The organism is Anaerophaga thermohalophila DSM 12881 (assembly GCF_000191885.1).
Lineage (GTDB): Bacteria > Bacteroidota > Bacteroidia > Bacteroidales > Marinilabiliaceae > Anaerophaga > Anaerophaga thermohalophila.
Genome location: NZ_AEWI01000001.1, coordinates 173,015 through 230,685, shown reverse-complemented (window position 1 = coordinate 230,685; position 57,671 = coordinate 173,015). Strand labels below are relative to the sequence as shown.

Here is a 57,671-nt window from a genome sequence, read left to right as displayed (position 1 = left end):
ACGTTGAGTGGCAGGTTTTCCAAGCCGAAGTCGTTATCAAGAACATCAATAGTAACAGGTGTTTCGAATTCGGTTGCTCTTGAATCGTCATTGGCTACGAGTACAACAGGTATTATTTCAGAAACATTAACCGAAACCGTGGCAATATCGTTGTCGCCATGCACATCGGAAACACGATAAACAAATTCATCGGAGCCTATAAACATATAGGATGGAGAATAGGTGATGGTTCTGTTTGGATTAAGAGAAACGGTTCCAAATTCAGGTACTGCTATTATTTCCATATTTCCAAATCCGTCTTCCAGACCGTTATCGTTGGCCAAGACCGGAATATCTACGGATGTATTTATACTTGTGTTGGTTTCATCGTTATTTGCTGACGGGATATGATTTATAACACCCTCTTCAAGGACAAAGACTGTAACTATGGCATTGTCGGAAGCTCCGTTATTGTCTGTAACGGTGTATTCAAAGGTAACTTCACCGGAAAATCCGGTTTCAGGTGTAAACGTTACCGAGTTGTCGTTGTTTATCGTAGCGGTACCATCGGTAGGGGCTGATGATATTTCAACATTGACGGGCTGATTTTCCAGTCCTGAATCATTTGATAAAACATCTACTATTACTGCTGTTTCGAATTCAGTAGCTCTGGAATCATCGTTTGCAACGGGTGTTATTGAATTTATGTCAATAACATTAATCGATACGGTTGCAATGTCGTTGTCGCCATGAATGTCTGAAATGCGGTAAACGAAGGCATCGTTTCCGATAAACATGTATGAAGGTGAATAGTTGATTGTTCTGTCTTCGTTAACAACAACAGTTCCATACTCAGGATCTGATATAATTTCCAGTTGGGCAAATCCGTCTTCCAATCCGGCATCATTGCTTAGAACAGGAATGTTGACCGGGACATTTATTTTAGTAGTGGTTTCGTCATCATTTGCTGTTGGGATGTGATTTGTAACACCTTCTTCGAGCACGAAGATTGTAACCACGGCATTATCTGAAGCTTCATTATTGTCTGTGACCGTGTATTCAAAAGTAATTTCACCACTGAACCCATTTGCCGGTGTGTATATAATTGTATCATTTCTTATTTCAGTTGTGCCGGTAGTTGGGGCTGTTGATACTTCAACAGTTAATGGAACATTATTAAGTCCCGTATCGTTGGTAAGAACATCTATCTCTACAGGTGTTTCAAATTCGGTTGCTCTGGAGTCGTTATTGGCAACAGGAACAGCAACAGTTGCATTGGATACTTTAATGGTAACGGTGGCATAATCATAGTCGCCATGTACATCAGACAACTTATAGGTGAAGATGTCATTTCCGGTGAAATCAGTAACCGGTGTATAAGTAATGGTGCGATTAGAGTTTACAATAACGGTTCCATTGTCAGGATTTGATGCTACGTCCAATGCACCAAAACCATCTTCTAAACCAGTGTCATTGTTTAAAACCAGAATGTCTATGGATTGATTTTTACATATTTCAACATAGTCGTTGTTCGCCTGAGGAACATGGTTTATTATCCCTTCGTTAAGAACGATGATTGAAACAGTGGCTTCATCGCTGTTATTGCCATTATCGGTTACTTGATAAGTGAATGTTGCTTCACCACTAAATCCGTTATCCGGGGTGAATGTAACAGAATTATTACTGTTTACACTTACCTGTCCGTTTTCAACAGATGAGGGTACAGTAACCGAGACAGGAATATTTTCTAAACCTTCATCATTATCCAAAACATCAATGGAAACAGACGTTTCATATTCTGTCGCACATGAATCATTATTGGCAACGGGAAGTTCCCAGATATGGGCAGTGGTCACAGGTGCGTTTTCCAGTGAAACTGTATAGTTTTCCACCTGTTCACCATCAACCTCGATATTATTAATTGAAACGGTTTTGTTGTATCCGGGCTCGGGAGAATCGAACCGGGCAACTACAGATTTAATAAACAGATCATCACCAATTATTCGGCCTGAGATACCCAGGTTATTACTGCTGATGGTTGCATCTGTTGTGCCATCGTATGATTTGTTGTTGACACTAAAACTACCTGAGATAAAGACTGTTTTCGGAATAATGTTACCTGTTGTCGAGGGAGCATTATTGAGATTAAGATTGTAATTTTCCGGATAATCTCCATCAAGTTCAGCATTTGTAATGGTTACCGGAATTTGTGTGCCTACATTGCGATTATTAAAAGTGGCTTCAATATTTTGAAGCAAAATGTTGTCAATGCTTTCAATCCCATTTATTTCCAGGTTATTCACACTTATGGAAGCATCATAATCTCTGTTATAAGTTTTATCATCTACTTCAAAACTGCCGGACAGTGTTACTTCTTTGGGTGTAATACCGGCAGTTGTTGTGAAAGAAGATGAGACAAGTGTATAATTATTGCCATCATTTCCGCCCGAGATAGCAATTTCTACTGTTACCACTTTATCAGTGCCTGCATGTCTGTTTGTAAATTCAGCATTGATGGAGAATGTTATATTATCGCCATCAATTCTGTTGTCAGTGAAAGAGACATTTGAGGCGTTGACCGTTTCCGTTCCATCGTAGGTTTTGTTTCCAACTGTTATGTTTTTTATTTCCAATGGACGGGGAGTGATATCAGCAGTGGTTGATGCTGATGTTGTTGATAATGTGTAATTTGCTGCATCGGCGCCACCCGAAATGGAGATGTTGGTAATATTTATTGTTTTGTTAGTACCAACATTTTTATCTTCAAACGCTGCATCAAAGCTGAATGAAATATCATCGCCACTTATTCTGTTATCGTTGAAAGTTATTGATGACGATGACACTAAAGCATTTCCATTGTAAATCTTATTGGATGCAGTGAAGCCAGACAATATAATTTCAGCTGGATTTATTGTTGCAGTTGTTGCAGGCAGATTTAGTTCATAGGCAGCAGCATCTTCGCCGGTAAGCGTCAATCCACTGATAATCACCGTTTTATTTTCCCCGGCATTACTGTCCTCAAAAGACGCTGTAGCCGATGAAGTATCAAGCGTTACATCATCTCCTGGTTGTATTCCGACAAGACTGCCCCATGAGTTAATAGTTGCATCAGTATTGCCATCATAAGTTTTATCGGCAATATCCAGCCCTGAAATTTCCAGAGTTGTCTTTGCGATTACACTAAGATTTCCTGGGATGTATGAGATATTGTAATTCGATAAATTTGTTCCGGTTGCATTAGAGATGCTGATTGTATATTCTCCTATTACAGCATCTGCAACAGCTCCGTCGCTCTGGATGGAAACGGAAGTGACTTCATCGTTTCCAACAAGCCCCAAGACACTAAAATCTTTTGATGGATAGTTTTCATCAAAATTGTATGCTATTCCTTCTGTTTTGCTGAAACTGGATGCTTTTATTACAAGTTCTTTTTTATTTACAGAAAAACTACTCGGCGTAAGCGGTGAAAAATTATAATTCGGGTCGGTAGCATTGCCAATGGAAATTGTAGTTGAGTACGTTCCTGCCGGATCAAATTGCTGATAGGTTGTACCCGTTTGGAATTCCGTGTTCATCAGGTTTGCTTCTGTGTCACCATTTACAAAACCGTTGTATGATATAGTGACTGATGGTTCGGGAGCGCCATAAGTTATATCTTGAGCAGATGCAATAACTTCAAGATCTCTTTTTTGCACCAGAAATTGGGATGAGTTAAGGCCAAAGCTGTAATTATTGTCATTGGCGGAGCCTAAGTTAATGATTGTATTATATGTCCCGGCAGGATCACCCTGATTGTAATTTGTACCGGTAATAAATTCATTATTGTCGAGTACGTCCTGATTGTCTGTGTCGTAGAAACCATTGTAAGAAAGTGAAACTGCCGGAACTGCATCGCCATAAAAAATATTTGGGGCAGTGGCAGTAACATTAAGTGTTCGTTTTTCAACAGAGAATTCTGATGTGTGAAGTTCAAAGTTGTAATTGTCATCGCTGGCTGAGCCCATGGACAGGGTGGTATAGTATGTTCCGGCATTGTCTCCCTGCGAATAATTTGTTCCCGTTGAAAAATTCGTATTATCAAGGTTTTCTTCGTTGTCGCCGTTGATAAAGCCATCGTATTGTAGCGAAATTGCAGGTTGTGGATCCCCATAAACTACTGTTGAATTAACAATAGCCGTAACAGAAAGAGTTGCCTTTCCTACATTGAATTCGGTGGTCATAAGAGAGAAAGCGTAATTCAAATCAGATGCGTTTCCGATGGATAAAATGGTCTCATACGTCCCTGCAGGATCATATAGATGGTATGTTGTGCCGGTGTTAAAATCTGTATTATCAAGAACACTTTCATTTTCGCCTGCAATGAATCCCTCGTAGAAAAGGGTGACATCAGGTGGTTGGCTGCCAAAAGTAATATCGCTGGCCACTGCAGTAACTAAAAGCTCTTTTTTGTTGACGGTGAAATTGCTCGTCAAAAGCAAATTAAAAACATAGTTATTGTCTGTTGCTGTTCCTAATTGTATGGTTGTAGAGTATAAACCTGCATTTTCCCCCTGTGAGTAATTTGTTCCTGTAATAAAACCCGTGTTGTCCAAATCGGCAGGGCTGTCATTGTTATAAAACCCTTGATATGTAATGAATACATCAGGCTCAGCATCACCATACACGATATCTTGCGCTTCAGCGATTACTGTAAGTGCTTTTTTATTTACATGGAAATTAGTTGATGTTGTGGAAATGGAATAATTGTTATCAGTTCCGCTTACAGTTAATATGGTTTGGTAAGTACCTGCGTCATTGCCTTGCGTATAGTTAGTTCCTGTTGTAATGGTTACGCTGTTTGAAAGGTCGGAAGCATTGTCGTTTCCTACAAATCCACTATAGGTTAGAGAAACAGCAGGTTCAGGGTCACCGTATGATATGTCATCTGCGGTGGCTGTTATTTGCAGGTCTTTTTTAAGCTACCGTTATGTTGCCATCATTCAGGATAAAAGAATAATTATTGTCAGAAGCTGTGCCTTGCGTTAAATCTATTGCATAGACACCCGTGTCGGCATATCTGTTGTATGATGTGCTTAGTTGAAAGTTGGTATTGTCCAGCACTGACGCATCTTCGTTATTAACAAAGCCTGAATAGGAAACTGTTAAGGACGGGACATCATCTCCGTAAATAATTTCATGAGAATTAGCAGTAACCTGAAGCGGGCTTTTTGTAATTGTGCCCGTCCCGTCAGGAGCTCCGGATAATGATAATACATAATTATCGGCATCCGCTCCGGTTAGTCCTGCACTGACAATTTTAACTGCCTTATTTGTTCCTGCATTTCCATTGTAGAAAGAAACAACAACGTTACTAAGAACTACGTCGTCGTCATTGACCACTCCTGAAAGTTGAAGATTATTGGTTGCTATCTGAGCAGATGTGGTTCCGTCATAAGTCCTGTCAGAAACAGTAAATGACCCATTAATAGTAAGCTGTATTTTATCAACTACTTGGCCCTGGAATCCCGACAAGTCAATTCCGGTTACGTTGGGGCAGTATATGGTGCCTGTGCCAGTGGCTTGGTTATTGCCTTCAGGATGGCCGGTTATTGCCTCGGCAATCAGAACTCCGTTTATTGTAAGAACAGCATTTTGATGAAGCTGAATTTCCCCATCCAATGAAGCATTTGCCTCTTCTGATATATTGAATGTAAGGTCGCTGTGATTAACAATATCTCCGTTGCTGGTTGTGAAAGATGATTGATCGTTCAGAGTAATGGTAAAATAAGATTGTCCCTTGACAAAACCATTATTTAGAACAAAGCATCCCTGATCGTTTAGCTCAATGGAAAAGTAATCATGGGCTTCGTCCACGCTTCCGTTTAGTTCAAAACAACCATTTCCGGAGACATTGATAGAGAAATAAATATGTGGATTAATGTTTCCATTAACAATCAAATGTCCCAACACATTTATCGTGCAATTATCATTAAAAACAAGGTTTTCTCCATCCGGAATGAATACTTCATGGTTGGCTTTGATGTTAATGGTGACATTGTTGCCAAAGCTGTATCCCGGGGTTACCCCTCCCCATGTGGCAGGATCGTCCCACGATCCCGACTGGACAGTCTGATACGTTTGTGAATAAAGAATAAACGATTGGCAAAAGAAAAGAAGAGTAAGTGGTAAAAATTTCAAAAATTTCATAATGCTAATGAAGGGTTTAATCGGTTAATTATTAATAAAAATTATTGAATTGTTCTCTGATATTTGCCTGAAATACTTCCTTGAATGATAATATGTTTATATAAGTGATATTCTTGCAGGCAAGCGGAGAAGCCAATCTACTCAGCTTCCCGATATTGATCGGGAATTTAGAAAAGGTAAGGCTTTCATCCGTATAAAATTTATTTATTAAGGTCGGATGGAACTCGCATGATTGAGATTTATACATCAACTTTTGTGACAAACCTTATCATGCTCGTTTCATTAAAAAAAAATGGTGAAAACCAACATTTTCTAAATTGAAGTTAACTCTAAGTAGAGTGCTTCGCATAATTCGTTTCGCTCAATTTAATGTCTTAATCCTAATATTCGAGTTTGTAAAGCCTTTCTGCATCTCTTTATTAATAATAAGTACAGAAGGAAATATTTATATATCCAACTTTAAAAAATTGTTTGGTTCCGGCTTGTATTTAATAATTTGTAATAAGCAATTTTAAAAACAAAAAAATAAAAAAAATAATAAAATATGATGAATGTCATTTTTATTTAGACGAACAGCGAAACTTCTTTTATTAAAAAAATGAGTGCAGTATTAAGTCAAAATCAAGATGTTTAAGTTTTTTGTGCCAGAGTTAACTCATTGTTAATGAGAATTTATAGGTATAAAATTTATTTACTAAGGTCTAATGGAACTCGAATGAATGATTTTATACATAAACTTTTGTGACAAACTTTGTCATGCTCGTTTTAAAAATTTAAAACCTCAATGAATTTGGCAACAAAGATGCTTTTTGGACCGGGCTCATATTCCGCCAATCGGTAGTACCGTAAATCCTACTACTCCATGGATAATGTTTCGGTATGCCGAAATACTTTTGAATTATGCTGAAGCTTCTTTTATGTTAGGTACAACTGAGGGTGAAGAAACAGCACGGCAATATTTAAATATGGTGCGTAACAGACCTGGCGTTGAAATGCCTCCTGTTGAAGCAACGGGAGAAGACTTATTGGGACGCATCAGGCATGAGCGTCGAATTGAATTAGTGTTTGAAGGCCATCGCTATTTCGATGTGCGCAGATGGAAAATTGCCGATGAAACAGAGTCTGAAAATATTATGGGTGTTACTATTGAGAAGAGTGGCAATACCCAGACTTATACCCCAAAGCAACTTGTCGAACGAAGCTGGGATGACAAATTGTATCGTCTACCTATTCCTCAGGTTGAAATAGACAGGAGTAACGGTGCTCTTGGCCAAAATCCTGGTTATTGAAAAACGGGCCGTCCAAATTTTAGTGTATATAATTATTTGAAATTAGGGGAATTTTCAGGGTATTGTCAAAGGGCAGATTGGTTTCTGTATTTTCTTTACGATAATCGATGATGTGGCAAAGAGTGATAATAAGGACTGAAAAGAGAACAACTGCTTTTTGAGATACCCGGGTTTAAGATGTTTGGACGGCCTATTTCTTTTATTATTTAATTTAGAAACAAATATTTTTATTATGCTTCGAGTGGTTTTTGTGTTTTTGTTCAGCACTTTATTGTTGATTTGTAATGCTCAGGTAAAATACCCTGATATTACTTCCGATGAGACCAATGAGTTCTCGTCTAAAATATCCAACCATTATATGCCTGTTATTGGTGTATGGGTATGGACAGAAAATAATTTAGCACCGAATGGTTTTAAGAAAAATTTGGATGAAGCGGGAGATAATTCTCCTGTCAATTTGCTGGTTCCTTTTCTTCGTTTTCCTGATAAAGAAGTAGTCGATCAGGAAGTTTACAATCAAGTGAAACTTGCTGCTGAGTATGCCGTAAAAAAAGGCATTGGTTTATTGCCCGATATTGATGTCCGGTCTGCACGGCGGGCATTTAAAAATAAGTATCCCGGAGAACAACAGGAAATGCTGAGACTTAAAGAAACCCGGTTGTTGCCGGATGAAACAAAAGAAATTAGTGTTGTCAGTATTAAAGACCTGAATGATCATTATTCAGGGGGGAATATTCCTAAATATAATGCAACAGAAAGCAATGTTTTGCGCATTTATGGTTACTCGAAGAATAATGGGGAAATACTTCCGGCCTCAGTAAAAGATATTACTGATTTATGTGAGATTGTATACGAAAGCAAAGATTCGGTTTGTATTCGTTTACCGGCTTCAAATGAAAACCAGTATTCGCATGCTTGTGCAATGATATCTTTTACTTTATTTTACCCGGATGTTTTTGGTTCTCATTTAATTGATTTTCAGAGAGAAATTATTGAACAATATGGAAATTTGCCTTTGGCAGGGGCTTGTAAAGATGAATGGGGCTTTCCACCTTATTATCCGAGATATTACTCAGAGGGTGCCTATGATTTTTGGTTTTCGGAACATATGGCAAAAGAGTATTCCGAAAGAACCGGCGGACGAGAGTTACTTTCCGATTGTTTTCTTATGGGTTTCGGTTCAAAAGGAAAGAAAACTGAAAGACAGGTGGCCATCAACCATTTTATGGAAATGGTAAGGACAAGAAATGTTGAAATTGAGAATGATGTTTTCGTAGATGCAATCGGCGTTGTTGGAGTCCGGCTTGATGAAAACGGAGAATTGGACGCTTTGGTTGCAAGTGGCCTAAATGAGTTTACCAGAGGTGATTTTAAAATCAGTCTTGATAAACGGACTGATATTGCATTGTGGAGGAATGGAGAAGGTAAATGGAAAGGAGTTATTCAGGCCTACAAGCCAATGGAAATTCCCGATGCATTGAAGGCAATAACCACAGATTGGGAATTTTTGAAGGCAACTGTCCCACCCAAATAACTTTGATATGAAAATTTGGATGACTTAAGAACTTAATCCTGTTTTTTATTATTTCCTGAATATTCTGATCTGATCTGTTCTGTATTTCATTCTGATAAATTTTTTTCTTATGAATATCCGAAAAGAAGAAAGTCTCTACATTGTTTCAAATCTTTTTACAGTATTAATTTTTTTGATACTTGTATCTTGCCAATCCCGACCTGAAGCAGAGTCAATTGACAGGTATGCCTTAGTAAATCGTCATAATATTTCAATTGAGAAATGTGACCCGATGACTCCATTGTCTGTTGGCAACGGCAATTTTGCGTTTACAACTGATATTACCGGGCTTCAGACTTTTTTTAAGAAGTATGAAAAGGGCATCCCGCTTGGCACCATGTCTAACTGGGGGTGGCATTCGGTGCCGAACAGAGAAGATTTTGAAAGGTCTGAAACTTACAATTTATGGAAGGTTGATGGGAGAAAAGTACCTTACGAAGATCAACTCCGGACATCACCCAGAGCTATAGAAGCGGCCAATTATTTCAGATCGAATCCCCATCGCCTTCATCTGGGTATAATTCGTCTGAAAATTACAAAATCTGATGGGAAAGAAATAGGTATTGATGATGTTCAAAATCCCAATCAAAAACTCAACTTATGGAAGGGCGAAATAGAGAGTGAGTTCGAGATTGAAGGAGAATCTGTTAAAGTTCAGGTTTTTGTTCATCCGGAAAAAGATTTGGTTTCTGCGAGAATCGAATCTCCCCTGATCAAGAGTCAACAGTTATCAGTTGAATGGCTTTTTCCTTATGGCGCTCCGATTCATACGCATCCGGGATATGATTTTAGTTCGCCTGAAAAGCACTCTTCTAATCTGGATACAACATCTGATTCTTCTGCAATTATTCGGCGTGAACTTGATTCTACAACATATTATACAGGAATTACCTGGACCGGAAATGCAGGTTTGGGAAAAACCGGGGAACACAAATTTCTTTTAACACCAAATACGGATCAACAATCTTTTGAGTTTTCCTGTTTATTTTCCCCGTCGACAATTGAGTCGAAATTGCCTGATTTTAAGGAAACTAAAGAAAATAACCTGAAGCAATGGGAAGAATTCTGGATGACAGGTGGCGCCATTGATTTTTCCGAATGTACCGATCCCAGGGCAAAAGAGCTGGAAAGGCGTACCGTTTTATCGCAATATCTGACAAAAATTAATGGATCGGGGAATTTACCGCCACAAGAGACTGGTCTGACTTTTAACAGTTGGTTCGGGAAGTTTCATTTGGAAATGATTTGGTGGCACAGTGCTCATTATTACAACTGGCAGCGATCCGGGTATGTTGAAGACCAATTATCGTATTACAGCGATATTTTTGAGCAGGCTAAAGAATTTACCCGATTGCAGGGGTATGATGGCGTTCGTTGGCCAAAAATGGCAGGACCCGATGGTTTTAACAGCCCGTCTTCTGTTGGTTCTTATTTGATCTGGCAGCAACCGCATCTGATTTATCTTGCCGAACAGCAATATCAGTCTAATCCAACAGATGAAGTGCTCAGAAAGTACGCCGAAATGGTGTTTGAAACAGCCGATTTTATGGCCGACTTCGCTGTTTATGATGATTCGTCGGATACTTATCAACTTAAGCCGCCTTTAATTCCTGCACAGGAACATTGGAACCGTGAAACAACAGAAAATCCTCCCTTCGAGTTGGCTTACTGGCATTGGGGATTGTCAACAGCCCGGAAATGGAAAAAACGGTTAAATCAGAATTTTGATGAAAAATGGGAGAAAGTCCGAACTCACTTAATAAATCCTGTTTCAGCCGACAATGTTTATCTGGGAATTGGCAATGCGCCGGATTCTTATACCAATCCTGAGAATATGCGTGATCATCCTATGGTTTTAGGTACCTATGGCATGTTACCACTCTGGAATAAAGTGGATACAGCCATTATGCACAACACGTTGAAAACGGTGATGGAGCGATGGAGTTGGGAACACACCTGGGGCTGGGATTATCCGATGGTTGCCATGTGTGCAACACGCCTGAATGAGCCTGAAATTGCTCTTAACGCCTTGCTAATGGATGTACAAAAGAATACCTTTCTGAAGAATGGTCATAATTATCAGGATGACAGGTTGAAAATATACCTTCCGGGAAATGGTGGTTTCCTGAAAGCCATTGCCTTGATGTGTGCGGGGTGGGATGGATGTGATACCCAAAATCCCGGGTTCCCGAAAAACGGAAAGTGGAATGTGAAGTGGGAAAACTTAAATCCTGATTTTTAGGTTGTTGTGAGCACATAATTTGTAATTGTACGATACCTTCAGCGTCGCTTTTAATCGGTTAATAGCTTCTATAAACATGGAAAATGTTTTAAAAGTCGGAAGTTTAATGTTTTTTGTTATTCCGAACGCAGTGAAGAATCTCATTTTTAACGATATTAGAAGATTAAAGGCATACAGAATAATAGCGATGATGACTTCTTAGACAACTTCGTTCAATTGAAATATAAAAACATGACCCATTGTGGGTCAACTGTTTATAGGACAGAGTGTTTATGTTAGAGTCGATTCCCAGGGCGGATCGTACAATTTATGTATATTTGGTATTTCCTAATCTGGACAATTTGTCGGATTAGCTAATTGCTACGCAATTATTTTTTGTCGTCAACGAAACGACGGGAAGGAGTCCGAAAACACCTTAAAAAATCAATTATGATGTTGTCAATGACACGAATGACTGTCGCATCAAAGATGCGACTAAATTCGTGTTAATTCGCGCAAATTCGGTGATCCAAACAACAAATGGCGCAGCCATTTTTATAGATATTTTGCCAAAGAATACAACAAAATTAGAGATAAGGTACTACGTTTTTTCAGGACAAGCCTGAAAAAAAACCCTATGCGGGATTTACAACTTAAACAACATGTTGGTTAGTTTACTGCGCTAAGCGCCTAATGAAACTTTGCGTCCGTGCGTCTTTGCGTTTAGACTTTCTTAATTGACTATTATTGTTTTACATGATAATATGAATTATCTTACATCTAAAAATCTAAAAATCTAAGAGTCTAAAAATCTATTTTCTGATATTTAATCTTTTGTGCTATGAAAAAGTTGTTATTGTTTTTTATTGTTGTTTTGTTGACTTCCGCTTGTCAACAGAAAAAACTTGGTCATTCCTATATGAGTGATGATGGACAGCTTGCCATCCAGCTTGACCTTGAGTATCTGCCAAATCCATTGGTTGTTAGTGGAGAAGAAGGAGCTTTATTTTTCGATACTGAATCAGGGCGTATTTGGATCAATGATCTTCCTGACAATGAAACCTGGAAAGACTCTTCTTATTTTGCCAGGTGGATAAGAGACGACCGTGAAATTGAATTATCGGTGGAAGCTGCTGATCAACATTACAATTTTTCTTTAAGGGCCAATCCTGCTGATGATATTCTGAAGTGGGGCTTTGGTTTGTCTGCCACTTCGGATGAATATTTTACGGGACTTTTTGAACGAACCGTGGACGGGAATCAAAAAGAATCATGGAAAGAAGGCATCGAAACAGCGATGAATTTACGCGGCGAAGCGGTTGATATGATTATCAAACCGACCCTTTCGTTGTATACCCCGTTTTATCTCTCATCAAACAATTACGGAATGTTTGTGGAGGGAACCTGGCCGGGGCATTATGATTTTTGTAAATCAGACCCTGATCTGGTACAAATAGCATTTGAAGGACCATCATTTTCATCAAAGATTTACACGTCAACAGATCCTGCCGATATTGTAAAACTACATACTTTAAACAGTGGTCCTGTTTTGGTTCCTCCAAAGTGGGCTTTTCAGCCCTGGAGATGGCGCGATAATCATGTTTATCAGGATGAATATTATGATGGAACTAAAGTGAATGCACCATACAACAGTCAGTTGGTTGAAGATATTCTGATGATGGAAGCATTTGATATTCCCTGTGGTGTTTATTGGGTTGACAGGCCGTGGGCAAAAGGTTATCATGGCTATGCTGATTTTGAGTGGGATACTGATCGGTTCCCGAATCCCGAAAAGATGATAGATTGGCTGAATAGCCGCGATATCAGGTTTATGGTATGGATAGCCCCCTGGGTGGTTGGTGATATGCAAAAAACAGCTGATGAAAAGGGGTATTCAATTCCAATCAAAGGCCCTGCCGGAGGAGTTGATCCTGATTCAATAGCACTGCTCGATTTTACCAATCCTGAAGCTTGTAAATGGTGGCAGGAGAATGGCTTGGAAAAGTTGTTAAAGCAAGGTGTTGCCGGGTTCAAACTGGATCGTTCGGAAGAGTTGGTTCCTGAAACCCGTGATATTTTTTTTGCTGATGGTCGGACATCCCGGGAAGTCAGGAATGAATATCCCGTATTATATGCAAAAACAGTATATGAAAGTGCCCGGAAGATTCATGGCGATGACTTTGCATTGCTGACACGTGCCGGCTATACCGGAAGTTCGCGATATACTTCGTTTTGGGGTGGCGATATTGGTTCACCTCAGGAAGGTTTGCGGACTGCCATAATTGCTCTGTTGCGTAGTTCTGTTATTGGTTTTCCTATCTGGGGTTCTGATATAGGCGGATATTGGCAGGGTGACCTCGACCGTGAAGTTTTTGCACGCTGGCTGGCATTTGGTTGTTTCAGTCCCATTATGGAGGTTGGGCCAACAGAAGATTTGGCTCCCTGGTGCATGAACTCCGAACCTTCTTACGACGAGGAATTAATTGCTATATGGAGGTTGTATGCAAAAATTCACTCCAATCTGGCAGATTATAGTTATGAACTTGCTTTAAATGCGAATAAAACGGGAATGCCCATGGCACGACCATTGTTTTTACAATTCCCTGATCAGAAGGAAGCATGGGACGATTGGCAAACATTCATGTACGGGAATGACATTCTTGTTTCAGCCATTTGGAAGAAAAGTGTAACATCTCATAAATTATATCTTCCTGCCGGTGAAAACTGGAAAGATGCCTGGAGCGATGAAGGTAAAGTGTATGAAGGCGGGCAATGGATTGACGTGGCAACACCAATGTACAAGATTCCGGTTTTTATTCGTGAAGGTTCGGAAATTGATCCTGGCAACCTCCAAAAGCTTTATGAAGAATCTTTGGAGATTGCAAAAACAAAGCCCGACCTGACTGCATTGGAGAAAGAAGCTTTTTAGTTTATATCTGTAATTAATAAAACGCAGAGACGCCAGGACGCAAATTTTTTAATAGAGAAAATTGACATTTTGTCTGTTACTAATTATTTATATGTTCAATAAGACTCTCTTATTATCAAACCTTTGCGTCTTCACGTCTCTGCGTTCAGACTTCTGTAGTAGATTCTTGTTTCGTCAATTAAAACTTGATATTATGCAAATTAAAAAGGCTCTGATTCTGGTTGTTGCATTTTTTGTAACACTGCCTGCCTTATCACAGGTTTGGAACCCAAACATTGATGCAGAAACCTATAAAAACCCCATCATTTTTGCCGATTATTCCGATCCGGATGTCATTAGGGTAGGGGACGATTTTTATATGGTGGCATCTAGTTTCAACTGTATGCCCGGAATTCCGGTACTTCATTCAAAAGATTTGGTTAATTGGCGAATCATTAATCATGTATATGATGCGCTACCACTTGAAAAATTTAATTGGCCTCAGCATGGACGAGGCGCATGGGCGCCGGCTTTGAGACACCACGAAGGCCGGTTCTATGTTTATTTTTGTACCCCTGATGATGGCTTGTTTATGGCCGAAACCGACAACCCTATGGGAGATTGGGAACTGCATTGGATCGAAAATATTGCCAACTGGGAAGATCCCTGTCCGCTTTGGGACGATGACGGGAATGCTTATCTGGTCAGAAGTAAGGTTTGTGGCGATGAATTGTACATTCACCGGATGAGTGCTGATGGTAGACATTTATTGGACAACGGTCAGCTTGTATATAAGGACAAAGAAACTAACCCTGTTATTGAAGGTCCCAAGTTTTTGAAAAAGGACGGGTACTACTATATACTGGCACCTGCTGGTGGAGTACCTACCGGCTGGCAAACTGTTTTGAGGTCAGAAAATATTTATGGCCCATATGAAGAAAAAGTAGTTTTACATAAAGGAAATACAGAAATCAACGGACCCCATCAGGGAGGTTTGGTGCAATTGAAATCGGGAGAATGGTGGTTTGTTCATTTCCAAAGTCGCTATTTTATGGGACGTGTTGTTCATCTTCAGCCTGTAGTTTGGAAAGATGGATGGCCGCTGATGGGTGAAGATATTAACGATGATGGAATTGGCGAACCTGTGATGACTTATGGGAAACCCGATGTTGGCAAAGTGTATGATGAAGCTCTTCCTCAAACATCTGATGAATTCAATGGTAACAAATTGGGGTTGCAATGGCAGTGGCAGGCCAATCCTAAAAAGGAATGGTATTCGCTAACTCAAACAGATGGAGTGATCCGACTACATTCAGTCAAGAATCCCACTCAGAACGGAAATTTCTGGTTTGTACCGAATCTGTTGCTTCAGAAATTTTCTGCCCCATCATTTACAGCAACAACAAAAATTAGTTTTCACCCGGAGCTTATTGGTGAAAAAGCAGGATTGACAGTGATGGGCAAACAATGGGCCTATATTGCTTTGGAAAATTCGGAGGACGGAATAAAACTCGGCCTGTTTGAAGGTGACTATAATCAATGTCACGATCTGACAAAAGAAATTTCCACTGTTCCATATAATGCTGATCATTGTTTCTTGAGGGTTGAAGTTGATAAGGGATTATGTAGATTTAGCTACAGCGTTGATAATGAAGAATTCATAGAAGTTGCAGATGACTACCAATTCAAATCTGTTCCGGGATTATGGATTGGTGCCAAAGTTGGTATATTCAGCATTAATCCCAACTTACGTGAGATCGACGGTTTTGCTGAGTTTGACTGGTTCAGAATGGAGTGATATTTTTATCCGTATAAAATAAGTCTAAGTTATTGGTCGAATGGAACTCGCATGAACGAGTTTTATACATGTTCTTTTGTGGCAAACTTTGCCATGCTCGTTTCATCCCGAAGTAGTTTTTGTAAGGTAAAAAAACAACAAAAAGCACATTGGAGACTCGGTTTTTGGCGGCTTTGCAATACCCGAAGATGTCCGGATAAGCTTTGCATCAGGCACTTTCAGAACATACAAATTGTATAAGTAAGAAATTTTTCCGACTTTACAGGCGGGCATTATTTAGTTTGTCAAAAGCAGCTTCCATAAGCAAAAAGAAGGCCTGGCTTTCGGTGGCACGGCCAGGGCTTTTAAACCACGGAGCACCGCAAGCGCCCTGCACGAAACCCGGTTCGTCAACTTTTGCATGCGCTGCATTACGCATTTTCTCAGCTTTTTCGAGGTAACACGATTCGAGCCATCCCGATGTTAATCCCCTGAAAATACCATAGGCAATCATTTGTGAAAGGTTTGTTTCCACAAAAGAATTGGTGTCATTCACAATATTATGGAACAAGCCATCAGGCCGTAGGTATTTCAGGCATCCGTCAATATTTTCTTTTGCATAACTTACAAGTTGTTCCCGCTCTTTTTTCATTGCAGGTGGCAGACTGTCAATTACGCGGGCATAACTTGCAATGGCCCAGCCGTTACCAACACCCCAGAATTTTTCGTTGATAAATTCGTTTTTGCCGGCATGCCATCGGTGTGAAAAAAGTTTATGCTTCTCGTTCCAAAGATATTTCCGGATGCCTTTAATTTGTTTAACGGCTTCAGCATGCTCCCCGGCGACACTTAAATAAGGCGGGGCCATGTAAATGGAGTCGACCCATATCTCGGGTGCATTTAGTGTGTGATGAATAATGTTGTCTTCGGTACGTGGTGCTTCCTGCATTAAGTAGTGTAGCATTTTTTTGTGGCCGTTAAGGAGTTCACTGTCGTTTTTCATTTTTTGCCATTTTCAGCACCGCTTCGCCCGATGCAGCGGGATCGGTAACACCATTATCGGTGTATAAAACCGACAATCGGCCTTCATCGGTTTGCCTTAATACTGCTTCTTTTGCAAACAGGTAGGTCAACTCGTAATCGCCCGATTCGAGCAGTGCCTGTGCCGCAACACCCTGTTCCCACGATGCCCGTTGCATACTGAGCATTGCTGTTTTAACTTTATCGGTGAGCTTTTTGTCGTTAGAGGCATTTTGAGGTTTACAACTTGATAACACCGGGCTACCGGCCGCGAAAAAGGCACCCGCTGAAAAGGATTTGATGAAATTCCTCCGATTTTGCATGTTTTAAAAGTTTTCTTAATTTGGCTGTTAGTGCTATTTTTGAAATTTTTTGGATTTACATGGACTATTCTTCCATTTTCTGATACAACACCAACTCAAAATTTCGGTCAATCTTATTTGAGTGCAGTATAAAAAGCCTTTTGACTCCTAAATCCCCTAAAGGGGACTTTTTCAAACTGCTGATTTTTAGCAGTTTCCCTTTAGGGGTCAGGGGTAAAAATGATAAAAATCAGCAGTTTGAAGGCTTTTTATACTGCACTCTTATTTATTATCAACCGTTGGTGGTACAATCTATACTCCATGAGTATTAGACTTTAAAAATGGCTTTTTAAGTTGAATTAATTAGTGTCTGTTAATGTAATTGATTTTCACATCTCTACCTTGTGTTTACTGGGAGGATATCCGAACAGAGTTTTAAACTGCCGGCTGAAATATTTCACATCATTAAATCCTACCTGAAAGGAGACCTCTGAAACATTATATCCTTTTTCGAGGAGTTGTGCCGCTATTTTCAGCTTGAGCTGACGGACGAATTCAACAGGACTCATTCCGGTGAGTCCTTTTACTTTGTTGTAAAATACGGTTCGGCTCACGCACAATTGCCCGGCCAGTTCTTCAATTGTAAATTCTTTCGAATAGTTTTCCTGGATATAAGCCACAAGTGTTTTAAGGAATTCTTCATCCTTACTTGTTACTTTGAGGGTTTCGGGGTCAATGGTTTTGTTGTCACGGAATTTGGCAATTATCCGTTTTCGTTGCTCAATGAGGTTAAGAGCTACCGTGTTGAGCAATTTTGCGTTAAAAGGTTTTTGTAAATAGGCATCAGCTCCGCATTGCAGGCCGGATATCTGGTCTTCGAGTCCTGTTTTTGCGGTCAGCATGACAACGGGAATGTGACTGGTGCTAAAATCTTTCTTCAGCAGTTGGGTTAATTCCATTCCGTCCATTCCCGGCATCATTACATCTGTAATAATAATATCGGGGTGTTTTTCTTCAATGATATCAAGTGCTTCCCTTGCATTAGCGGCCTTCGTTGTTGAAAAATTCCTGCTTAATGCGGAACATATATAGTTCAGTATTTCAGTGTTGTCTTCAATCACAAGTGCTGTGGCTTTCTTTTCCTGAATGCCGTTTTCAGGAACTGTTATTTTCTCTCGCTCAGGTTCTATTACATCTTCAGTGATGGGGTGGAAATGATTATCTGTTTTTTCGGTGAATTCGATCTCATTTCTGCCTTCGAGGTGCTTCCTTCCTTTGGGCAAAATAATCTTAAAGGTACTTCCTATTCCTTCTTTCGAGTCAACTTTCAATTCTCCCCCGTGCAGTCTCGTGATCTCATAGGCAAGAGACAGTCCGATTCCTGTACCAGATGCTTCCCTGTTGCTTAAAATGGTGTATCGTGTAAACAGGTCTTTCACGTTTCTTTCGGGTATTCCTTTCCCTTCATCAGCAACAGATATAACAAGTTTGTCTTTTGAAATATGTTCCACCGAGATGGTTACTTTCTTACCGGAAGGGGTGAATTTAATGGCATTACTCATGATGTTGTACAGCACAACGTCCAGTTGGGTTGCATCGGCCCATATTTCCGAACTTTCTTTGTCGGCAACGAAAGCCAGTTCCAGCTTTTTATGTTGCGCCATGGGCAGAAAACTGTCAAATACTTCCCTGCAGAATTTAATAATGTCAAGCGGAGCTACTTTTAGTCTCATCTTATTATTTTGAATTTTCCTGAAATCGAGTAATTGATTAATCAGGTGCAGCATCCGTTTCCCGTTTTTATGGATGATCATAACTTCGCGGTAAATTTCGGGAGATATGGCGCGTGTTTTTTGTTTGAGGTCTTCCAGTGGCCCCAAAATTAGTGTTAGAGGTGTTCTTATTTCGTGCGAGATGTTGGTAAAGAATTTAAGTTTTTCTTCGTTAATGCGTTTTTCTACGGTCAATTCGTTTCGATAGCGGTTTATTTTGGTGATTATTTTTTTGATTCCGGCAATAAAAAGGATGAAGATGACAATGTAACCTGCATAAGCCCAGTCTGTTTTATACCATGGGGGTAATATAGTGATTTTGAGTTCGCTCGGGTTATCAATCCATCCGCCAAGACGGTTGGTCGATTTGACTTTAAACACGTAATCGCCGGGAGGTAAATTGGTGAAAGTAGCTTTGTTTTGATTGTCTACCTGATTCCATCCGGTATCAAAATTCTCAAGCATATAGGCGTACTGAACATTTTCCGGATCCTGAAAATCAAGAGCAGAAAATTCTATACTGAAACTTGACTGGTGATGTTTCAGTGTCAGATGTTTGGTGTAAGTGATGGTTTTTTCAAGTGGAGAATTTTCATCCAGGGTGGAAACGTCTTTGTTGAACAATTGAAAATTGGTAAGCTCAATTTTCGGCGTGTAATTCTTTACCTGTAATTTTTTGCAATTCAATGCCTCTATACCTTTGTATCCACCAAAAAGCATAGTCCCGTTTTGGCGTTTCAGGCAGGTATTTTCCATAAACATGTTAAAGCTGAGACCATTGGTGGTATTGAAAACTTCGATGGTACCGGTTGTTTTATTATAACGGTTCAGACCGTTTTCAGTACTTATCCAGAGCCTTCCGTTATTGTCCTCAAGCATTGAAAGAACGACATCATTACTCAGGCCGTTGCTGCTGTTGAATCTTTTGAATTTTGCAACGGAGTCGTTTATTACTTGCAATTTATTCAGGCCACCGCCTAATGTTCCAAACCACAACTCTTGGTCCGAATCCTCGAGGATATGTATTACATCATTGTAGCTTAGGCTGTTGGGGTTGTCGGGCTTGTAGAAGAAACTATAGAAATCTCCTTCTCGGGGATTTTCACGCATATAAAGGCCGAAGCTGGTGGCTACCCACATTCGTCCCTGAGCATCGAAAAGTATATGTCGCACCATATTGCTTCCCAGATTACTGTTCTGGCTATGGATGTTTTTAAAATACCTGTTCCCGTTTTTCTCCGTCACCACCCTGCTAATACCGTTTCCATAGGTGCCAATCCAAATTTCATGCTCATGGTTTTCGACAATGCAATAGATATTGTTATGAGTAACACTTCGGGGATCGTTTTCGGAATGTTGATAATTATAAAAATCAAGATGTGACAGGCTTTCGTATTCATTTACCGGTTTCTTGCTGACCAGAATACCTTTACCTTTTGTTCCCAGCCAGATATGCCCCTTGTGGTCAGTGATAATGGTATAGATATTGGCTCCTGATACCCACCCGTTATCGGTCTTGAATTTTTCATATACCGCCAGCTGATTATATAATGAATCCAGAACATGAAGTCGTCCGGCTTTTGTTCCAACCCAGATTCGGCCCTCATTATCTTCATGGAGCGAACGTGTTATATTATCAGAAACTTCTTTTATTTCACGCTGAGGAAGAATATGGGTAAATCCCGGATTCCTCAAAATAACTCTTTCTATTCCACCGGGGTATTGGCCCAGTCCCAGCCATAGCTGTCCCGAACGGTCGTGGATGATGCTGGCCACTATATTTGAATGAATTGAATTGGGATTTGACGGCTCGTTCAGGTAGAAACGGAACCGGTCTTCGTCGCGACGATATAGGGCAAGCCCCCCTTCGTGTAGACCAATCCAGAAGTTGTCACTGTTGTCCTCGAAAAAAACGTGTCGTTCCAAATCTGTCGTATTCTCTCTGCCGGGTGGTGACAACCGGTAATGTTTCGACTCTCCTGTTTCGGGATCATAGCGGTCTATCCCGAACTTGTCGGATGTAATCCATATCTGGCCGTATCTGTCTTCATATATTCTGTCGATATTTTTCCCTGCTGTGGGGATGTATTTCCAATCTTTCTTTGAAATATCATAGCAAAACAAACCTGCATTTTCGAAGGCTGCATACAAATGCTCTCTTTTGGAAAGGAAAAGAAGCGATGAGTGGTTGTTCTTAAACAAGGGTACAGTCTCATTGTTTTTTTGTGTGTAAACCCCGCTGATTTTGTTTTTAATCAACAATCCGTTGTTTTGTGTACCAAACCACAATTCATCTTTGGTTTCACAAAACGTGGTGAAAGAGTAATCGACAAAGAAATGTTGAAAATTTGGTGTATTGGCTTCAATGTCCTCTTTCGACAGGAAATTAATTCCCCTTTGGGTGCCTATCCAGAGATTGCCGGTGTTGTCGTGCCTGACAAACGATACATTATTGTTTGATAATGCGTACTGGCCCCGGTTAAGGAAACGGGTTGTTTTATAGTCTGCTTGCTCTGCATCGTATTGTAGCCGGTAAATACCTAAAGAGCGGAGCCCAATCCAAATCTCATTGCTAGTGTATTGTTCAAAATCTGAGATTATTGTGTTGTCTTTAGCTTCTTTTACCAAAAAGTCGGGAATGGAATTAATTTTTTCAAGTGTAGGATGAAAATAGTGGTAATAACCGTCATGCGTCATGAACCAGATAAAATCCTGCTCATCCTGCCAAATTTCAGTTATTCTGTTATTGATGAATATTCCCGACTCATTGGTGTTTCCTTTGAAAACTTTAAAGCTGTATCCGTCATATCGGTTGAGTCCGTTATTCGTTCCTATCCATAAAAAGCCTTCTTTGTCGCACATCATGGCCGACACGGTATTCTGTGAAAGCCCGTCCTGGGTGCCGATATGATCAAATCGGAATATTTCCTGACCATAAAGATCAATTCTCAAGAGTGTAAGGAGCAGAATAATAATGAGGTGGATGGTTCGCATCTGGTTGTTATTTTTTACCAATTACAAAAATGCAACTATTTTTTTGGTTTTTTACAATTGTTTTAAGTGGGTGATTAAATGATTAAGCGCACATAATCAGTGTATTGATGAAATGTCCCCGTTAAAAAATCATAATTCAGATAACTTTTTTTGACAATTTGTCCCTCACGGGCATCCTCATTTGCCTCTAACTTGCAATTACAAAATTAAAAGCCATTGCCATACAGGTATTGCGACGACAGATGTGTTCAGTATAACAAAGATATTGAATCGGCCGACTGGTTTGTCGGGAATGGAGGAAACCTCAAGATTTTACGACCTATTCCACAGGATGCTCTTGATTTGAACCGTGGAAATTATCCTCAAAATCCGGCATATAATTAATGTGGATATTAAACAGATAAATAGCAGGCAGGCTTAATAATTAGTACCTGTATCCATCCGTTTTTGGACAACTTTTGTGATGATGAAACTCGTCCCGATTACAGGGGACGAGTTTCATCAAACCAATAACTTAGTTAAATTTTATACTTATGAAAAAAAATTCTGACAGGTTGAAATGGTGCTTGATTATAGTGATGATGTTGCCAAATTTGGCATGTTCTGTTCATTCTGTTGAGCAGGAAGATACTCTTAAATCGCTTTACAAAGATGTTGAATTTGAAATGCCGGTGATATCTGAGCCCCAATTTCCGGATTATGTTGTGAATATCAGTGACTTTGGTGCTATCGGAGACGGTATTACAGATAACAGCGAAGCCTTTGCTGCTTCGATCGATGATGTTGCGGCTAATGGCGGAGGAAAGGTTGTGGTATCGAGGGGTATCTGGCTGACCGGTCCCATAAAGATGAAAAGTAACATTAATCTTTATCTGGAAGATGGTGCAGTGGTATTATTCAGTTCCGATTTTGATAAATATCCTCTTATCGAAACCAGTTTTGAAGGCTTGGAAACCTATCGCTGTATGTCACCGATACATGCTCACAATCTGGAAAATATTGCTTTTACCGGCAATGGCGTATTTGATGGCAGCGGTGATGCCTGGCGGCCGGTGAAGAAGAGTAAAATGACTGCTTCGCAATGGAAAAATCTTGTGGAATCGGGAGGTGTACTCAGCGATGACGGGAAGATATGGTATCCAACGGAGAAGTCGAAAGCAGGCGACGGGAAAGATAATTTTAATGTTCCCGATCTTAGTTCCAAAGAGGAGTACGAGAAGGTAAAGGATTTTTTACGGCCGGTAATGGTTAGTATCAAAGAATGTAAAGGAGTACTTCTTGACGGACCAACTTTTCAAAACTCTCCTGCCTGGAATATTCATCCGTTGATGAGTGAGAATGTCATTATCAGGAATTTAACAATTCGTAATCCATGGTATTCACAAAACGGTGACGGTTTGGATCTTGAATCCTGCAAAAATGTGCTGATATACAATAACAGTTTTGATGTGGGCGATGACGCCATTTGTTTCAAATCCGGAAAGAATGAAGATGGCAGACGTCGTGGTATGCCAACAGAAAATGTAATCGTGAAAAACAATATTGTCTATCATGGTCATGGCGGATTTGTTGTCGGAAGTGAAATGTCGGGAGGAGTACGTAATGTGCATGTTTCCAAATGTACATTTATGGGGACGGATACAGGTCTTCGATTCAAGAGCACAAGAGGACGTGGCGGGGTCGTTGAGAATATTTACATATCTGATATTGATATGATTGATATCCCTACCGAACCCATTCGCTTCAATCTTTTCTATGAGGGTAATGCTCCTGTTTTGGATGATGGTGGTAACAGCGTTCCATCGGGTGAATGGAGTGAACCTCAGCCTGTGACCGAAGAAACGCCTTCGTTCAGGAATATTTTCATGAAGAACATCCGCGCCCATGGTTTTGGGAATGCCGGTTTCTTTATGGGATTACCCGAAATGAACCTTCAAAACGTACATCTTGAGAATGCATTACTCAGGGGAAAAGAGGGAATCGTGATTATTGATGCAGACGGTATAAATTTCCGAAACGTGAAGGTAATTGTCGAAAAAGGACCTGCTTTGGCTTTACTCAATGCAAAAAATATTGAAATTGAGGAGTTTCAGTTTGAGACCCCCGACTCTCCGGCACTTGTCATTTATGGAAATAAAACTGAGAATGTATCATTTCAACAGAGTAGCATCGAAGATATAGAAGCATCTTTAAAAGTCGGGACTAGTGTTAATCCCGACCAGGTGAGGATAAAATAATGAGTTCTTGTTTCTTTTTTCCTGCTATAGAGTGAATGTTTTAGCTTCAAGTCAAGCCTTTACCTTAGCCATAGTGGGTTATCCTATGCTTTCGGGAGTGGCAGATTCCGATGTGACATGTTCTTTAAGAATAATGGATTCCGAACCGCTATATTCTTCACGTATATCCGGTTCAAATCCACCATCTTCAGGGCTGGGAAGTTCTAATAAGCCACGATGAAGAATATTGCAGTACGAGGTATCATTGAGGATGTATGTGACTGATCAGAATTCACCACTCCTGTTGCGGGGTCAATATTTTCACAGGGCGTATGCATGATATTAAATAATATATTAAAAATCAGTGTTTTGATAATCTGTCACCTTTTTGGATTAACAATTTGCAACACCATTTTAGATATTTATTCGGACACTATCTTGTTTGTGTTACCATATCTTAGCAAGTGTAAAAATGTTTAAACAGCGTCTGATAACTCAATTGAATTAAACAGCAATTAAAATTAAAATCAGTATTTGTTATGATGAAAAATTTTGTATTCAAATCGATGTATGTTTTGTTACTACTCGTCTGTTTTACTACTGCGGGTATTGCACAACAGAGAGCCGTTCAGGGAAGGGTTACTGATAATTACGGAGACCCGTTACCTGGTGTCAATATTATAATTAAAGGTACTACTACCGGAACGGTAACCGATATGGACGGTAACTACAACCTCACCGTCAATGATATACAGAACGATGTATTGGTTTTTCGTTTTATTGGTTTTGCCGATCAGGAAGTTCCTCTTAATGGTCGTACCAATATTGACGTGCAGATGGAAGAGGAGGTTATAGGACTGGATGAAGTCGTTGCCATAGGTTATGGAACGGTACGCAAACGTGATTTAACCGGGTCTGTTGCATCTGTGTCAGGCGACAATCTGCAGGATATTCCTGTAACATCTACTGCTCAGGCCATAACAGGCCGGTTAGCTGGCGTGCAGATCACAACTACCGAAGGTTCTCCCGATGCAGAGATCAAGATTCGTGTGAGAGGCGGTGGCTCTATTACTCAGGACAATTCACCCCTTTACATTGTTGATGGTTTTCCGGTAAGCAGTATTAGTGATATTGCTCCTACTGATATTGAGTCAATCGACGTCCTCAAAGATGCGTCTTCAACAGCCATTTACGGTGCTCGAGGAGCTAACGGTGTTATTTTAATAACGACAAAAGAGGGGGTTGAAGGTGATGTAAAAGTAAATTACAACATGTACTATGGTGTGAAGAAAATTACGAATACACTCGATGTTCTTGACCCCTATGAATATGTGTTATGGCAATATGAGCTTGCCGGTGAGAGTGGTAATACGGCCCGGAATTTTGAAAGATATTATGGTGTGTTTGGCGACCTGGAGCTGTATAAAGCACAAGAGGGGCGCGATTGGCAGGATGAAATATTCGGTAGAGATGCGTCAACTCAATATTATAATGTGAGTGTTACCGGGGGGTCGGCAAAGACCAAATATAATTTAAGTCTTACCAGAACAGATGATGAAGGAATTATGCTTGGTGCCGGTTATGTCAGGAACAACATCAATTTTAAGCTAAACAGCGAGATTACCGACCGGCTGTCTGTCGATTTCAATACCAGATTTTCCGATACCAATGTTACCGGTGCCGGCACGTCAACCGAAGGCTCCTCTACCAACAGCCGGTTGAAACATGCCATTAAGTATGCACCGGTCAGGGGGTTACAGGATTTCCTTGCTTCGGTTGATTTTGATGCCGATATTGAAGCTGCCAGCCAGCTATATAATCCCGTTGATGTTGTAAACGATGATTACAGAGATTCCGATCGCCGGAATATTACGTTCAATGGCGGTGTCAGTTATGAGATGATTGACGGGTTGACTTTGAGAAGCGACTGGGGTGTAGAGTTAGAAAATAGAAGAGATGATCGCTTTTATGGTCCTTCCACTTCTCAGTCGAAAAACGATAGTGGTGGTACGCCAATGGTGACCATTGATACACGTGAAGGCATACGCCAGAGGGTCTCCAACACGCTTACCTATGCAAAGGATGATATTTTACCCGGGCATAATCTGAGTGTTCTGGTTGGGCAGGAATATTATTCATACAAAACCAAGTCGCTCGATATGGAATCCAGGTTCTTCCCCAATGATGTTACAATTGATGCTGCATTGGCCATGATGAATCTGGGAACGCCGCAGCCTACAGAATCCTTTGAATCGCCCGAAGACAGGCTGAACTCTTTTTTCGGACGACTCAATTACAACTATCTGGACAAATATCTGCTTACTTTAACGATGCGTGCCGATGGTTCCAGCAAGTTTGCCGAAGGTAACCGTTGGGGATATTTCCCATCTGTTGCTGCTGCCTGGAGGATCAACGAAGAACCATTCCTTAGTGGGTTCGATATTCTTTCTAATCTTAAGCTGCGGCTTAGTTATGGTACCGCCGGTAACAACCGCATTGGAAACGATATGTGGAAGATGCTCTATACTACCAGTGATGGGGATAAACCTTATTTCGTTGATGAAGATCGTCAGAATCAGCTTGTTCCGGGAAGCACTATTGCTAATCCCGATTTAAAGTGGGAAACTACCTATACCAGAAATGCCGGTTTGGATTTCGGATTCTTCAATAACCGGATCAGTGGTACTTTCGATGCTTATTATAATACGACAAAAGACCTCTTGATCCGTGCTAACATTCCTACAAATACCGGCTACGAATATCAGATGCAAAATATTGGTGAAACTTCCAATAAAGGGGTTGAGCTTTCTTTGGACGGATATATTATTCAGCAAAGAGATTTTACACTCAGAGCTTCATTTAATATAGCCTTCAATATTAATAGGGTAGAAGAGTTAGGCGATGTAAAAATGTCCCTCCAAAGTTCCGGATGGTATGGAAGTTCTTCAGGACCTACGGGTGATTATCTCCTGAAAGAAGGCGAGCCTGTTGGACAAATGTGGGGATATGTAACCGACGGAATGTATAAATACAGTGATTTTACATACGATGCAGCAACAGAAACTTATACCCTTAAAGAAGGCGTTCCTGATAACAGTACACTGATCGGGGCAAGCTATTTTGGACCCGGAACCTTGAAATTTAAGAAACTTTCAGGCGAGGGAAATATTGTTAACCCCGCAGATGATCGTACCATCATTGGTAATGCTAACCCCGACCATACCGGTGGGTTTAATCTTACAGCTACCTATAAGGGATTCGATTTCTCAGCCTTTTTTAACTGGGTTTATGGTAACGATATCTACAATGCTAATAAGCTTGAATTTACCTCTTTCCCCGATTCACGGCTTTACGGAAACCTTTTAAGCATGATGAACTGGGAAAACAGGTTTACGACCGTTCACCCTGAAACAGGCGACTTTGTTTATAGTCCGGAAGGCTTGCAGATGCTTAATCAGAATTCTAAAATATGGCATCCGATGATGAACCGGGTGGTTCTGCACTCATGGGCTATAGAAGACGGTTCATTTCTTCGCCTGAACAATATCACACTTGGCTATACACTGCCTGAATCGTTGCTGAAAAGATTTTTTGTGGATAAACTGAGATTCTATGTCAGCGGATACAATCTATGGACTTGGACTGATTATTCGGGATACGATCCGGAGGTCGATACCCGGCGTTCTACCCCGCTTACTCCTGGCGTTGACTATTCGGCATATCCCAGAAGCAAGTCTGTTGTTGCAGGTGTTAATCTTACATTCTAAAAATATTATTTAATTATGAGAAATATAGTAACATATTTTCTGATAACGGTTTTTGGTATTTTTATTTTCACCGGATGTGAAGATGATTTGCTGGAGACCGAAACCAAATCGAGTTATACCACCGATGTTGTTTTTTCGAATCCTGCATTTACACTGAATGCGCTTTACGGTATTTACTCGCTGATGACCCTTGATGAGATGTATTCCCAGAAAATTCCATTCTATGCCAGCCTGAATTCAGATATTGAGGTTGTTGCGTTTGGTACAGGCGATTATGCCGACAATGGAAGGCGTGGCATCGGAAATTACCTGGCAACACCCGGGAATAACGAAATTGCCCGCCCATGGAATGCACTTTACAGAGCTATTGAAAGAGCCAATATTCTTATTGAAGAAGTTCCAAAGAGCCCTGTGATGGAAGGCGATAACGAAGAGGCCAAACGCAAAATGTGGACTTACTATGGTGAGGCACTTACACTTCGGGCGCTTTTCTATTTCGATTTGGTTCGTATCTGGGGCGATGTGCCTTTTAAAGTAGAACCTACACAGCCCGATGGCTCCAACTTCTTCCTTGGTAAAACCGACCGCGATGAGATATTGGAATCAATCATTGAAGACCTTCAGGAAGCCGAACAATATGTCCCCTGGATCGACCAAAGCGATGCAGGAACGCCTGAAAGAATTAGTAAAGGCTTTGTTAAAGGATTGATGGCACGGGTTGCTCTTTACAGAGGCGGTTATTCTGTCAGAGCTGAATCAAATACTATGGAACGTGGTTCAAACTGGGAGCATTATTATCAGATTGCACGCGATCAATGTAAAGAAATAATGGATGAAGGTGTGCATTCTTTAAATCCTTCCTTTAAAGATGTTTTCATTCGTCAGAATCAGTTGGAACCAGATCGTCAGTACTATGAGAGTCTTTTTGAAGTTGGTCATGGGATGACACGTAGTGGCGAAGCCGGCTATTACTCAGGGGTTCGTTACGAGACAAGTTCCAAGTACGGAAGACGTAATCAGGGCGGCGAACTTACACTTCCGCATTATCTCTATTCTTTTGAACCGGAAGATGCCAGAAGATATGTTTCCGTTGCTTTTTATTCATACAACGAACAGCCACAGATGGAAATATATACCGATCCCTCACAATTCCGCTTTGCTAAATGGAACATAAAATGGATGACCGATGCTTATATTGCTGCTAACCGAAATGCGGGAAACAAATTGCTTACTGGTATCAACTGGTGTTTAATGCGTTATTCCGATGTATTGTTGATGTTTGCCGAAGCCGAAAATGCATTGAACGGTCCTACCGCCGAAGCCAAAGAAGCTTTGAAAGAGGTTCGACGCAGAGCTTTCCCGACTGAGGTTCATGCTGAGAAGGTAGATGCTTATGTTGACGGATTGTCCAGCCCGGAAGATTTCTTTGAAGCTATTGTTGACGAAAGAGCTTTGGAGTTTGGCGGTGAAAGTATTCGCAAATTTGATCTCGTTCGCTGGAACATGCTTTATGAGAAAATAACCGAAGCCCGCGAGTTGAACCGAAAAATTGTTTATGGGGAAGCTCCTTATGATTATGTTCCTCAGTATTTGTATTACCAATATCGTGAGGATGATCCCGAGGATCTCAATTTTGAGACACTCAACCTTGATGAGGAACTCGGCGATATTAATATGCCCGATTTTGACAGGGTAGAGTGGATGTCAGGTCGAAGCGAGGAAGAAAAACAGGAGTTTATCGATTGGTTGAACTTAATGTCAAGTGGATTGGACCAATACCCCAACCGGCATCTTCTGCCTATCGCCCAGCCTGTTATTGATGATGCCAACGGTGCATTTACTAATGAATACGGATATTAATTAACTAAATTTTAGTCGTTATGAAAATTAATCTTTGGAAAAAATTGATTTTAATGGTAATGGCAGCAATAATCGTACTTCCTGCATGTGATGACGATGATGATGATGTCAGTACCGGGCAAACACGTTTATTCAGACCAGTGGAGCTAACTACCAATTTTGACGGAACTACCGTGGAAATTTCATGGTTGCCAATTTTGGGAGCAGTTTCTTATAACATTGATTTGAGCCGTGACAGTTTGAAATTCGACAACATTGTGGAGTCATATACAGGTATAGAAGAAGCGGTTCTCGTTATTCCCGATCTTATAGGAGGTGAGAGATATTCTGTAAGAATAATGGCCGTTGCCGAGGATCCCTCCAGAAATTCGGAATATGCTGAGTTAACATTCGTTACACCAACGGAAAATATTCTTTACCAGCTTGAAGGTGATGACGTTGGTGCCAATGATGTTGTCCTGTCATGGGATCCGGTTAAGGCTGTTACTCATATTGTTATTACTCCTGTTGAAGGTGGTGAATCTATCACATATCAGCTGGATGAAGCGGATCAATCGGCCGGAGAAAAATTCTGTGACGGACTTACAGGTGAAACCCAGTACGTTGCAGAGATTTATAATGGTGAGGCCAAACGGGGTTCCATAACTTTCAAAACGCTTATCGATATCGGTGATGCAACGCTTATTGAACAAGGTGATGACTTGATTGCCATTATTAACGAAGCCGGTTCCGGAACTTTTGTTGTAGAAGGTGGTGAATACAACCTGAGTTCTGATGAAATAGAACTTAGTGGCTCTACCACTATTAAAGCATTGAATGCCGCGGATAAACCTTTGATTTACGGAGCTTCAATATATATCAATGCCAGTGGCTCTTATATCCTTGAAGACCTTGATTTTACGGGTTATACTATCACGGAAACCGGAGAGGTGAATACAGAAGAACTGATGAGTTATGCAACACGGGTTACTACAAGTGATGTAACAGAAGGTGAACTCATCATCAGAAATTGTTCCTTCAGGAATTACGAACGCTCATTACTGAGGGGGACAGAAGGTGGCGCTCTTGACAGAGTTGAACTTGATAATGTTATCGTTGAGAACGTGACAACCGGAAGCAATGAGTTTATTGATTTGAGGAGTTGTGCGGTCAGTGAGATTTCCATCACCAATTCAACTATGTTCAATTCCAGTCAGACCCGTCATTTCCTGCGTTGTGATGATATAGCAGGGTTTACCGGGCAGGTTGTAAATATCGAAAATTCTACTTTCCATAATGTAGCGATGCCTGCCAACAGGTTCTTATACATCCGTGTTATGGATAGTAAAGCCACGGTTAAGAATTGTGTATTCTCAGAAATGGGAACCTTTGATGGAACAGAATGGACGGGTGCCGAGTTCAGAATTGACTCACCGGCTGCAGGATTCCCGGTAATTGATTACAATTACTACTATATGTCCGGCGTTTTGGCCAGTTCGGATTTTAACGGAACTAACTGTATTACCGACAATAGTGGAGTATCTCCTTTTGTCGACCCGGAAAATGGTGACTTTACAGTTGATATTAATTCTGATATTCGCACAATGGGCGAAAATAACGGACCTATGGGTGATCCACGTTGGGTTAACTAATTTTTCCAGAGGGAGATGCACTTTTAGGAGTGCATCTCCGTTTTTTTTTAATATTTAGGTTTTTAATATGCTGAGAAAATTTTTTCTATTCCTATTTGTGGCATCTCTTACCTGGACGTTTTCTGGTTGTGGAGATGAAGATACAATTAGCGGACCCGGTGAGCCGGAAACAGAGGACCCGAATGATAATGCCAGTGAAGAAGATGGCAACGATGAAGATATCGATGATGAAGAAAATCCGGAAACAGCGATAGCTTTTCCGGGAGCCGAAGGTGGTGGAATGTATGCAACGGGAGGCAGAGGCGGTGATGTCTATGTTGTCAACACACTCGAAGATGGCCTTTTTGAAGGTACATTGCGTTGGGCAATCGGACAGTCGGGACCAAGGATTATCGTTTTTGCTGTCTCCGGAACAATATACCTGGATACAGAATTGCGAATAAGTATTGGTGATGTTACCATAGCCGGGCAGTCGGCTCCGGGAGACGGAATAACTTTAGCCTATTATCCTGTTACAGTTTCGGCCGATAATGTGATTATTAGGTTTTTAAGATTCAGGATGGGGGATGTAAAGGCGGTTGAAGGAGATGCTATTTGGGGACGTCATCACAAAAATATTATCATCGATCACTGTAGCATGAGCTGGAGTACCGATGAGTGTGCTTCATTTTACGATAACGAGGACTTCACAATGCAATGGTGTATCATTGCTGAAAGCTTAAATGAGTCGGTCCATGGTAAAGGTGCACATGGATATGGTGGACTGTGGGGTGGCTATAATGCCTCGTTTCATCATAATCTTTTAGCACATCATAAAAGCAGAAACCCTCGATTTTATGGTGTAAGAGACGGAATTGAACGCGAAAGGGCCGAAATGGTCAATAATGTTATATACAACTGGGGAGATAACTCAGCTTATGGAGGCGAAGGAGGTGAATACAATATTATTAATAACTACTACAAACCGGGACCTGCCACCGGAGAGCACAAAGACCGAATATTTGAGGCATATTATGAGGGAACATACGGAAAGTTTTATGTGGATGGTAATTATGTACATGGTTCATCTACAGTAACCGATGATAACTGGCTTGGGATAGACCTTAAAAGTGGCGGTGTTAAGTTTGAGCTGGCTGCTTCACAGCCATTCGATGTCACACCTGTTGAGTATACTTCTGCAGGCGAAGCTTATGAGGAAATTTTGGAACATGGGGGTGCGAGTCTGAACAGAGATGAAGTAGACGAGCGTATTGTGGAAGAAGTATTCAATACCACAGCTACTTATGGCGGAGCTTATGGAGACAAGCTGGGTATTATTGATACTCAGGAAACAGTCGGAGGATGGCCTGTGTTGGAGGCCGGAACTGCACCCGATGATGCAGATAATGACGGAATGCCTGACAGCTGGGAGACAGAAAAGGGTCTTGATCCCAATAATTCTTCTGATGCAGCTGGCAATGATCTTGATGATAATTATTCGAACATAGAGGTTTATCTCAATGAAATTATTAGTGAAAAAACAGGTTTTGGAACCTGATGATTATCTTTTACGATGATGCATTCATCTGAAAAATATAATGTTATGTAAGTTAGTGTCCAACTCCTAATATTTGTTTTTTTTTGGAATAATATTTTTAAAGCCCGTCTGCATCTATTTATTAATGAGGATGACAGAAGGAAACGAGCATGGCAAAGTTTGCCACAATAAGACTATGTATAAGTTCTTGCATGCGAGTTCCATCCGACTTTAATAAATAAATTATATACGGATGAAATATTTTGAACCAACTTTAAAGAACCTGTTTGGTTCTGGCTATGCCAGGTTAGGTATTTGGGCATTGATGAATAATCACATGAGCCAAAAAAAGTTAACAACGTTGTACTGTTAAAGTAACATCTCACCTGTCGGGATACAGGCTTTAAACATCTGACAATTTATAAAATTATGAGAACCACTTTTTTATATTATATACTTATGGTTTCGGTTCTGTTTTTTTCAGGATGTAACCATAAAAAGGAATCGTCTTCTGATAATCATCAGAAATGGTCGGTCAGGATGGCCAATTCGGTTATGAGCCGCTACGATAGTCTGATAAATTATCAGAACCCTAAAACCATAAAATGGCAGTATGATATTGCCATGCTGGGACAAGCCATTGATAAGCTTGGCCATGTTGATTCGGTCTATTCACAATATATGGAAGATTATGTGGATTACTTTGTAACCGACTCCGGTACCGTTCGGACATACAATCCTGAAGAATACAATATTGACCGTATCAATCCTGCAAAGAATCTTATTACGGTCTACAAACGAACGGGTTTGCCAAAATACCGCAAGGCCATTGAACTTCATGTGGAGCAGATGCGGAATCATCCCAAAACCAAAAGTGGCGGTTATTGGCACAAAAAAATTTATCCCTGGCAGATTTGGCTGGACGGTGTTTACATGTCAACGCCTTTTCTGGCTCAATATGCACGCGAATTCAATGCCCCGGAATGGTTCGACGAGGTGGCTCATGAAATTTTGCTGGCCTATAACAAAACCGTTGATGAAGAAACCGGATTATTATATCATGCATGGGACGAAAGCCGTGAGCAAAAATGGGCCGACCCCGAAACAGGCCATTCGCCGCATTTCTGGAGCCGGGCAATGGGATGGTATATGATGGCAATTGTTGATGTACTCGATTATTTTCCGCAAAATCATCCCAAACGTGATTCCATAATTTCTGTTTTCCAGTCTACTGCAGAAGCATTGCTTAAAGTTCGCGACGAAAAAACCGGGCTTTGGTATCAGGTATTGGATATTGGCGACCGGGAAGGAAATTATATCGAAGGTTCGGGAAGCGCCATGTTTGCTTATGCTTTTGCTAAAGGAGCAAAAAAAGGTTATCTTGACAAATCGTATTTGCGTGTGGCCAATGATGTTTTCGACGGGATTATTGAACATCTTATAACCGTTGATGAAAATGGTCTGGTTACAATGCATCATATTTGCGGAGGATGCGGATTAGGAGGTAATCCGTATCGCGACGGCTCATTTGAGTATTATGTCACCGAAACCCAGGTTGATAACGATCCCAAAGGCGTCGCGCCGTTTATTCTGGCCGCTATTGAATTGGATCGATGAAACGAGCATGGCAAAGATTGCCTTAATAGATTATCAGTTTTTTAGATATAAGCAATTTAGTCAGTAGTTTTTAGTCAGTAGCCAGTAGTGTGAACTATAAACACAACATACGTCTTTGCGTTTTAGCTTTTTTTACCAACCCCTGCAACACCACAGTTTGCCGGTATAAAGAAAAAATATTTATATTGATGAAACGAGCATGACAAAAATTGTCACATAAGAACATGTATAAAACTCATTCATGCGAGTTCCATCAGACCAATGACTTAGATAAATTTTATACTGATGAAAAGAATAAAAATAGTAGCGACAATTCTTCTTTTTTTAATGGTTTCAGCATGGGCCTGTTCCCAGGATCATGATGAGCAAAAGACGCTTGCTTTTCCCGGGGCTGTTGGAGCCGGCAAATATACGACCGGAGGAAGAGGTGGAGCAGTAGTTTTGGTTACCAACCTGAATGATGAAGGCCCGGGCAGTCTGAGAAATGCCATCCGGAAACACGGTCCTCGAATTGTCGTTTTTAAAGTATCGGGATATATCGACCTGAAATCACCTCTGGATATTAATAACGGGGATATTACCATTGCAGGACATACGGCTCCGGGACAGGGGATTTGCCTTACCGGCTATCCTTTAAAAGTCAAGGCTGACAATGTGATAATCCGGTATTTGAGAGTACGCCCGGGCGATGTTTCCGGTGGGGAGGTGGATGCCTTTACCTGCAAAGACAATAAAAATGTGATTGTTGATCATTGCAGTTTCAGTTGGGGCAACGATGAGGTGTGTTCGGTATATGATAATGAGAATTCAACAGTGCAATGGTGCATCATCAGCGAAAGCCTGAACCTTTCGTACCATCACAAAGGAGAACACGGGTATGGTGGCATTTGGGGTGGTAAGACGGCCTCTTTTATCGGAAACCTGATGGCTCATCACACCAGCCGGAATCCACGACTTCAAGGGAGTCGGTATCACAAGCAACCTGATAAGGAACGTGCAGAACTTGTCAATAATGTGATCTATAACTGGCAATCGAAGTGTATTTATGGAGGCGAGGCAGGGAATTACAATATCATAAATAATTATTTTAAACCGGGCCCGGCAACCTCTGAAAATGCAGCAAAAGAATTTCTGGAACCTTATGAGCCATTTGGAATGTATTATATTGCGGGTAATGTTGTTGCTAATAATAATAATATCACTTCCGATAATATCAGAGGAATCGATTTTAATGGAAATAGTGCTGCTTCGTTACTGGCAGAAGAACCCTTTGACATTTCTGATTATTTGCCCCGGGAAGTCGATGATGCGTTTCCTGAGGTTTTGAATCGTGCCGGAGCTTCTTTGAAAAGAGATAAAATTGACCAAAGAATTATTTCCGAAGTGAGAAATGGTACTTCAACTTATGGTGAAAACGGCATCATTGATTCTCAAACAGATGTAGGTGGGTGGCCTGAACTGGAATCGGAAGAATATCCTGAGGATTCAGATGATGACGGATTACCGGACTCGTGGGAGGTGGCCAACGGGCTGAATCCCGATAATCCGGAAGATGCTTCCATCTGTACCTTGTCGCCTGACTATGCCAATATCGAAGTGTGGTTTAACGATTTGTTAGAATAATCGTTTTGCAATTTATGAGGGCGAAACGAGCATGACAAGGTTTGCCACAACAAGAACATGTATAAAACTCTTACATGCGAGTTCCATTCGACCAATGACTTAGACTAATTTTATACGAATGAAAACCACGTACTTGTAAATGCACTGAAGAAAAAACAATAATTTTCAAAAATAAGTTAAAGCATAGTATTATGAAAAATTCGATTTTTACATTAATGCTGTTTGTTAGCTTGGGTGTTGTTGCCCAAAATCAGACAGATGTAAGTTTGATGTGGAAAGATTCAGAAAAGCAGGAGTCTGTAATTATTTCGGAAACCGGTGATCTGTATAACAAAGTGAAACATCATGGACCGGCCATCGAAAACGAATGGTTGGCACTGCGACTTTATTTTGATCATAAAGTGGCCATAGATGTCTACAATAAAACCAGGCCGGGCCTTGAGCTTGCCGAAGCGGAATGGTATCCAACCGAAGAACAGCAGAAACAAGGCTGGGGCGCTGATCAGTACAAAGTGGGTTCCACTGTGGGTTTGGGAGGCGTCCGTTTATGGAATCCGGAAACACAGGAAGAGATGTTCCTTAATCCGGTATCCAGACGCATTGCAAGGGTTAAGAAAGAGCCAGGCATCTCTTATATGGAAATGTTGTCAGAGGGCATTCCTTATATGGGGGATACCATTGATGTATTGGTGCGTGTGACTGTTTTTTCCGGTCACCGGGAAGCAAAAGTCGAGGCTTTTGCCCTGAGTTGTAAACCTGTTTATTTTTTTACCGGCATTAATTATCATGAAACAACGAAAACCAGACAAGCAGATAATTATATCTGTACCTGGGGGATTCATCCTGAGGATGTAGCTGCCTTTCAGCTGAATATCGGCGGAGCCATCATTTTCAATCCGGATGATTTTGAAAGTATTACCAAAGCACCGAAGCAATTTGAATTGATCTCCAAACCCACCAAGTATATTTCAACCTGGATCACTTCTGCCTGCGAAAGAGAATCAGAGCTTAATAATATGGATGCTTTCGTGAAGTATCTCAATGGTTTATCCCTGAACTGAACTAAGAAGTTATCATGATAGAAAGAAATAATCTATGGGTTTGGGTAGGAATTTTTATTCTGCTGGTTACCGGTTGCTCCCGGCCTCGGGAGTGTTCAAAAAAACTGTGTCATCCTCATTTAGAAATATTGGCTTTCACCACCAATTCTGTTAATGAAGAGGGGGGTCTAAAAAGACGAATTATTACTCTCTATGGGACTCTGTGTCAACTTCTTGAAATTCTGTGAAATAATGAATTACACAGAGTATTATAAAGTATGTATAAAGGTGTCACAAAGCTTTTAGACAACCCCCTCATTGTCACATAGAATTTTAACTACTCATTAACAATTAGTTAAATTCGTTTCAAAAAAACTCAAGGTTTGCAATACACAATCTTCGTAATTAATCTAAAAAAAGTCTTTTGGCATGTCTTTCATATAGATTTTCGAAAACACATTTCCCGATTATATCGGAGTGTTTCTCCAGAAATGAGTTAAAAGTATCTGTTTTTTCTGCAGCAAGCTTGTATGCTACGTGCACCAATTGCCGCAAATTTGGATTGTATCGTGGGTTGTCAGGAATATGGCGCAATGCACTGGCAAATTCTTCTCCCGTCCATTCTTTGACTTCCATTGCCGATGGTAATTTACTTTCATCAATATCGATAACATCGGCGTACGGTGCACACAGCTTTTCAATATTTGTAAGGGCACGTGAATAAAGGTCCTTAACAAATAACAGTGCTTCTCCACCGGCAAGAGCGAGTCCTATGACTTCTTCAAGCCAGGTGGTGCCAGCAGTCTTCAGGTGAAAACCTTTATTGTGTTTTTTCGACAACTCCTTAATAACCGGATATATTGAAAATTTATCAGAGCCGGAATGAATGCTTAGTTTTAGTTCTGACGGAAGGCCAAATTTTTTTATGGCGTAATCGATCACCATTAGGTTGGCTTCATACTCTTTCCTGAAGGTTTCAAGGTTACCTGCATAATCGACGCCTTTATTGAACCGTCCTGTAAATTTAGGAGCAATGGTTTGTACAGGAACATTGTAATGTGCCAGCATTGCGAGAATAAAAAATAACTCTGTCGGTGTTTGCGGGGCCGGCACTTCGTCCATCGATACTTCGGTAATAAAATTCCCTTTTCCTTTCGATGCTTCGATGTGTTTGTATGTTTCGCCTGCCATTTTGGCCGCATGGAGATACTGAGCGCAGATTTTACGCAGTTGTTCTTCAGAAACAGTAAAAGGCGTCTCAACTCCTGGAATGTTGATGGTTCCGATGTAGTTTTTCATTTTATCTACGAAAGCATCTTCTTCCGGGGCATCACTTTTTTTGCCGATATAACTTGCCACATCAATGGTGAAAAAGTTCGAACTATCCAGGAATCGATCGACGGTGTCCGGATTTATGTGGTCGGCATCAATGAACCATGGTTTGGTAAATCCGGCTGCTTTGATGGCTTGTTCGGCTGCTTTCAGAGTGTCTGCAGGTTTACTTCCGATGGTGGTATGTTCACGATTCGATTTGTTCCATACCGGAGTCACTTCAATGCCATTTTTTTCTGCTTCTAAAATGGTTTTAAGCTGCCACCCGGCCTCATGGGCGAACCGGTCACCCATGCCAAACGAATATTTTGTCAGTTTTTTCATCAGTATATAATTTAATTTTACTTAAGTTATTTATCGGGACTTATCTTATCATACTTTAATTGATGTCAGATGATTAGAGGTCAGATTCTTCGCTCCGCTCAAAATGACAAACAGCTAAGGTTAAGGTTAAGGTTAAGGTTAAGGTTAAGGTTGAGGTTGAGAGTTCACCACAGATGACGCAGATGAACAAAAATTATTTTTTATAACATCAATGAGTACAGTATAAAAAGCATATTTTTGTCAAAATCAAGGCGTTTTAAATTTTTTGTACCGGAGTTAACTTGCTGTTAATGAGGATGCAAAAATTTAAAACAACAACGAGTTTGGCAATAAAGATGCTTTTTAGACTGTGCTCATCAATAAAAATCACATTTTAGCCTGTTTGCTTTTTTTTAATTCTTCACTTCGTTCAGAATGACAGAGAGCCACTTGTCATTCTGAGGAGGTAACGACGAAAAATTTGTTCCTTGTTTTTTGTTTCTTTAATTTAATACATTACAAGTGTTTCGGTATTGATGATTTCAACAGGCTGAAATTCATGTTTCATCGTGATATTGTGCGCGGTCAGGTATTCAAAGAGTCTTTTAACTGCTTTTTCGGATTGTTCCATTGGTTTTTGCCCAATCAAAAAATGGATGATTCCTTTTTTCATGTAATCAACATTTTTACGCGTTAATTCATAACCAACGAGTATGGTTTCAAGTTTCCTTTTTTCTATATAACTCGCTATCACATGGGTTTTTGCGCTTGAAACCAGAATCGCTCCAATATTTGGATTTTGCTTGATGATCTGATCCATTTTTTCATCAACAACATTTTGATTGGTCACCGGAATTTCAACGGTAATTTTCATCCCGTTGTTTTTTCCGGTATCGAGGAAGTAACTCAGAAACCCCTGGTTCCTTCGATTCAGGTGGTGAGTGTTTTCCAGGTCTTTAGCCAGATTTACGATGAGAATGTCTTTTTCCGGGGATACTCCAAAATCAATCAGACTGGCAGCTACTCTTCCTCCCTGAAAGGCATCTTCCCCTATAAAAGATATGCATTTTGTATTGTCAATAAAAGTGTCGATAAAGACATAGGGTATTTCCCGGTTGTCCAGCTTTTTGCAAAACTGAATGGTCTCTTTTTTGAGAATGGGTGCCAAAATAACGCCATCGGAAGCATTGTTTAATATCTCCTCCGTACGTTTCTGAAATTCCCTTTCGTTGTGAAGTTCAAAAAAACGGTAGTCGATTTCGACGGAGAATGGTTGCAACTCATGCACAGCTTTTTCAATACCTTTTGGATGAGCCAGCCAGTAAATGTTGTCGTTTCCGCCCCGTGGAATCAGAACAGAAATTTTGTATGTTTTTCTTGTTGTAAGGGCCTGGGCAACGATATTTGGTTGGTAATTCATCTCCTTGACAATGGCAAGTACTTTTTCGCGTGTTTTTTCCGCCACTTCTCCACGATTGTGAAGAACTCTGTCAACTGTACCTATGGATACATTGGCTTTTTCGGCTATGTCCTTAATTCTTATATGCTTCATTGTCTGTAGAAAGATGCCGGTAATTATTTCATTGATGGAATGACTCCGTTTTTTAAGCGTTTTGCCGGCATGTTTTATAATGAAAAAATCTTAGTATCCCAAAATGGATGGTAACCACATTGATATTTCCGGAATAAAAGTTACAAGGAGCAGCACTATTATCATTGCTATATAGAAAGGTATCAAAGGTCTGATTAAGTTTTGGATTTTCAGATTTGATACACTACAGCCCACGAATAATACGGATCCTACAGGAGGTGTGCACAGTCCGACATTAAGGTTCAATATTAGAATCAATCCAAAATGAATTGGATCCAAACCAAGCTGAGTGGTCACGATGGGCAAAAATATTGGTGTAAATACCAGCACTGCCGGGGTCATGTCCATGAAAACACCTACAATCAGGAGCAGTAAGTTGATAATTATCAACAAAAGGAATGGGTCTGATGTTAATGAAAGTAATGCCTGACTAACGACATTTGGAATGTTTTCGAATGACATTATCCATGACAAGCCTATTGAAGCAGCAACTAAGAATAACACCATTCCGGCGGTTCTGATGGTTTTTATGATAATTTCAGGTAAGTCCTTAATTGTTACTTCTTTGTACACCAGCGCCAGAATTAAACTGTAAACGACTGCAATCGCTGCTGCTTCTGTTGCGGTAAAAATACCGGATATAATTCCGCCGATTACTACAATCAGCATACCCAGACTGGGGATGGCATCTATAAATTTTTTAACTGCCTGACGGAACGGAATTTTATCTGCAATGGGATATTTTTTCTTTTTTGCGTATATGGCTCCTACTAACATTAATGCCAGTCCGGTTAAAATACCTGGTATGTAACCTGCCAAAAACAATGCAGCAATTGAAGTTCCTCCACTTGCAAGGGCATATACAATGAGTACATTACTTGGTGGAATTGCTAAACCGGTTGTTGCAGATGTTACATTGATTGCTGTCGAGAAGTTTTTGTCATAGCCTTCCTTTTCCATTGGCGGGCCCATGATGGTCCCAATAGCGGATGCTGATGCTGCTGCGGACCCTGAAATTGCTCCGAAAAGCATATTCGCTACTACGTTCACCATTGCCAAACCTCCCGGAAGACGTCCTACAATCACTTTTGCAAATTCTATAAGTCGCATCGCGATACCTCCCGAATTCATTAATTGTCCTGCCAGTATGAAAAACGGTATGGCCAGAAGTGAAAAACTCTCAAGTCCTGTGGCCATTCGCTGAGCCATTGTTGCAAAAGCCGGTAAGGTATCGAAACTTACCAGCATCGTTGCCATTGCCGACAATCCAATACTATAGGCTATGGGTGTCCCGATAACAAGGAAAAAGATAAAAGTAAATATCAGCACATATATGCCTAAAACACCAACTTCCATGATAGTTCTATTTTATATTTTTGATTTCTTTGTTAAGTTTTATTATGTCGTCAATACTGTAATATAACATTAGTAAACCGCTGATAGGCAATATCATATATACATATCCAAGGGGTACCTGTAAGGCTGATGAAACCTGTCCCATCTGGAACCGTGTATAAGTCAGCCATGTCCCGCCTACAATCATTATTGTAATACTGAAAATAATGATAAGGATATTGATGAATATAAGTAGACGGTTTTTGTTTACTGGCTTCAATTTGTCGGGTAAAATATCAATGGCCAGGTGTTCGTTTTTCCCTTTTACATAAGCAGCTCCTGCCATGCCAACCCAAATCAGTAAAAATACGGCTAACTCATCGGTAAAGGAGCTGGGATTGCCAAAAATATAGCGACTGGCTACCTGCCATACAACATCAATGACAAGGGCACTCATTATTACGACCAGAAAAACTTCAAGTATCTTGTCTATTTTTTGTCTGAGATTCATGACTCAATTTTTTCAAATACTACTTTGATTACTTTTTTTCTTCTTCAGCATTTCCCTCTGATTCAGCCGGGAAAGTTCTGGCTGGAGCGACCGTTCTGATTCTTTCAACCAATGGCCATACTTTTTCATTGTCTTTGTACAGATCATAAGTGCTTTGTACCGCATCAATAAATGGTTGTTTGTCAGGTCGAATAATTTCAACACCTTCTTTCTGAACTGCTTCGAGTGCTTCACGTTCAGATTTATCCCATTCTTTTCTTTGTACCTGAACCGATTCCTTAACAGCCTGGTATAACCATTCTTTTTCCTGTTCCGAAAGTTTTTTGAGGACGTGTGTGCTAATGATAAGAACATCGGGGATTCTGGTATGCTCGTCAAGCGTATAATAATTACAAACTTCATAGTGGTGGGAAAGGTAGAAGCTTGGCGGATTGTTTTCTGCTCCGTCCACTACTTTTCCCTGAAGAGCTGTGTAAAGTTCGCCCCAGGAAATTGGTGTTGGAGAACCACCCATTGCCCGCACCATGGCAAAGGAGGTTATACTTTGCATTACCCTTATTTTAAGTCCGTTTAAATCTTCGGGTTTTCTAATCGGTACTGACGCATAGAAGCTACGGGCACCGGCATCGTAAAAACATAAGCCTGATAACCAGTAGTTGTCACCTTTATTCAGTATTTCTTGTCCGATTGGTCCGTCGAGCACTTTAAAAGCATGTTCTTTACTTTGAAAAAGATAAGGAAGTCCAAAAACTTTGTATTCCTCTACAAAACCTTCCAGTGCTGCTGCAGAGACTTTTGTTATATCAAGACTGCCCAATTGCAGGAGTTCCAGACTTTCTCGTTCGGAGCCTAAAATCCCGCCGGGATAGATATCTATTTTTAGTTTCCCGTCCGATAACTCTTCAACCCGTTCAGCCATTGCCTCCATGGCTATATGCACCGAATGTTTCTGGTCGAGAGTATGGCCCAGCTTTAATACTTTCACATCACTTTGTAATCCGCAACCTCCGGTGATGAGAAAAAGGACGGAAAAAATTAATGAAATTGGTTTATACATTGTTTTAAAGTTTTCCGGATAATTAGTGTCTGTTCATAAGGTACCAAACTGCTGATTTGCACCATTTTTACCCCTGACCCCTAAAGGGGAACTGCTAAAAATCAGCAGTTTGAAAAAGTCCCCTTTAGGGGATTTAGGGGTCAAAAGGCTTTTTAGACTGCACTCAAACATTATAGGTACTCGAGGCGGTGGTTCCGCCATGTCCCGTCCAGTTGGTGTGGAAGAATTTGCCGCGTGGTTGGTCTATACGTTCATAGGTATGCGCGCCAAAATAGTCACGTTGTGCCTGTAGCAAATTAGCCGGCAGACGATCGTGCCTGTAGCCGTCGTAGTAATTTAGAGCTGAGGCAAATGCTGGCGTAGGAACTCCGTTTTCAATGGCTTTTGCAACAACTCTTCTCCATCCTTCTTGTGCTTTATGGATTACTTCTTTGAAGAATGGTGCCAACAGCAGGTTGGTGAGATTTGGATTTTCGTCGAAAGCCTCTTTGATTTTAGCAAGGAAAACAGACCGGATGATACATCCGCCGCGCCACATCAGTGCTATACCGCCATAATTCAGGTTCCATCCGTACTCTTTGGCTGCAGCGCCCATCAAAGCATATCCCTGAGCATAAGAGATGATCTTTGAAGCATATACAGCATCGTGTAAATCCTTCAGGAACGCTTTTCTGTCTCCTTTAAATTCCGGTTTTGGCCCTTTCAAAACTTTTGAGGCCTCTACACGCTCTTCTTTTATGGCAGAAAGACATCTTGAAAAAACAGCTTCGCCTATCAGTGTAAGAGGAATCCCCAGTTCAAGAGCAGAAATGCCGGTCCATTTTCCGGTTCCTTTTTGGCCGGCTGTGTCCAGAATTTTTTCTACAAGCGGCTCACCGTCTTCATCTTTGAATGCTAATATGTCACGTGTTATTTCTATAAGGTAAGAATTGAGGGGACCTTCATTCCATTCTTTGAATACTTCATGCATTTCGTCGGGCGACATACCCAAAAGCTCTTTCATTATGTGATAAGCTTCATTGATAATTTGCATATCACCATATTCGATGCCATTATGCACCATTTTTACAAAATGCCCGGCACCATTTTCACCTACCCAGTCGCAGCAAGGGGTGCCGTCTTCTACTTTGGCGGCAATTGACTGAAATATGGGTTTTACTTCAGGCCAGGCTTTTGGTGAACCTCCCGGCATTATGGACGGCCCGTGCAAAGCGCCTTCTTCACCACCCGAAACGCCGGTGCCTATATAAAGCAATCCTTTACTTTCGACATATTTTGTGCGACGCGTGGTGTCAGGGAAGTGAGTGTTTCCACCATCGATAATGATGTCGCCCGGCTCAAGCAGAGGTATGAGATTATCGATGAGCTTATCCACTGCTTCCCCTGCTTTGATCATCATCATTACTTTGCGTGGCCGTTCCAGTGTTTGCACCAGCTCTTCAAGGGAATGAGTCCCTTTAATGTTTTTCCCTTTAGCCCGGCCATTGATGAAATTATCTACCTTTTCTGTTGTTCTGTTGAAAACTGATACCTGAAAACCCTTGCTCTCCATGTTGAGTACCAGGTTTTCTCCCATCACGGCCAGTCCGATTAGTCCTATGTCTGATAATTGTTTCATAACTGTCTGTTTTTTGTTATTTATTTTAGTTTCTTTATCCGTGTAAAATTAGTATAAGTTATTGAAATAATGCAACTTATCATGCTTTAATTAATATTAGATTCTTCGCTCTGCTCAGAATGACAAACAGCAAAGTAAGGTTGAGGTTGAGATTGAGGTTGAGGTTGAGGTTGAGAGTTCACCACTGTTGACGCAGATGAACACAGATTATTTTTATTAACATCAATAAAAATCACATTTTAGTCTGTTTGCTTTTTTAGATTCTCCCCCTTCGTCAGAATGACAAAGGGCCTCTTTTCATTCTGAGGAGGTAACGACGAAGAATCTGTTACCTGTTTTTGGTTTCTTAAATGATTAGAGGTTAATTATACATGTTCTTTTCAGACAAACCTTGTCATGCTCGTTTCATCCTTTTACTTTCCCGCTATTCAGCCACTCCATACCTATGTTTTTTCCATTTGTTTCCTGCCTGTCAAACTTCTGTCTGTCATTCGGTAAACCGATCTTTGTGTGCCCATAAACCCAGGGCCGGATTGGAAATGAAGAATATTTCTTCGCCATCCGGCATAATATTTTTTCCCTCTTTAAGTTTTTCCGGATTGTATTTTGTCATCATTTTTTCAAGTGGTGCATAATTAAAATTGACAGATTCAATCTCTTCTTTGGAAAGATGGCCGGGGCAATAAGTTATGGAGAATCGTCCTTCGGAACTGCCATGAATAAGATGTGCGGCAGCGCCAAGGTTCTCCTGTAAATCTTTATTTTCTTCGGTGGCTTTTAGCGTTGCCGGTGTTCCACGATATCCGTATTTACGAATCAATTTGTCAATAGCAGCATCTTCTCCGAACTCTTTCAGACCCGGTGCTAATACGATAAGTTCAGCTCCGTCGGCCAAAGCCATTCTGGTACGGTAAATGCTTTTATTTCCCAACCATGTGCTTTTAAATTCTGATGGATCCAAAAATACAACTACTTTTCTCAGTGGTTCCTCTGCCATTTCAAAGTTCACTTTGATGGAAAGGTCTGATGCTCTTTCAAATACTTCTTCGTCGTCACCGATAAATATGCCGCGGGCCACAAGGCCTTCTTTATCGTCATGACCAATAACGGTCAAAACATAAATAATTGGCAAATGTGAAGCAAATTTTTCTGAAGCATAATTCAGCACTTTTCTTACCGGATTGTTGGCTCGTCCCATAATTCTTTCCATGCCATAGGCTGCGCCGATAAAATGACTTTTGTTGATGCCTTCGGATCCTCCTGTGCCAACAAAGATATTTTTGTTGTAATTGGCCATTCCTATTACCTCATGCGGAACAACCTGTCCGATTGACAATATAAGATCGTGTCCCCCTTCGTTTACCATCTTGTTGACTTGCGCGGGCCAGTCGTAATCAATACGTCCGCCTGTAATCTCCGAAATATAGCTGCCGGGAACTATTCCAAGGGTAACCACATCGTTACGCCAATCGTGTATCCGGAATAGATTTCCGGGTACTCCGGGAAACATGTGGCTTATCTGCTGTTCTGTCATTGGGCTATGAGTGCCAAGGGCAGGTAATACATCGGTCAGTTTATCCCCGTAATATTCATACGCATTGGCTGTTAATTCGCCGGCTTTCGAGTGAAAGCGGGTATAATCGGGGGGAACTGCCAGTACTTTTCCCCTTGGACCAAGTTTGTCAAGAGCCGAAAATAAGGCCTCTTTCAGGTCTTGTGGACCTAAAACATCATTTTCCGAGCCGCGTTGATAATAAATCATATCGGTAAATTAAATAATTGACAATAAGCCGTTAATTTTTTTCAAAAGCCATTAAATCAGTTGTTTGTGTTTGAATGCATATTGGTGTTCAGATTCTGATTTCCAATGCCATTGCATTCATCTTGTTACATCTGATCTGCCTGTCCCCGGACAGATATCTAAAAAAATATAATGATCTATGAGTACAGTATAAAAAGCATATTTTTGTCAAAATCAAGGCGTTTAAAATTTTTGTACCGGAGTTAACTTGTTGTTAATGAGGATGCAAAAATTTAAATCAACAACGAGTTTGGCAACAAAAATGCTTTTTAGACGGTGCGCATCTATTGAATCTGACAGTCTCTTGTTTAAAGGAATAACCAAGGGGCATTTGTTCTTAACTGGCTGTTTATCTTTTGACTCTTGCATTACCACTCCAGAGACTCCAGACCATTTCTTCGTCGGCCGGTTGTGCATAGTCGGTAAGAAACGTCGTGGCCAATGCACCGGTTGCCCATCCGAATTGGACCCATTTTTCGGGTTCCCAACCTCTGAGTATGCCGTAAAGCAGGCCACCAACAAAGCCGTCGCCTCCGCCAATGCGATCGAGGACACGAATGGGACGCGGTTCTATGACTTCCCAATCATTACCCTGTAACATTATTGCTCCCCACAGGTGCTCATTAGCGCTGATAACCTGACGCAATGTTGTTGCAAAAACCGACGCATTCGGAAATGTTTGCTTCACCCGTTTAATCATTTCTTTAAAGCTGTCTATCTTATCGGCAATTTCTTTTCCGCCTGCTTCAGGGCCTTCAATTCCCAGGCATAACTGAAAATCTTCTTCATTGCCAATCAAAACATCTGATACTGATGCAATCTCTGAAAAGATGTCGCGTAACTCTTTTTCTCGTCCTTCCCAGAAGGATGCCCGGTAATTTAAATCGAAAGATATGACTGTTCCATGTTTCTTTGCAGCCCTCGCCAGTTCGAGGCAGAAATTGCCGGTATCGGGTGACAATGCTGCGATCAAACCCGATAGATGTACTATCTGAACGCCTTCTTTCCCGAAAATACGTTCCAGATCAAAATCTTTAGCGTTAAGCGTTCGTCCTACTTCGCCGGCCCTGTCGTTGTGGACGCGGGGGCCACGTCCGCCATAACCACTGTCAGCAATGTTAAACTGATGACGGTATCCCCATGGGCCTCCCTGTTCTACTTCAACTCCTTCGTAGTCCATGTGTCGGCTTCGAAGATTGCTTTTGATGAATGCTGCAACCGGACTCCCTTTTACGAATGTGGTGAGTACTTTTACAGGTAATCCAAGATAGGATGAGATACTGGCCACATTAGTCTCGGCACTGGTGGCTTGCATTTTGTAAATGTCACTACTGTGAACCGGTTGTCCGTTTTCGGGAGTGATTCTTACACCCATGCTGGTTGGTACCACCATTGCATATTTGCAATCTTTTCTGAGTTGTATTATATTCATAATCTGTTGATTTATTATTCGGTAAACCGATAAATTTTTTAATAAAGATGCTTTTTAGACCGGGCTCATAGAACAAAATTCAAGTATTAATCAGTTACGTTTGGGTTAATGTGCTTGGTATCAATTCAATAAAAATAATATTTTGTCTTATATCTAAAAATCTAATGACCTATTGTATCTTATTATACTCCGCTATATGCACTAAATCCGCCATCTACCGGCACAACAATTCCCGTGATGAATTCCGACCAGTCGGAAAGCAGAAATACCAAAGTTCCGGTAAGTTCTTCAGGAGTTCCGTAACGTTCCATGGGAGTACCGTTGATGATTTTTTTACCTCTGGCTGTTGATTCCCCTGTCTTTTCATCAACCAATAAGAAACGGTTTTGGTTGGTAAGCAAAAAGCCCGGGGCAATGGCATTTACTCTTACACCTGTTTTTGCAAAATGAACAGCCAACCATTGCGTAAAGTTGTTAATAGCTGCCTTTGAGGCCGAATAGGCGGGAATTTTTGTAAGCGGCCGGTACGAATTCATGGAAGAGATATTAACAATGCCACCTCTTTGTTTTTTGACCATATCACGTGCAAAAACGAGGGTAGGGATCAGCGTTCCTTTAAAATTGAGATCAAAGGTTTTTTCGAAGCCTTCCAGTTCCAGTCCGAAGAATGTATCTTCCAGGTGTTCCATATCCGAAGGCTCAATTTTTTCTACTTTCGAGGTGGCTGTGGGAGCATTTCCGCCCGCCCCGTTAATCAGATAGTCTATGGAACCAAGCTTTTCATTGATTTCTTTTTTGGCTGCTTCAAGACTGCTTTTGTCTAATACATTGGCGGCGATTCCAATGCTTTTGGTTCCATATTGTTCCCTGATTTCATCAGCGACTTTGTCGGCATTTTCTTTTTTAAGGTCGAGGATGGCTGTTTTTACACCTTTCATGGCCAGTGCTTTGGACATTACTGAGCAGATGACTCCGCCACCACCGGTAATAACAGCCACTTTTCCTTCGAGATTCAAGTCTTTAATTGGTGTTGTCATAAATTTGCAGATTTTATTTCCTGAATTATTTTGGTCAGTTCTTTTACTTTCGTTGTAAGTGTTTCAAAATCACCTTTTTCTATAATTTCCTTCGGGAATAGTTTTGAGCCCATTCCCACGCAGGTAACACCGGCTTCGAACCATCTTTGAAGGTTCTCTTTTGATGTGTCGACCCCTCCGGTAGGCATGATGTTGGTCCATGGGCAGGGCCCTTTCACGGCTTTAACGAACGAGGGACCGCCTACTTCGGAGGCCGGGAATATTTTTACGATTTCTGCACCCAGTTCTTCAGCTTTCCCAATCTCCGAAACAGAACCGCAACCGGGGGCCCACATAATTTTTCTACGGTTACAGATACGTGCTATGTTTTCGTTAAGAAGCGGAGATACTATGAAATTCGCTCCCGCCTGAATGTATATGGCGGCCGTTGCCTCATCAACAACCGAGCCTGCACCCAGTATCATTCCGGGAAGTTCCTTCAATGCATATTTGTTAAGTTCGCTGAAAATTTCATTGGCGAAATCGCCCCTGTTTACCCATTCAAATGCCCGGATACCTCCGTCGTAACATGCTTTTAATACTTTTTTAGCAATACTCAGGTCGGCATGAAAAAAAACAGGAACAACACCCGTTTCCTTCATTGTAAGGAATACTTCTATTCTTGTATATTTTGCCATTCTTTTTTTTGTTTGGTTTCAGACAATTTTCGGATTGCTGTAAATGTGTTCTTCGAATAAAACTAACGAGACACTCTCCCTGAAGCATCACCGCCCGCCAGTTTTTCAACTTCTTCTACAGTTACCTGGTTAAAGTCGCCATGGATGGTATGCTTCAGACAAGAAGCCGCGGTGGCGAATCTGAGGGCTTTTTCATCGTCATTGTAGGTCAGTAAACCGTAAATCAGACCGCCCATGAAAGAGTCACCGCCACCCACGCGGTCAACGATATGGGTTATTTGGTAAGTAGGTGCGGTGTAAAGATTTTTACCGTCATACAATACCCCCGACCAGCTGTTGTGGCTGGCACTGATTGAACCCCTTAATGTTGTAATTACTTTTTTAACCCGGGGAAACTGCTTCATTATTTGTTGGGAAACACTGCGGTAAGCTTCTGCTTCTACCTGACCACTGGTGATGTCTACTCCTTCGGGTTTTATGCCAAGTACCATTTCGGCATCTTCTTCGTTTCCGAGCACTATGTCACATCCCGACACCAATTCGGGCATTACCTCATTGGCTTTTTTGCCATATTTCCAAAGGTTCTTTCGGTAATTGAGGTCACAAGAGACAGTAATTCCTTTTTTGTTCGCTGTTTTGACAGCTTCGAGGCATGCATCAGCTGCACCCTGTGACACTGCCGGCGTTATGCCTGTCCAGTGAAACCAGTCAGCATCCCTAAAAATCTCATCCCAGTCGAACAGGCCGGAACCTACTGTTGCAAACGAAGAGTGAGCACGGTCATAAATCACCTTGCCGGGACGCGCTACGGCACCTGTTTCAAGAAAATAAATTCCCAGACGTTCTCCGCCATGGCTTATTTTGCTTGTGTCCACGCCATATTTTTCGAGCTCCATTCGGCAGGCTCTTCCCAGGTCGTTATTGGGGAGACGGGTCACAAAACGTGATTCTATACCGTAATTTGCAAGAGAAACAGCAACGTTGGCTTCGCCGCCGCCAAAATTGGCATTGTATGATGTAGCCTGCGAAAAACGTAGAAATCCCGGCGTCGAAAGCCTGAGCATAATCTCTCCAAATGTTACAACTCTTTTTTTTGACATGATCATTATTTTAATACTATTAACTAACCCCTATTGCCTAACCCCTATTGCCTAACCCCTATCGACTATTTTGGAACCCGAAATACGATTTGGCATTTTTATAGGATATTCCCTCAACCAGATTCTTAAGTATTTCAGGATCGTTGGGAATTACTCCTTTATCTACTTCATTGCCAATAAAATTACAGGCAATTCTCCGGAAATATTCATGTCGGGGATATGATAAGAAGCTTCTTGAATCGGTAACCATTCCTACGAACCGTGAAAGGAGACCCAAAGCAGAAAGGTCGGCCAGATGTTTTTCCATACCGGTTTTCTGATCCAGAAACCACCAGGCTGCCCCGTACTGCATTTTGCCCGGTACTGTGCCGTCCTGGAAATTACCGATCATGGTTACGAACATTTCATTATCGGCAGGATTAAGGTTGTAAAGAATGGTTTTTGCCAGTTGATTGTGAACATCAAGACTATCGAGAAAACGTGATATTTTGTAACTGTCCTGTGGATTTGCGATGGAGTCAAATCCGGTATCCGGCCCCAGTTTTTTGAAGAGCCTGGTGTTATTATTGCGCATAGCACCCAGATGAAATTGTTGAACCCAGCCACGTTTATGGTTGAGTTTGCACAATTCCTGCATCATCCTAAACCGGTATGCTTCTGTCTCCGTCTCGTTGAGTTTGCTACCACCTCTAATCTTTTTAAAAGCTTCTTCAGGATTTGTTCCGGCATCTTCTGAGTAATACATTCTGTCCAGACCATGGTCCGAAGCCCTGCATCCTGCTTCATGGAAGAAGGCATGCCGTTCGTCAAGTACAGTAAGCAGGTCGCTGAATGTTGATATGCTTTTCCCCGATACCTCTTCCAATTTTTCAATATAGTTGTTGAAAGTCTCCGGGTCATCGGTTTTAATAAGATTATCGGGCCTCCAGGTAGGGCGAACCTGAACTTCGAAATCCTTTAATTTGATGTGATACTCCAGGTTGTCAACAGGATCATCGGTTGTCCCTACCATTTCCACTTTCATTCTTTTCAGAAGATTTTGGGTTGAAAACGCTTCCTCTTTAAGCATTTCAGAAGCTTTGTGGTATATGGAATCTGCGGTTTTCGGATTGAGAAGTTCAAAGATGTTGAAGTGACGGGCAAGTTCTAAATGAGTCCAGTGATAGAGTGGATTCCCTACCGTATTGGGAACGGTTTCGGCCCATTTCAGGAATTTTTCATAAAAGGGAGGTGAGCCTGTGCAGTATGCTTCGTTAACACCGTTTGTTCGCATGGCGCGCCATTTGTAGTGGTCGCCGGCCAGCCAAACTTCCCCAAGGTTGTCGAAATTGTGGTTCTCTGCAATTAGTTTGGGCGACAAATGGCAGTGAAAATCAATGACAGGCTGGTTCTCTGCATATTCGTGATAAATTTTTTGTGCTGTCTTTCCTTCCAGTAAAAAATCGGGATGGATGAAATTTTTCATAGCAGATATGATTTTTCGTTAACGAACACGAAGATAAAATAAACTTTTTCTATAGCCAAGTTTTTTGCGAAATATTTCTCTTGATTTTGTGTTTATGATGGGGTTCAAAACATTTAAAATCAGGGTATATTTTATCGCGGGTGTTTTGTAAGTACTTAAAAAACAGGACATATAACCAATTAATTATTTTTTCTTTTACTTTTTCGGATGGGGTTGTTTATTTTCTTTCGTTCGACTTAATAATTCTTTTTCTTTTTTTGATTAAGATAAACTTAGAAACAAAAAAACAATGTAGAATTTTGTGGTTTTTGTGCAAACGTTTGTATTTTTGTAAAAATAATTATGTAGCGACACTAAATTAATTATTTCAGAAATGGCGAAAAAACGCGTTACCATAACAGACATCGCGAATGAAATGGGGATAACTCCTTCTACAGTGTCTCGTGCACTGGCGGGGAATGAGCGTGTTAGTTCCAAAACCAGAGCTGAAGTTCTCAGGGTTGCGACCGGAATGGGATATCAGCCCAATATTTTGGCAGCATCTTTGAGAAAAGGAACAAGCGATACGGTTGGCATGATTGTCCCCAGGATTAACCGTCATTTCTTCAGTCATGTTATTAGCGGTGTGGAGGCCATACTTAATCCTGCCGGATTTAACCTGGTGATCAGCCAGACTCATGAAAGAGAAGATGATGAACATAAAGCTGTGCGTACTTTGTTGAGAAACAGGGTGAGTGCTATTGTAATTTCGCACTCTGTCGAAACCAGGCATTTTGATCACTATAAAAAAATTGTTGCGGAGGGTATTCCTTTAGTGCAGTTTGACCGTGTAACCGAGACAATTGAAGGTTCACGTATTGTTAATGACAATTTTTTGGGTGCTTTGCGCAGCACTCGTCATCTTATACGGAATAATTGTAAACGAATTGCTCACTTTGCCGGTTCGCTTCATGTTAATGTTTACCGCGAACGTTTTGAAGGATATAAATATGCACTTCAGCAAAATGGAATTGATTTTGACCCCGGGCTGATTGTAGAAAATTGTATACTTCAGGAGAACGGGGGCGATGCAGCGGAAGAATTGTATCGTGCCGGGAAAATCGATGCCATATTTGCAGCCAGTGATTTTTCCGCTCTCGGTGCATTGAGGAGACTGAAAGAAATGGGGGTTGCAATACCGGAAGAAATAAAGATAGCGGGGTTTGCCAATGAGCCGTTCGCTGCTTTGGTGTATCCCGGGCTGACCTCTGTTGAACAAAACGCTTTTGAAATGGGAAATCAGGTTGCCAGATCTATTATAAGTAATATTGGTAGGGACGATTTTGTGAATGAGGAAATCCATGTTCCGGTGAGACTCATTCCACGAGCATCTTCGTTCGCAACGGGTGTAACAATTTCTATACAGGATTCTGAGTTCAATTCAAATTTGTAAAGATTACTGGTATGATATTCAGAAATATAATCCGGCTTTTCCTTTTTTGTATGGTGGTTTTTTCTTCATGTACCACCAAACCTGAAGTTTTGGAACTTTCGGAAGGATGGGCTAAAACTTCTGTGAATACTGCCATTTTTCGAAAAAATTCTGTGGTTAGTGACGAAGAATATCAATATATGGCATGGTACGATAGTTCCGGTCATGTTGTCGTGGCTAAGCATTTCCTGATATCGATGTCGGTCAGTGGGAACCAACGTATGATACCGAGCTCTGGAAAAGGGATGAAAAACTTCATCTTTTTGTACAGAAAGTTGGTCAGGGAGAAGGTAATGAAAATCCGGAAGATATGCCCCCAAAAATGGTGAAATTGCTAATGTTGAAGAATCTGAATTTTTGATAATCTTTAGTTAAATTATTGTATTTTAGACAGAAATTAGTCAGTAGTTAAAATTTCAGATTAACCAGATATGTTTAATCATTTAAAAAGGATAAAGTTATGAATTACGAATTAAGGTATGCAGCGCATCCTGAAGATTTCAAGAGTTATGATACCAACCGAATTCGTCAGGATTTTTTGATCGAAAACGTGATGGTTCCCGGAGAAATAAACGTGGTTTACACACTTTATGACCGGTTGATAGTCGGAGGCGCCGTTCCTACAGATAAGCCGTTGAAAATGGAGCCATTTAACGAGCTCAAGGCCGATTATTTTCTCCAAAGACGCGAGCTGGGCATCATCAATATAGGCGGGGATGCAAAAGTAACTGCTGATGGGAATGTTTATGAACTTGGATATAAAGAGGCACTATATCTTGGTAGTGGCAACAGAGATGTGACATTCGAGTCTGTTGATCCTGAAAAACCTGCGCATTTGTATCTGAACAGTGCCACAGCCCACAAGCAGCATCCAAACAAAAAGATTACTCTCGATATGGCTGTGGTAGAGGATTTAGGTTCAAAAGAGAGTGCCAATGAGCGTCGTATTAACAGATTGATTGTAAATGATGTAACACCAACCTGTCAGGTGCAAATGGGTATTACCGAGCTGAAAACCGGCAGTGTATGGAATACCATGCCGCCTCACCTGCATACAAGAAGGATGGAGGCCTATCTCTATTTTGAAGTTTCTGAAAATGAGGCGATATGTCATTTTATGGGACAGCCCGGTGAAACACGCCATATCTGGATGAAGAACCAACAGGCTGTTATTTCACCATCGTGGAGCATTCATAGTGCAGCAGGAACTTCCAATTATTCCTTTATTTGGGGAATGGCCGGTGAAAACCAGGACTTTGGTGATATGGATCATTATAATAAACAGGAATTGAGATAGGGCGCCGGGTGTCAATCAACAGTTTGTTTGTTCCCCGCATACATGACAAGAGGTAAGATGAATGAGCCCGCTCCGAAAAGCATCTTTGTTGTCAGACTCTTTGTTGTTTTAAAGTTTCTGAGTGCTCATTAACAATGAGTTAACTGAGGTACAAAAAATTAAAATACTTTGATTTTGCCAAAAAAACACGAATATCAGGAATAAGACACTACGTTTTTTCAGGACAAGCCTGAAAAAAAGCCACTGTGCGGGATTTAGTCAACTTAAACAACATGTTGGTTAGTTTTATGTGCTAAGCGCCTAATAATCTAACCATCAAATAATCTAAAAACTAATTCGTTATGAGTTTTATAAACAATTTATTCGATTTATCCGGTCAGGTTGCCCTTGTTACAGGCGGCAGCCACGGAATAGGTATGGCCATTGGAAAAGCACTTGGAAAAGCAGGTGCTAAAGTAGTCATTAACGGAAGGTCTCAGGAAAAGTTGGAAAAAAGTAAGCGGGAATTTGAAGCAGAAGGGGTTGATGTATATGTTCTGGCCTTCGACGTTACCAAAGAGGATGAGGTTGATAAAGGTATTTCAACTATAGAGAAGGAGGTGGGGCCTGTTGATATATTGGTCAATAATGCAGGCATGATAAAACGGGTTCCTATTCTTGAAATGCCTGTTTCAGAATTTAAAGAGGTTATTGATGTTGATCTTGTTTCACCGTTTATCGTATCGAAACGGGTGGTGCCCGGAATGATAAAAAGAAGAAAAGGAAAAATTATTAACCTGTGTTCCATGATGAGTGAGTACGGGCGTAATTCCGTTTCTGCCTATGCCTCTGCCAAAGGTGGATTGAAACTGCTTACGGCCAACATGACCTGCGAATGGGCAAAGTATAATATTCAGGTCAACGGTATTGGACCCGGCTATATTGCTACTCAACAAACCGCACCTATCCGGGAAGGAAATCATCCGTTCAATGACCTGGTGATGACCCGAACACCTGCAGGTCGTTGGGGAACTCCTGAAGATGTTGGAAATGCTGCACTTTTCCTGGCCAGTAAAGCCAGTGATTTTGTGAATGGACATGTTCTCTATGTTGATGGCGGAATTCTCGCCAATTTCGGTTACGTTAAAGGTGAAAACGAAGTAAATCCCTAAAAATAGTATATTGGTATTCGTGTTGGCGATGAGGTTAGCAGGGTTGGTGAGTGTGAAAGAGGAACTTACAACTTCATTACCGAAGGGCCTGTGAGAGCTATGTTTGAGTTGAAATACGAAGGTGTTCCGATTGCCGGAAGGAGTTATGATATTACCCACCGCATCTCTATTTATGCAGGCGATTTGTTTTACAGAAATAAAGTTTTTGTGGATGGTCTCCGCGGTGATGAAGAGCTCGTAACAGGTATCGTTAATATGCAACAAAAGGAGTTTTTCGAGCTGGAAGAAAGCGGATATAAAATTGTAGCTTCACACGGAAATCAGGCCTTTCTTGGCGAAAACCCCGGAATGGCTATACTTGTTCCGGCTAACCAGTTTATTGAAACCTGGAAATCCCCCGACGAAGGCGACGGGATAGTGGAAACACACATGATCGCTCTGAGGCTGAATGAAGAAAAACCTTCAGAGTATTGTTTTTTTAGCGGTTGGGAATATCAGGATGAAGGATTTAAAACCCGTGACTATTTCGAGAATCAACTGATTATTGCTGCCAAAAAAATGTCAGATTTCAATAGCAGTAAATAAAGGTTCACCGGAGTAATGATATTAAACAGGCAATTTTTTGTATTATTTTTGCATATAATATCCGGATTTATTTATATTGCAACTGTTTTCATATAGGTTTTATTAGTTGTGTGTGAAAGGAGTGGGGCTGTCTGTGACGACAGTTTCACTCTTTTTTATTGTTTTTCCAGGATTTCAATCAATTCAATGTCGAAGATAAGTGTTTCGTTGGGACCGATTTTGTCTCCTGCACCATTTGTACCATACGCGAGGTTTGAAGGAATAAACAATCTCCATTCCGAGCCTTCGGGCATCATTGTAAGCGCTTCCTGCCAACCTTTTATAACACGGTTTACCCTGAATGTGGCTGTGTCTCCCCGTTCTACAGTACTGTCGAAAATGGTACCGTCAATCAAAGTTCCGTGGTAAGTACATTTTACTCTGTCGGTTTTTTCAGGTTTCCGGCCGCTGCCTTCTTTTAAGACCTGGTACTGAAGTCCGCTTTCAAGTGTTACAACACCCTTTTGTTTGGCATTTTCCTCTAAAAAGGCCTGTCCTTTATTCAGGTTTTCCCGGCCTTCTGCATTTTTAACGCTGTCCTTTTTCTCTTTAACCTGTGTGAAAATTTTACGGATGTA

38 protein-coding genes (2 of these 38 running past the window's edge) are annotated in these 57,671 nt (G+C 40.9%); 20 read left to right on the top strand and 18 right to left on the bottom strand.

Translation table 11 applies throughout. The features are described from left to right. Together ATH1_RS0101020 and ATH1_RS0101015 are read right to left on the bottom strand one after the other, a co-directional pair. On the bottom strand, positions 1-4,919 hold the 5' portion of the coding sequence (locus ATH1_RS0101020; RefSeq protein ID WP_425358280.1) for an Ig-like domain-containing protein. It extends 2,458 nt beyond the left edge of the window; 4,919 of the gene's 7,377 nt are visible here — the first part of the coding sequence; it begins with the start codon at positions 4,917-4,919; its stop codon lies off the left edge, out of view. A gap of 13 nt (positions 4,920-4,932) precedes the next feature. Further along, positions 4,933-6,165 (bottom strand): MBG domain-containing protein, encoded by a 1,233-nt coding sequence (locus ATH1_RS0101015; protein WP_010416357.1) that lies wholly within the window; start codon positions 6,163-6,165, stop codon positions 4,933-4,935. 809 nt (positions 6,166-6,974) lie between these two features. On the opposite strand from ATH1_RS0101015, the gene ATH1_RS0101010 reads away from it, so the two are divergent. The 5 genes from ATH1_RS0101010 to ATH1_RS0100990 all read left to right on the top strand — a co-directional run bounded on the left by ATH1_RS0101010 (position 6,975) and on the right by ATH1_RS0100990 (position 15,954). Beyond that, positions 6,975-7,454, top strand: coding sequence for a RagB/SusD family nutrient uptake outer membrane protein (locus ATH1_RS0101010; protein ID WP_139035166.1), 480 nt, complete (start codon positions 6,975-6,977; stop codon positions 7,452-7,454). A 232-nt stretch (positions 7,455-7,686) separates the two neighbouring features. Next, positions 7,687-8,988 carry a hypothetical protein gene (locus ATH1_RS0101005; protein WP_010416349.1) on the top strand — a complete coding sequence of 434 codons (1,302 nt, stop codon included), beginning with the start codon at positions 7,687-7,689 and terminating at the stop codon, positions 8,986-8,988. A gap of 109 nt (positions 8,989-9,097) precedes the next feature. Further along, positions 9,098-11,269: a hypothetical protein gene (locus ATH1_RS0101000; protein ID WP_010416347.1), complete on the top strand. Its 2,172-nt coding sequence runs from the start codon at positions 9,098-9,100 to the stop codon at positions 11,267-11,269. Between the two features lie 820 nt (positions 11,270-12,089). Further along, complete coding sequence (locus ATH1_RS0100995; protein WP_044114716.1) at positions 12,090-14,177, top strand: glycoside hydrolase family 31 protein; 2,088 nt, start codon at positions 12,090-12,092, stop codon at positions 14,175-14,177. A gap of 193 nt (positions 14,178-14,370) precedes the next feature. Beyond that, entirely contained in the window at positions 14,371-15,954 is a 1,584-nt protein-coding gene (locus ATH1_RS0100990) for a glycoside hydrolase family 43 protein (RefSeq protein WP_010416341.1), read from the top strand. Between the two features lie 259 nt (positions 15,955-16,213). Here the strand turns inward: ATH1_RS0100990 and ATH1_RS18730 are convergent, their stop codons facing one another. Continuing rightward, the gene (locus ATH1_RS18730) at positions 16,214-16,936 is read right to left on the bottom strand and encodes a glycoside hydrolase family 88 protein (RefSeq protein ID WP_211208048.1); all 723 of its coding nucleotides are present in this window, start codon (positions 16,934-16,936) and stop codon (positions 16,214-16,216) included. Continuing rightward, on the bottom strand, positions 16,920-17,276 hold the full coding sequence (locus tag ATH1_RS21880) for a hypothetical protein (RefSeq protein WP_010416332.1): 357 nt from the start codon (positions 17,274-17,276) through the stop codon (positions 16,920-16,922). The genes ATH1_RS18730 and ATH1_RS21880 overlap by 17 nt, the downstream gene beginning before the upstream one ends. 110 nt (positions 17,277-17,386) lie before the next feature. On the opposite strand from ATH1_RS21880, the gene ATH1_RS22535 reads away from it, so the two are divergent. Continuing rightward, entirely contained in the window at positions 17,387-17,587 is a 201-nt protein-coding gene (locus ATH1_RS22535) for a hypothetical protein (protein WP_081467409.1), read from the top strand. A 57-nt stretch (positions 17,588-17,644) separates the two neighbouring features. Here ATH1_RS22535 and ATH1_RS0100975 read toward each other — a convergent pair whose 3' ends face one another. Continuing rightward, positions 17,645-22,021: a hybrid sensor histidine kinase/response regulator transcription factor gene (locus ATH1_RS0100975; protein WP_010416328.1), complete on the bottom strand. Its 4,377-nt coding sequence runs from the start codon at positions 22,019-22,021 to the stop codon at positions 17,645-17,647. Positions 22,022-22,237: 216 nt separating this feature from the next. Here ATH1_RS0100975 and ATH1_RS21355 point away from each other — a divergent pair, with 216 nt between their 5' ends. From ATH1_RS21355 to ATH1_RS0100930, 9 genes are all read left to right on the top strand, one after another. Beyond that, positions 22,238-22,405: a hypothetical protein gene (locus ATH1_RS21355; protein ID WP_010416326.1), complete on the top strand. Its 168-nt coding sequence runs from the start codon at positions 22,238-22,240 to the stop codon at positions 22,403-22,405. A 149-nt stretch (positions 22,406-22,554) separates the two neighbouring features. Next, entirely contained in the window at positions 22,555-24,258 is a 1,704-nt protein-coding gene (locus ATH1_RS0100965; RefSeq protein ID WP_010416323.1) for a glycoside hydrolase family 28 protein, read from the top strand. A 518-nt stretch (positions 24,259-24,776) separates the two neighbouring features. After that, the gene (locus tag ATH1_RS0100960; protein ID WP_010416320.1) at positions 24,777-28,004 is read left to right on the top strand and encodes a SusC/RagA family TonB-linked outer membrane protein; all 3,228 of its coding nucleotides are present in this window, start codon (positions 24,777-24,779) and stop codon (positions 28,002-28,004) included. Positions 28,005-28,019: 15 nt separating this feature from the next. Further along, on the top strand, positions 28,020-29,864 hold the full coding sequence (locus tag ATH1_RS0100955; protein WP_010416317.1) for a RagB/SusD family nutrient uptake outer membrane protein: 1,845 nt from the start codon (positions 28,020-28,022) through the stop codon (positions 29,862-29,864). Positions 29,865-29,884: 20 nt separating this feature from the next. Further along, on the top strand, positions 29,885-31,495 hold the full coding sequence (locus tag ATH1_RS0100950; protein ID WP_010416314.1) for a DUF4957 domain-containing protein: 1,611 nt from the start codon (positions 29,885-29,887) through the stop codon (positions 31,493-31,495). 67 nt (positions 31,496-31,562) lie between these two features. Next, on the top strand, positions 31,563-33,032 hold the full coding sequence (locus tag ATH1_RS0100945) for a pectate lyase family protein (protein ID WP_010416311.1): 1,470 nt from the start codon (positions 31,563-31,565) through the stop codon (positions 33,030-33,032). 408 nt (positions 33,033-33,440) lie between these two features. Then, positions 33,441-34,628: a glycoside hydrolase family 88/105 protein gene (locus ATH1_RS0100940; protein ID WP_010416308.1), complete on the top strand. Its 1,188-nt coding sequence runs from the start codon at positions 33,441-33,443 to the stop codon at positions 34,626-34,628. 285 nt (positions 34,629-34,913) lie between these two features. Continuing rightward, positions 34,914-36,251, top strand: a complete 1,338-nt coding sequence (locus ATH1_RS0100935) for a pectate lyase family protein (protein ID WP_010416305.1) — start codon at positions 34,914-34,916, stop codon at positions 36,249-36,251. A 191-nt stretch (positions 36,252-36,442) separates the two neighbouring features. Next, a complete protein-coding gene (locus tag ATH1_RS0100930; RefSeq protein ID WP_010416302.1) occupies positions 36,443-37,312 on the top strand; it encodes a DUF4861 family protein in 870 nt (289 codons plus the stop codon). Positions 37,313-37,696: 384 nt separating this feature from the next. Here ATH1_RS0100930 and ATH1_RS0100925 read toward each other — a convergent pair whose 3' ends face one another. From ATH1_RS0100925 to uxaC, 12 genes are all read right to left on the bottom strand, one after another. Next, positions 37,697-38,947, bottom strand: a complete 1,251-nt coding sequence (locus tag ATH1_RS0100925) for a tagaturonate epimerase family protein (protein ID WP_010416300.1) — start codon at positions 38,945-38,947, stop codon at positions 37,697-37,699. Between the two features lie 487 nt (positions 38,948-39,434). Continuing rightward, positions 39,435-40,478, bottom strand: coding sequence for a LacI family DNA-binding transcriptional regulator (locus tag ATH1_RS0100920; RefSeq protein WP_010416298.1), 1,044 nt, complete (start codon positions 40,476-40,478; stop codon positions 39,435-39,437). 90 nt (positions 40,479-40,568) lie between these two features. Next, positions 40,569-41,873 carry a TRAP transporter large permease gene (locus ATH1_RS0100915; protein ID WP_010416296.1) on the bottom strand — a complete coding sequence of 435 codons (1,305 nt, stop codon included), beginning with the start codon at positions 41,871-41,873 and terminating at the stop codon, positions 40,569-40,571. A gap of 7 nt (positions 41,874-41,880) precedes the next feature. Then, entirely contained in the window at positions 41,881-42,363 is a 483-nt protein-coding gene (locus ATH1_RS0100910) for a TRAP transporter small permease (protein WP_010416294.1), read from the bottom strand. Positions 42,364-42,391: 28 nt separating this feature from the next. Beyond that, entirely contained in the window at positions 42,392-43,420 is a 1,029-nt protein-coding gene (locus ATH1_RS18725) for a TRAP transporter substrate-binding protein (RefSeq protein WP_010416291.1), read from the bottom strand. A gap of 163 nt (positions 43,421-43,583) precedes the next feature. Next, positions 43,584-45,038, bottom strand: coding sequence for a decarboxylating NADP(+)-dependent phosphogluconate dehydrogenase (gnd, locus tag ATH1_RS0100900; RefSeq protein ID WP_010416288.1), 1,455 nt, complete (start codon positions 45,036-45,038; stop codon positions 43,584-43,586). Positions 45,039-45,525: 487 nt separating this feature from the next. Further along, positions 45,526-46,800 carry a nickel-dependent putative hexonate epimerase gene (locus ATH1_RS0100895; protein WP_010416285.1) on the bottom strand — a complete coding sequence of 425 codons (1,275 nt, stop codon included), beginning with the start codon at positions 46,798-46,800 and terminating at the stop codon, positions 45,526-45,528. A 388-nt stretch (positions 46,801-47,188) separates the two neighbouring features. Further along, entirely contained in the window at positions 47,189-48,271 is a 1,083-nt protein-coding gene (locus ATH1_RS0100885; RefSeq protein WP_010416281.1) for a sugar kinase, read from the bottom strand. 182 nt (positions 48,272-48,453) lie between these two features. Then, positions 48,454-49,308, bottom strand: coding sequence for an SDR family oxidoreductase (locus tag ATH1_RS0100880; protein WP_010416278.1), 855 nt, complete (start codon positions 49,306-49,308; stop codon positions 48,454-48,456). Further along, positions 49,305-49,985 (bottom strand): bifunctional 4-hydroxy-2-oxoglutarate aldolase/2-dehydro-3-deoxy-phosphogluconate aldolase, encoded by a 681-nt coding sequence (locus tag ATH1_RS0100875; protein WP_010416276.1) that lies wholly within the window; start codon positions 49,983-49,985, stop codon positions 49,305-49,307. Before ATH1_RS0100875 ends, ATH1_RS0100880 begins: the two co-directional genes overlap by 4 nt. A gap of 62 nt (positions 49,986-50,047) precedes the next feature. After that, complete coding sequence (locus ATH1_RS0100870) at positions 50,048-51,085, bottom strand: sugar kinase (RefSeq protein WP_010416273.1); 1,038 nt, start codon at positions 51,083-51,085, stop codon at positions 50,048-50,050. Positions 51,086-51,143: 58 nt separating this feature from the next. Then, complete coding sequence (gene uxaC, locus ATH1_RS0100865) at positions 51,144-52,550, bottom strand: glucuronate isomerase (RefSeq protein WP_010416270.1); 1,407 nt, start codon at positions 52,548-52,550, stop codon at positions 51,144-51,146. Positions 52,551-52,923: 373 nt separating this feature from the next. Here uxaC and ATH1_RS0100860 point away from each other — a divergent pair, with 373 nt between their 5' ends. The 5 genes from ATH1_RS0100860 to ATH1_RS0100840 all read left to right on the top strand — a co-directional run bounded on the left by ATH1_RS0100860 (position 52,924) and on the right by ATH1_RS0100840 (position 57,054). Further along, on the top strand, positions 52,924-53,982 hold the full coding sequence (locus ATH1_RS0100860) for a LacI family DNA-binding transcriptional regulator (RefSeq protein WP_010416268.1): 1,059 nt from the start codon (positions 52,924-52,926) through the stop codon (positions 53,980-53,982). Positions 53,983-53,993: 11 nt separating this feature from the next. Then, positions 53,994-54,350: a hypothetical protein gene (locus ATH1_RS21345; RefSeq protein WP_010416266.1), complete on the top strand. Its 357-nt coding sequence runs from the start codon at positions 53,994-53,996 to the stop codon at positions 54,348-54,350. 131 nt (positions 54,351-54,481) lie between these two features. Next, entirely contained in the window at positions 54,482-55,318 is an 837-nt protein-coding gene (kduI, locus tag ATH1_RS0100850) for a 5-dehydro-4-deoxy-D-glucuronate isomerase (RefSeq protein WP_010416264.1), read from the top strand. A gap of 341 nt (positions 55,319-55,659) precedes the next feature. After that, complete coding sequence (locus ATH1_RS0100845) at positions 55,660-56,469, top strand: gluconate 5-dehydrogenase (protein ID WP_010416260.1); 810 nt, start codon at positions 55,660-55,662, stop codon at positions 56,467-56,469. A 9-nt stretch (positions 56,470-56,478) separates the two neighbouring features. After that, positions 56,479-57,054 carry a DUF4861 family protein gene (locus tag ATH1_RS0100840; RefSeq protein WP_342626173.1) on the top strand — a complete coding sequence of 192 codons (576 nt, stop codon included), beginning with the start codon at positions 56,479-56,481 and terminating at the stop codon, positions 57,052-57,054. 155 nt (positions 57,055-57,209) lie between these two features. Here ATH1_RS0100840 and bamJ read toward each other — a convergent pair whose 3' ends face one another. Then, on the bottom strand, positions 57,210-57,671 hold the 3' portion of the coding sequence (gene bamJ / locus ATH1_RS18715) for a BamJ family beta-barrel-assembly machinery protein (RefSeq protein WP_029163888.1). The gene runs 354 nt beyond the window's last position; the window shows 462 of its 816 coding nt (coding positions 355-816); its start codon lies beyond the right edge, outside the window; its stop codon occupies positions 57,210-57,212.

Bases quoted from the DNA above. Each gene is read 5' to 3' on its own strand.
- ATH1_RS0100930 (WP_010416302.1), top strand. From the start codon at position 36,443: ATGAAAAATTCGATTTTTACATTAATGCTGTTTGTTAGCTTGGGTGTT.
- ATH1_RS0100845 (WP_010416260.1), top strand. From the start codon at position 55,660: ATGAGTTTTATAAACAATTTATTCGATTTATCCGGTCAGGTTGCCCTT.
- ATH1_RS0100880 (WP_010416278.1), bottom strand. From the start codon at position 49,308: ATGACAACACCAATTAAAGACTTGAATCTCGAAGGAAAAGTGGCTGTT.
- ATH1_RS0101000 (WP_010416347.1), top strand. From the start codon at position 9,098: ATGAATATCCGAAAAGAAGAAAGTCTCTACATTGTTTCAAATCTTTTT.
- ATH1_RS0100925 (WP_010416300.1), bottom strand. From the start codon at position 38,947: ATGAAAAAACTGACAAAATATTCGTTTGGCATGGGTGACCGGTTCGCC.
- ATH1_RS0100875 (WP_010416276.1), bottom strand. From the start codon at position 49,985: ATGGCAAAATATACAAGAATAGAAGTATTCCTTACAATGAAGGAAACG.
- ATH1_RS0101005 (WP_010416349.1), top strand. From the start codon at position 7,687: ATGCTTCGAGTGGTTTTTGTGTTTTTGTTCAGCACTTTATTGTTGATT.
- ATH1_RS21880 (WP_010416332.1), bottom strand. From the start codon at position 17,276: ATGCAAAATCGGAGGAATTTCATCAAATCCTTTTCAGCGGGTGCCTTT.
- ATH1_RS0100915 (WP_010416296.1), bottom strand. From the start codon at position 41,873: ATGGAAGTTGGTGTTTTAGGCATATATGTGCTGATATTTACTTTTATC.
- uxaC (WP_010416270.1), bottom strand. From the start codon at position 52,550: ATGAAAAATTTCATCCATCCCGATTTTTTACTGGAAGGAAAGACAGCA.
- ATH1_RS0100940 (WP_010416308.1), top strand. From the start codon at position 33,441: ATGAGAACCACTTTTTTATATTATATACTTATGGTTTCGGTTCTGTTT.
- ATH1_RS0100885 (WP_010416281.1), bottom strand. From the start codon at position 48,271: ATGAATATAATACAACTCAGAAAAGATTGCAAATATGCAATGGTGGTA.
- ATH1_RS0100960 (WP_010416320.1), top strand. From the start codon at position 24,777: ATGATGAAAAATTTTGTATTCAAATCGATGTATGTTTTGTTACTACTC.
- ATH1_RS0101015 (WP_010416357.1), bottom strand. From the start codon at position 6,165: ATGAAATTTTTGAAATTTTTACCACTTACTCTTCTTTTCTTTTGCCAA.
- ATH1_RS0100945 (WP_010416311.1), top strand. From the start codon at position 31,563: ATGCTGAGAAAATTTTTTCTATTCCTATTTGTGGCATCTCTTACCTGG.
- ATH1_RS0100935 (WP_010416305.1), top strand. From the start codon at position 34,914: ATGAAAAGAATAAAAATAGTAGCGACAATTCTTCTTTTTTTAATGGTT.
- ATH1_RS0100870 (WP_010416273.1), bottom strand. From the start codon at position 51,085: ATGTCAAAAAAAAGAGTTGTAACATTTGGAGAGATTATGCTCAGGCTT.
- ATH1_RS0100955 (WP_010416317.1), top strand. From the start codon at position 28,020: ATGAGAAATATAGTAACATATTTTCTGATAACGGTTTTTGGTATTTTT.
- ATH1_RS0100895 (WP_010416285.1), bottom strand. From the start codon at position 46,800: ATGATTTATTATCAACGCGGCTCGGAAAATGATGTTTTAGGTCCACAA.
- ATH1_RS0100990 (WP_010416341.1), top strand. From the start codon at position 14,371: ATGCAAATTAAAAAGGCTCTGATTCTGGTTGTTGCATTTTTTGTAACA.
- gnd (WP_010416288.1), bottom strand. From the start codon at position 45,038: ATGAAACAATTATCAGACATAGGACTAATCGGACTGGCCGTGATGGGA.
- ATH1_RS0100950 (WP_010416314.1), top strand. From the start codon at position 29,885: ATGAAAATTAATCTTTGGAAAAAATTGATTTTAATGGTAATGGCAGCA.
- ATH1_RS0100975 (WP_010416328.1), bottom strand. From the start codon at position 22,021: ATGCGAACCATCCACCTCATTATTATTCTGCTCCTTACACTCTTGAGA.
- ATH1_RS0100920 (WP_010416298.1), bottom strand. From the start codon at position 40,478: ATGAAGCATATAAGAATTAAGGACATAGCCGAAAAAGCCAATGTATCC.
- ATH1_RS18725 (WP_010416291.1), bottom strand. From the start codon at position 43,420: ATGTATAAACCAATTTCATTAATTTTTTCCGTCCTTTTTCTCATCACC.
- ATH1_RS21345 (WP_010416266.1), top strand. From the start codon at position 53,994: ATGATATTCAGAAATATAATCCGGCTTTTCCTTTTTTGTATGGTGGTT.
- ATH1_RS0100860 (WP_010416268.1), top strand. From the start codon at position 52,924: ATGGCGAAAAAACGCGTTACCATAACAGACATCGCGAATGAAATGGGG.
- ATH1_RS18730 (WP_211208048.1), bottom strand. From the start codon at position 16,936: ATGAAAAACGACAGTGAACTCCTTAACGGCCACAAAAAAATGCTACAC.
- kduI (WP_010416264.1), top strand. From the start codon at position 54,482: ATGAATTACGAATTAAGGTATGCAGCGCATCCTGAAGATTTCAAGAGT.
- ATH1_RS0100965 (WP_010416323.1), top strand. From the start codon at position 22,555: ATGAAAAAAAATTCTGACAGGTTGAAATGGTGCTTGATTATAGTGATG.
- ATH1_RS0100995 (WP_044114716.1), top strand. From the start codon at position 12,090: ATGAAAAAGTTGTTATTGTTTTTTATTGTTGTTTTGTTGACTTCCGCT.
- ATH1_RS0100910 (WP_010416294.1), bottom strand. From the start codon at position 42,363: ATGAATCTCAGACAAAAAATAGACAAGATACTTGAAGTTTTTCTGGTC.